The sequence below is a fragment of the Parablautia sp. Marseille-Q6255 genome, from assembly GCF_951230155.1.
In the GTDB taxonomy this organism is placed as follows: domain Bacteria; phylum Bacillota; class Clostridia; order Lachnospirales; family Lachnospiraceae; genus Choladousia.
This window is the reverse complement of sequence record NZ_CATNVD010000013.1, coordinates 57,672-114,926: the sequence shown is the minus strand read 5'-3', so window position 1 is coordinate 114,926 and position 57,255 is coordinate 57,672. Positions and strand designations below refer to the sequence as shown.

Genomic DNA, 57,255 nt, shown 5'->3' with positions numbered 1-57,255 from the left:
AAAAAGACAGCTCGCTGGGACGTAGAGAAAGCCAGATTCTGGGCGGCAACAGCGCAGGGAAGCGTCCGTAAGATGCACAGTGGAATTGTGTCTACGGTTGTGGACCGGTACAGGGATATTGTGCTGGCTGATATGGACGCAGTAACCTTCGGAGAAGGGCAGCTGGAAACGGAGAAAACCTGGAAAGAAATATTTAACGGGGCCGACCTTAATAATGTAATTGGTGAGGGTATTTCTGGAGCGCTTGCTTCCGGAGACGGTGCTTTCAAGATTACGGCAGACGAGTGCAGCCCTTACCCGATCATTGAGTTTTACGATGCGGAAAATATCAATTATGTATACAGTCATTCCCAGCTCAAGGAGATTAAATTCTATACGAGTTACAGATCTGGAAGCAAGGAGTTGCAATTGGAAGAAACTTATGGATACGGGTACATTAAGTACAAGCTGTATGATGATTATGGCCGGGAGGTATCCTTGAAGCAGCTCCCAGAAACGGCGCACTTGATGGATATAGGGATAGAGGGGGATCTGATGCTGGCAGTCCCTCTTAAGATATTTTCATCAATCAAACATAAGCATCGTGGAAAAGCGTTGTTTGACGGGAAGACGGATGTGCTGGATGGTTTGGACGAGGTGATAAGCCAGTGGATGGATGCAATCCGGATGGGACGCATTAAACGTTATATACCAGAGAATCTGATGCCAAGAGATCCTGTTGATGGAAAGATGCTTCCGGCTAATCCGTTTGACAATGATTTTATTGCTATTGGGGACAATATGACAGAGAAATCCAGTCAGCAGGTGGAGATTTCACAGCCCCAGATTTCCTACGAGGCATATGTCAGCAGCTATGCCAGTTTTCTGGATATGGTATTGCAAGGTATCATATCCCCGTCCACTCTGGGAATTGATCTCAAAAAGACAGACAATGCCGAATCACAGAGGGAGAAAGAAAAGGTGACACTCCATGTGAGAAATAAGATTGTAGACGCTTTGAATGAAACTCTTCCAAAGCTGATCCAGGCGGTATTACAATGTTACGATCTGATGTGCGGGAAAACACCAGGGGAGTATGAGCCGACAGTAAAATTTGGTGAATATGCATCTCCTGATTTTGGAACCACAGTAGAGACAGTAGGAAAAGCAAAACAGTATGGCGTAATGTCTCTGGAAACCTCTGTGGATCAGCTGTACGGAGACACATGGACGCAGGAAGAAAAGGATGCAGAGGTGGGGCGTTTGAAAACAGAACAGGGTATCGCAGAGTTGGAAGAGCCGGGGATCAATCAGTCCGCCGGTTCTTTTCAGTTGAATACAGAAGGAGGCAAAATAGATGGTGGTGACAATAGGAAAAAAGGTCTGGGCGGTGAATCAGGAAAGGTACAAGAGCCTTCTGGCGCTGGGAAGTGAGCAGGTTCCTTTTGGGGTGTATGCTATTGAAAAGGACGGACAGGCAGAAATGCGTCTGGATCATTGCAAGAGCATTACCCAGCTGAAAAAGCTGATTCGCCAATTCAAGGCGGCAGGGTATAAGGTATATGCAAATGGGAGGTGATTCCTCTGACAGAATATGATATCACAGCTGCTTTTAAGGCTATTGAGAATGAACTGATTGCCTCTATGATCCGTAACATGGACCGCCACAGGGCCGAGGAAATAGCAGAGGGCTATGAATGGTCTATGTGGCAGGCCGAGCAGCTTAAGGCCTTAGAAAAGTATAAACGAGACAACCAGAAGAAGTACAAGAAGCAGTTCCAGAAGATAAACGGGGAGATTGACCTTCTGATCCGACAGGCCAGAGAAACAGGGAATATGCAGCAGGAAATAAAAATACTGGGGGCAATTAAAAAGGGGTTTCCGACCAAGAAGATCAGTAAGGGCATGGCAGGAGAGTTCTTCCGCCTGAATGACCGTAAACTGGAAGCTCTGATCGAGGCCACTACTCATGATATGGAGAAGGCCGAAACTGCGATCCTGCGCAAGGCAGAGGATGATTACAGGCAGGCGATCTATAACGCTCAGGTATACGCCAATACAGGCGCAGGAACCTATGAGAAGGCTGTGGATATGGCTACGAAGGATATGTTATCCCGTGGCCTTAACTGTGTACAGTATGTCAATGGAGCCCGTCATACATTGGCTGATTATGCTGATATGGCAATCCGAACGGCATCAAAGAGGGCATACCTGCAAGGCGAAGGAGAGAAGCGGCAGGAATGGGGAATAGCCACGGTAATTATCAACAAGCGTGGGAATCCCTGTCCCAAGTGTCTCCCGTTCTGTGGGAAGGTTCTGATCGATGATGTGTGGAGCGGTGGCTCTGAGGATGGAGTAGATCCAGAGACAGGGAAGAAATATCCCTTGATGAGTTACGCAATCAGCTGCGGTCTCTACCATCCACGCTGTAAGGACAGCCATACAACCTATTTTCCTGGAATTTCAACAGCTGATGATACATGGACAAGAGAAGAATTGGAGGCCATCGGACAGGAATACGAAGCAGAACAGAAACAGCAGTATGCTAAGCGACAGGAAGAGAAGTATAGGCGGCTGTCTGAGTATTCGCTGGATGAGGAGAATCAAAAGCACTATGGAATAAAAGCAAGGGAATGGAAGAGGGCACGTTTTAAGACGGGCGGTATGAATAACCCTGAATACGCTCAGTCAAAACGTCCATTGGCAAATTTCAGAGCCTTACCGAAGGAAAAAGTAGTTGATGTTCTGAGAGAAGATTCAAAAGAATGGATAGAAACTCTTTCAGAAGATGAAAAGAACGCAATACAGAAATACACATATAATTCTGGGGACAAAAAGCCGAATCGTTTCTTTGAAAGGTTAAACGCCATGCTACGGGGAGATCTGCCGGAAGATAAAAAGTTGAGAACCTATGCAGATATTATAAGCAGTGCACTGAATAAAAGCAGAATTAAACGTGATGTTATTGCGTACAGAAATTTGGATGTGGATTTATATTCTGGGTTTGAAGTAAATGATTTAATCATAGAAGAACAGTTTATCAGTACTTCTGTGTCAAAAAGAGCAGCTCTTGAAAAGCCATATAAGGTGGTTATTTATATTCCTAAAGGGAGTAGGGGAGCATATATTGAGGCTATTAGTAAGTATCCCAAACAAAGAGAACTGCTACTTGACAAAGGAACTATTTTTAGAGTAATATCAAAGAAAGAAAATGTAATTGAATTGCAGGTGATTATATGAAGATGACAAAGGAAGAAAAAGAGGCTTATAAGGCATTTCGGGATAGAGTAACAATGCCGACCAACCCTCGGAAACTTACACCGGAGGAAATCGAAAAACTGAAAAAAGAAGGACGCATTTAAAACCACCAGTCAGTAATGGCCGGTGGTTTTTTGTATCCATTTTTAGCGTTGCGACGTCGCAACAGGAAGGAGCGCATAATGAGTAGATTGTTAAGATGGCTGAAACGGTTCTTCTGTCGGGCAAAGCCTGGATGCGAACATCAGTATAGGAAACATTGGTGCCGCCGCCATGGCCCTTATGGCGGCTATGTGAGGCGGTGCGTGAAATACGGAAAGGAGATTAGGAGATGAGTGAGTGTAAGAGAGAAATGAGGTTAGATGATACAGCTGAGATGATGAGCAGCCCGGATTATAAGGAACGCTTTAAGGCTGAGTATTGTCAGGTTGCGATTCGATACCACAAGCTGAAAGCCATGCTGGATAAATGGGATCAGGGTATGCTGGACTTTGAGCCGACCTGCCCAAGAAGCACCTACAATATGCAGGTAAAGGCTATGACGGATTATATTGCGGTGCTGGAAGCGCGGGCAGTAATGGAAGGCATAGAGCTGTAGTCATAGCAAGTTATAGAATTAGTCATAGCAAGTCATAGAATTAGTCATAGACACGCAGGCGGTGCCTGGGTGTTATTTTTTCGCCTTTTTTCGGCAGGCGTTAAAGAACCGGAAGAAAGGAAGGTGTCATAATGACGCAGGAACAGTTTGAAGCCCTTGGCATCGAGAAATCTCTTGCCAAGAAGGCCGCAGAGGAATCCAAAAAGGAGCTGGAGGGGTATGTAGCAAAAGACACATACGACCAGACAGAGCGGCAGCGTAAACAGCTGGAAACATCTGTCAATGACTACAAGACCCAGCTGGAGACCTTAAAAACGACCGCCGGGGACAATGCAGCGCTTACCCAGCAGATCACAGACTTTCAAAATCAGATCAAGCAGAAGGATCTGGAACATCAGAAAGAGATTACGGATCTTAAGCTGACCAATGCCATCAAGCTGGCTATTTCTACATCCGCGCAGGATAGCGATCTGGTAGCTGGTCTGGTTGACAGAAACAAGCTTATCCTTGGGGAGGACGGAAAAGTAACTGGTCTGGATGAGCAGGTAAAGGCACTGAAAGAAAGTAAGCCATTCCTGTTTAAGGCGGAGCAGAAGCCTGCTGCAAAGAAAGGTTTCTTCCCCATCGGAGCCAAGGACACGGATGGAGGCAATGGCGGAGAAGGCGGCCGCATGACAATGAAGGAAGCAATCGCAGCCAAATTAGGCATGGGAGCAGATGAGAAAGGAGAGTAAAAACAATGGCGATTACACTTGAAGAAGCAAAAAAGAATGTGCAGGATGACCTGCAGATGGGCGTGATTGATGAGTTCCAGAAATCTAACTGGATTTTGGAGCACATCCCATTCGATGATGCGGTATCACTGACCGGCGGAGGAGCAACGCCAAGTTACAGCTATACCCGTCTTAAGACACAGCCGACGGCACAGTTCCGTGAGATCAACAAGGAATACACCCCGTCTGAGGTAACCAAAGAACGCCACACGGTTGAAATTAAGGTGTTTGGTGGTTCTTATGAGATTGACCGTGTGATTGCAAGTATGGGCGGTATTGTAAGCGAGGTAGAATTGCAGCAAGCCCAGAAGATCAAGGCAGCCCAGGCACTGTTTAATGATACGTTCATCAACGGTGATGTGGGAAAAGATTCTAAGGCTTTTGATGGTCTGGATAAGGCGCTGACCGGAAGCAGCACAGAGTACAACAAAACCGGAAATATTGATCTGTCTACCTCAGAACTGATTACACAGAATTACCAGTATTTTCTGGATATGCTGGACGAGTTCCTCGGTGGTTTGGATGGTACCCCGTCCTGCATTATGGGAAATAATAAACTGATCTCTAAGCTGCGTGCCTGCGCGAGACGCGCCAGCATGTATCAGGTAACAAAGGATAACTGGGGAAATCAGGTAGAGAGTTACGGCGGTATCCCGTTTGTGGACATGAAGACAAAGCCCGGAACCAATGATGAGGTAGTTGGCATTGATAATGATGCAGGAACAACCTCCCTCTATGTAGCCCGTCTGGCTATGGATGGTCTTCATGCTGTTTCCTTCTCAGGCGTGGCCCCTGTCCAGACCTGGCTTCCTGATTTTTCTACCGCCGGAGCCGTAAAGAAAGGTGAAGTGGAAATGAATGCAGCCATTGCGCTGAAAGCATCCAAGGCGGCAGGCGTATTCCGTAACATTAAAGTGAAATAGTAGGAGGTATAAAGTATGAAGGTGTATAGCCCTAACAAAGATTATACCGGAGTATCGGCATCCGTGCCATTTTGCGGCGGAGTAGGGGAAACGGATGATCCGTATCTGTTAGATTGGTTTAGGAAACATGGTTATACTGTAGAAGAGGCGGCGGGCGTGAAGGTGCCTGAAAATGAGGATGAACCTACAAATATGGAAAAGTCCGAAGAATCGGAAGAACCCAAAGCGTCCAAAGAACCCAGTAAAAAGGCACCGCCCAAGAAAGCAGGTGAGTGATATGGCATATGAGCCATACGCTGCACCTGATTTTTATTTGCGTGAGTACGGCGGGAGCCTGATCCCGGAGAATAAGCTTCCCAGTGCTCTCCGGCAGGCATCCCGCCACATTGATTCCCTGACTTTCAACCGGATTGTGGGCCGGGGAATTTCTGATCTTACACCATTTCAGCAGGATCTAATCCGGGAGGTGGTCTGCCAGCAGGCAGATTTTGAATACGAAAATGCAGACGAGATCAGCACGATCCTGCAAGGCTACAGTATCAACGGCGTATCAGCTCAATTTGGCAGCTCTTGGAATGTGTATACGGAACAGGGAGTTGCCATGCGGCGTGATGTGTATGCGCTGCTGTGTCAGACGGGGCTGTGTTGCCGGTTAGCGAGGTGATAACTGTGAAATATCCATGTCTGGTACCGAAAAAACTTTGTAGGACGGAGATTCGTCTTTCGATTTCGCGTGAGGGATTGAATGAGTATGGCGAGCCGTTACCGCCGATAACGTATGCCGGATGCTGCAACTATCAGGATAAGGCGCGGACGGTACTCACGGCACAAAAGAAGCTGATAGAGATTACCGGATCTGCGCTGTTCCCGTGTGATATATGCCCTGATTTACCCATCATATCAGGCGGGGAAGCCGAAATTTTCGGAGTAAAGCGCCGGATTCTGCAAGGACGAAAAGCAAGGAACCCAGATGGGACTGTGAATTACACGGAGGTACTACTGATATGATAAAAGTTACGTCTAAGATCAGGATGAATTTTCCGAAGCTTCAGCAGCTCACACAGGCGCAGGTTACAGCTTTGGAGCAGACAGCGGAAGCGCTGCATACCGAAGTGGTGCAGGCGCAGGTATTTCCGCGGGATACTGGAAATCTTCAAAATGAAAGCACTTTTGTAGATTATTCTGACAGTAGCAAAGGGAAAGTATCTATTGTTTCCAGTACGCCTTATGCGCGCCGCCTGTATTTTCACCCCGAATATCACTTCCAGAAAGATGAAAACCCAAATGCGCGTGGAAGGTGGTATGAGGACTGGCTGCCGGGTGGATCGCAGGCTGATTTTGCAGCGAAAGCATTTAAGAACATCTACAGGAGGCTGACAGGTATATGACACTGGCAGATATAAGAGACTATATTGCTTCTCTGAATATTACAGAGCCAAAAAAGGTTTATATGGGGAAACTGGATGCCAAACCGGATAAAACCATTGGAGTGTATCACAGCAAGCATCAGCGTGCCTATAAGACGGCTATTGGAGGTGCCTCTCTGGAGTCCTACGGCACGAAATACGTCACCCTTCTGGTGCATTGGAACAAGTCTCCAAGAGATACAGAAAAGGCCGCTACAGCTTTATTTAAGGCTCTGACGGCTGCGAGAGAAGCAAAGATTAACAATGAGACAATTAAATTTATCCAGCCGCTTTATGAGATACAGGATGTTGGTACGGATGATTCCGGAATCTACGAAATGGTCATAGAGGCGGCTTTTATTTATGCGAAAGGAGAATAACATATGGCAGGAAAGACAGGAGTATATCCATGCTACGAGAACCAGTTTCAGGTGGACACTGCGTCAGCAGAAGGTCCGGCATCGTATGCAAACATAGCGGACTGCGAGACTTTTAGCGTAGCTTTCGATAACAATATCGAAGAATGGACACCGTTCGATACAGAAGGATGGGTTCGTCGCTTACTGACCGGAAAGGGCGTTACGATTTCCGTCACAGCAAAAAGGAATGTAGGAGACGCAGGAAATGACCTGATCGCCGGATTGGCGTTCGAGAACGGTCGAAAGTCCGAGAAATCATTTCAATGGACATTCCCGGATGGAACAAAGGTAGAGTTCCCGGGAGCAGTGGTGAATGTAACAAATATAGGGGCAGGAGATTCTACGGCAGTAGCGCCATTGGAATTCGAGATCATGAGCAACGGAAAACCAACCGTTACACCGAAGGGATGAAAAGGAGATAGGCTATGGCAAAAGTAGTAGATATCACAGAAAAACTCAGTTTCGATGAAAATCCGGTTATGAAAATCGGAACGCTTGAAGTCGAAGTGAATTCGGATGCAGAAACAATGCTGCGCCTGATGGGTGTATTTAATAGCAAGGAAGATCTGCAGGCAGTCATGGAAGCACTGAACCTGATCTTTAAGCCGAAAGACATTAAGGCAATATGCAATCTGAAAAAAGACGGTAAGAAGCTTGCCGCGTCGTCTCTGATGGCTATTGTGCAGGAAGCAATGGCACTTGTCATGGGGGAAGATACACAGGGAGAGTAGCGACCCGTACTACGACCTGAACGAAGACTTTGATCTGATCGTATCATCGTTTCAATCGCAGTACGGGATTCGTTTATCAAAAGAATTGCCTGTAGGGATGAAGTGGAGCGAATTTCGCGATCTGCTTGTCGGACTCGGACCGGACACGGCTCTTGGCCGGATCGTCGCGATCCGAGCCGAGGACGATAAAGAGGTATTAAAGCATTTTACAAAAGATCAAAGGCGAATTCGTAACGCGTGGAGAAGCAGGCAGGCAAAACAGGTGAAGCAAGAAGATATGGACAGAATATTGGAAGGCTTCAAAACTGCTTTTATAAAAATGGCTGGAGGTGAGAGAGATACGTGAGCGCTACAAGCGTGGGCGAGATCGGTCTGGATCTGGTCGTTAATCAAAATCAATTTAACAAACAAATGTCTGGGATTACCAGATTAGCGAAAAAAGCAGGAATTGCTCTGGCTGCTGCGTTCGGAGTAAAAAAACTTGCAGACTTCGGAAAATCCTGCATTGAGCTTGGTTCAGACTTGCAAGAGGTGCAAAATGTCGTAGATGTGACGTTCCCACGTATGACTGCGCAGGTTGATAAATTTGCGAAGTCAGCAGCAGGAAGCTTCGGTCTGTCAGAGACGATGGCAAAGCGTTATACAGGAACTTTCGGCGCTATGGCAAAGGTGTTCGGATTCTCCGAAAAAGCCGCCTATGACATGGGAAGCACGCTGACAGGACTTGCAGGTGATGTGGCGTCGTTCTACAACATCAGTCAGGACGAGGCATATACAAAGCTGAAATCAGTTTTCACAGGTGAGACAGAGTCGCTTAAGGAACTCGGCGTTGTTATGACGCAGAACGCACTTGATGCATATGCGATGGCGAATGGCTTCGGCAAGACCACGCAGGCGATGTCTGAGGCTGAAAAAGTTGCGCTGCGGTATTCATTCGTACAGCAGCAGCTTTCGGCAGCTTCGGGAGATTTTGCAAGATCATCAGGTTCATGGGCAAACCAGGTAAGGGTTCTGAGACTTCAATTTGAATCGCTGAAAGCAACGATAGGGCAGGGGCTGATAAACCTGTTCACGCCGATCATCAAGGTTGTAAATACCGTGATCGGGAAACTTATCACGCTTGCAAATGCTTTTAAGGCTTTTACGGAGCTAATTACCGGAAAGAAAAGCAGCGGTGCTTCTGCGGCTGCGCCGGTTGCCGATCTGGGAGCTGTTGCTGATACGGCAGCGAGCGGACTGGACGGTGCAAGTGATGCTGCATCTGGACTGTCAAATGCTACAAAGGGAGTAGGGACAGCTGCAAAAAAGGCGGCAAAAGAAATGCGCGCTCTAATGGGCTTTGACAAAGTCAATAAACTGAATGAACCGGTCTCAGAATCTGATAGTGGTTCCTCTGGGGGCGGAACTGGGAGTGCGGGCGGCGGAGCTGTTGGATCGGCAATGGATTTCGGCAGTCTGGCGCAGGGCAAGACTGTCATCGATGAGGTAGACAGTAAAATCACAAAGATGTTCCAGAACATCGTGAACTTGGCAAAACCGGCTACGGATGCTCTTAAAAACCTCTGGAATCAGGGGCTTGCACGGCTCGGATCGTTTGCCTGGGGAAGCCTGAAAGACTTTTACGAAAGATTTCTGGTGCCAGTCGGAAAATGGACGCTCGGAAAAGGAATTCCGGATTTCGTCAATGCATTGAATAATGGGTTGATGAAAGTCAATTTTGACAAGATTAGCTCGTCTCTGCGCAGATTGTGGGACGCACTCGCTCCGTTTGCTGTCAAAGTAGGCGAAGGTCTTTTGTGGTTTTGGCAGAACGTACTCGTTCCACTTGGTACATGGACCGCGAATGAGGTTGTGCCGAGATTTCTTGACACCTTAAGCATTTCAACCGGTGCCTTTAATGAGATTTTGACAGCTTTGCAGCCCTTGTTCCAGTGGTTCTGGGATAATGTGCTACAGCCTCTCGCAGCGTGGACAGGTGGAATTTTTCTGCAAGTATGGGATGGCATCAATACGGCGATGCAAAGCTTTTCTTCGTGGTGTGCAGAGAATCCAGGTGTTATTCAAGTGATGACGACAATCGTCATATCATTTTTGGCGGCATGGAAACTTGCTCCAATTGTGACGCAAATAGCTTCTTTTGTTCAGGCAGGATTCAATGTCATTTCGATGGTGAAAAGTGTGTCTGGTGCTTTGACATTATTGAAGCACGGGCTCTCTGTTCTTGCAGGTGGATTTAACCCAGTAGTACTGGCGATAGGTGCTTTTATTGCGGCAGGCGTTTTGCTGTGGCAAAATTGGGACGAAGTTTCAAAATTCCTAAAGCGGACATGGGAAAATATCAAGAGAAATGCAATTGAGATTTTTAATGGTCTCAAAGCATTTTTGGGAAAACTTTGGGAAGCAATCAAAACAGTAGCATTGACCGTATGGAATACGATTAAATCTGTTCTATCGACAGTCTGGAATGGAATCAGCACAACTGCAAAAGCAATATTCAATGCTGTTAAGGATACGATCGGTACTGTATGGGACGGCGTAAAGACCAAGGCATCAAATATCTGGTCGGGTATTAAAGAAACCGTTACTGGTGTTTGGACCGGGCTAAGAACAACTGCAGAAACTGTATTTGACGGAATAAAGACTACGATTTCGAATGTATGGAATGCCGTCAAAGAAAAGACAAGAACGGTGTGGAACAGCATTAAAAATATCATTAAAGCGCCGATCAACGCTATTCTGGGATTTGTAAATGCTTTTTTGCGGGGCATACAGACTATGGTGAATGGCGTTGCGAATGCACTTAACACGATCAGCATAGATCTCCCTGGATGGTTACAGGATTTAACGGGGTACACGTCGGTAGGATTTAACGTACCAACATGGAAAGCTCCGCAGATTCCTTATCTTGCTCAGGGTGCATACGTCAAGAAAAACGCACCGCAGCTTGCCATGATCGGTGACAACCGGCATCAGGGTGAGTTTGTAGCACCGGAAGGAAAGCTGCAGGCGATGGTGGATGATGCATTGCGTCGTGCAAATCCGAATGGTATTACGCGTGAAGAGTTGGAGTCTATATTGAATAATGCAGTTATGCGGATCATTGCTGCCCTGGAGTCCATCGGATTTAATATTGACGGAGAGCGGCTGGCAACATTGCAGCGTATGGCGCAGACGGTTATTGACCGGCGATTCAATACTGTAGAAATATAGGAGGCAGGATGAAAAAAGGAGAAATTTTAAAATCTGGGAATGTCGTGCTTCCGGCGCCGACGTCGATCAGCGTATCAGATGAGATCATCTGGACATCTGATACCGGTCGAACGTTATCAGGACGCATGGTTGGAGATGTGATCTCGGAAAAAAAGAATGTCGGAATCAAATGGGAATACCTCACAGAAGAAGACGTGAGACTCATTAAAAGCCGATTGATCGCCGGATTTTTCCCGTTTACTTTTCGAGACGACGGGATAGATATCACGATTGAATCCTATCGAGGAACATTATCAAAAGATATTTTAGGAGACATTGGAGATGGGCATTACTGGTACCGTAGCGTGTCAGTTGATGTAATACAGAGGTGAGAACATGATTCATACGAGCAAAGCATATAAAGAAATGATCGCGGGGAATGTGGGGAATCGAGAATTTTGCATTCGAGATACGATCACATTTTCAGACGGCAGAAAACTTCAGTTGTCGCTCGATGACGTGATCGCCTATATGGTCAATGATGCCACTACGGAATCCGGTAAGTTTCAGATCGGAGCTGCAATCATAAAGGAATACTCAATTACACTGAGTAACTTCGATGGAAAGTTTAACGGATATGTATTTGAGGGCGCGAACATTGTCGCCGACATCGGCCTGAAGCTTGCAGACGGTAGCTGGGAGATATTAAGAAAGGGTGTATTCCGCATTGTGAAGGCAGTCGGAGTAGAAACAATTTCTATCACAGCGTACGATAGTATGTTGTTTTTTGACCGACCATACAGTGAAAGCAGCTTGCAGTATCCGGCGACATTGTTAGATATTATCCGCGATGCGTGCACGTGCTGTCAGATGGCATTTGATACGAGCACAGTGCAGAACAGTAAGTACATTGTCTCCTCCAGACCATCGGATGAGGCACTGACATTTCGGGATGTCATATCGCATGCTGCTCAGATCATGGGCTGCTATGCGCGGATTGACCGGTTAGATAAGCTGCAGTTTGGCTGGTATGCATTCGATAACGATGTAAATATTTGGGGCGGAATTTTTGATAAGGATATGCCGTATTCGACTGGCGATGATTTACATGGCGGCGCATTTATGCCATGGGATACCGGAGATGTATATTATGATGGATTCGCAACAATGTCGGACTATCATCATTTTCATGATCTGCAGTCTAAAGATATTAATACGGATGATATAGTTATTACAGGAGTAAAGGTGATTGGGCTGAAGGCAGGATCTGAATCAGCGCCGGAAGCAGTATATGGAAAAGAAGGCTATATGATTGTACTGGAAAACAATCCTTTAATCATAAGTGATACAGATGTGAAAGCTGTGGCACGGCACGTTGGGGCAAAGCTGGTTTATAATGCGTTTCGCCCGATGACGATTTCTGCGCAGTCAGATCCTGCGATTGAGGCAGGCGATTGTGCGCTGGTATCAGTTTCAGAGCAGTCACCGGTAATTTATACATTGGTTACAAATACGACGTTTTCGCTTGGCGGAAAACAAAGCATAGCTTGTTCCGCGGAAACGCCGACAGAGAAAAATTACACGAAATATAACGCCCAGACTCGTATTATCGCGAAGACAAATCAAGAAACAGGGCGAAAGCTGGATGCTTACGACATTGCCGTCCAGAACATGAACCAGCTCGCCGCGAATACGATGGGATTTTATGCGACAACAGTAAAGCAGGCAGACGGAAGTATACTGGCGTACCGGCACGATAAGCCCAAGTTGTCGGAGTCTAAGATCGTGTACAAGTCCGGTATTGATGGATTTTGGGTGACAGAAAATTATCGTGGCACCGATTCATCGACAACGTGGAAGGCAGGATTTGACAGCAATGGGAATGCAGTACTCAATATGCTGTCTGTGATCGGCATCAACTTTGATTGGGCACACGGCGGAACGCTGACGTTGGGCGGCATCAGCAATGGAAATGGAAAACTTAGGATATTAGATGCGACAGGAAGGCAGATTGGGTACATTGATAATACCGGGGTCAATTTTAACAAGGGTACGTTCTCTGGCAATCTGCAAGCAGCAGGAGGCACATTCTCCGGCAATCTGCAGGCGGCTGATTTTTCCGGGAGCAAAATTGAGGGTTCGGAATTCATCACAGAAAAACAAGACAATTCCGGATATATGAATATAAAACAAGGGAATATCACATTTTATCAGGAAGCAGATCTTAACTATGATGATTACGCAGGCAGTATATCTCCGGTCATATCTCACCTTACCGATGCCCTTGTGTATGCAGGTGGAGAATATGTTTTAATATCAGGGGATTCATACTTGGCTGGTATCGGTGTAAACGGATTTTATTCGGTCGACATCGGTATACAGGGGAGGTCCGAAATCAACATCACAAGAGACAGGGTATTGATTCCGCGCACATTAACAGCTGGTGACATGTCAGCAAATAGTGTATCTACGGGAGGCTTATCATCCAGTCAAAAAGCTAATTTGGCGGGCGGATTTAGCTCTGGCAAATCATCTGGCATAACCGGAAATTTGGACGTAACAAAAGAAGTACGGGCAAAAGATTTTGTGAAAAATATCAATATAAATTCCGCGAATTACAATAACCCTGTTTTGCGAGAAATCTATATGGGAAGAAGTGCAATGCCGGTTTGCGAAGATGTCGGAACAGGTGTTACGAACGAAAGAGGAGTTGCCTATGTGGATATTGATCCAGTGTTTTTGACTGCGGTTAATACGGACATCGAATATCAGGTGTTTTTACAAAAAGAGGGACAAGGCGATCTGTGGGTAGATTTGAAAGAGCCTTCTTTTTTTGTCGTGAAAGGAACTGCCGGCCTGAAGTTTTCTTGGTCTATAAAATGTACGGAAATCAATTCGGAAAATAAAAGGATGGAAGAAGTTGACTTGCAAAATGAAGAAAACAGTAAAGTTGAGCAATATGATGCGGAGATGGAAAGCTTGGAAACCGCAATGTTAAAAGAATATGACGATGACATAGAATTCAATCTGAAACAAGAAGTATACATGATAAATAAAGAAGAGGAGGAGCTGTTAAATGAAAGCTATCAAAATTATCAGTATCATGAATCACGGGGGTGAGTACGCAATATCGGTAACATACAATCAGGCAGATGAAAATGGAAAAATCATCAGAAAAAATGCCAAATCACCAACCTTTTATGCTGTTGGGGATCTGCTGGAAAATATTAAGGCTATCGAGTCTATGATTACCGGTAAACTGGAGGACAATTAAATGGCAATACAGCACAGACACGGAGATTTTAAAGATTTTGACCCGAACAAGATGGTTACGGCGGAACTTGCAGTCGTGACGTCTGGAGATCCGGTGAGTCCTACGGGGCGGACACTTTATGTTTGCTTTGCACCGGGAGTCGTGAAGCGAATCGTATCGTATGAAGATTTTGAGAATGAACTGCAAAATGCCACAGAAGAGATCCAGCAGGCATTTACGCAGGAGATTAGGACAGCCATTACAAACTCGATTGCAGCGACAAATGCGGCGAACGAGGCGAAAGAAGCAGCTGATCTGGCAGCAGAAGCAGCCCGCAAGGCGGCTGAGGCCGCAGGTGCGTATGTGTTGGGAGATATCTCAGGGAAAACCGTGAAGTTTTCTGAAGCGGAAACTCGTGAGAACATCAATACGGGTGAGAGTACTGCAACCACGTTTGGAAAAATCAAGAAGTGGTTTGCGGATCTTAAAAATATAGCATTTACTGGAGACTATGGAGATTTATCAAATGTGCCGGAAATCGTAAATAATCGGGCCACAACCAAAGAAGGAACGGTGTTGGACGGACGGCAGGGGAAAGACATCCAGGGCGAACTTGATAAACTAAACAAGAATAAAGCAGATATCGAGGACGTCACGAACAAGTTTAACTGGGGGGCTGCAATTGATTACAAAGCTATTCGTGTTGGTAAAGTAATATTTTTCAGGGCAACGTGTACAGCCAAAAGTCCAGAGCCGATGAATTTTGTAACAACTAAAGATGACGCACTGAATCCTTTTATGTTTATGCCATTGACTACATATACGGTCGCAGGAGCGGACTTTACAAAGCGTGCAGTAGCATATGTGCAAGGCCGTACTGTGACAGTAACGGTGTATGAAAATTATACATCTGCAAAAACCGTGGCCCCGGCAGGTAATATTGCGGTATGTGGATGTTGGATTATTAAGTAGATAATTAAAAGCCAATTACTTTTTCCGATATTTTACCAGGAGGGAGGTTTTTTATGATTAGAGCACCGACTTAAAAAGTTGAAATAATAATAACCGGAAAGGATAAGACATAATGTATATTGATGTAGACACAATTATTAAAGCCGCAGCTCTGATCACTGCCGCAGGCGTGATCATAGGGCTGATTGCTGCGATAATCAGATTTATTATGCAGCCTAAGCTGCAGGGCGAAGAAATCAAGAAGCTACGATCCGCGCATGAAGAGGACATAAAAGCAATTAACGAGGAGCAGTGCCTGATCACTTATGGACTGCTTGCCTGTTTAAAAGGGCTGCGAGAACAGGGCTGCAATGGACCTGTGACGGAAGCGATCAACAAAATAGAAAAGCACCTGAATAAACAGGCGCATGATATGGAGGGGTAGAGATGGAACAGATTTTAAATTACGTAAAACCGGAACTGTTAATACTGGCAGTCGTACTGTACTTTATCGGCGCAGGACTGAAGCACACACAGGCGTTTACCGACAAGTATATACCCGCTGCATTAGGTATGCTTGGTATCGTGCTGTCGGGTATCTGGGTGGTGGCGACGTGCCCGATGTCGTCGCCGCAGGAGATCGCGATGGCGATATTTACGGCGATCGTGCAGGGCATACTGGTAGCTGGATTGAGTACATACGTAAATCAGATTATCAAACAGGCAGGAAAATCGGAATAGCGATGTAGAGTGGCGGCGAATGAGCCGCCATTTTTACGATGCAGAATAGAAGAAAGGAGACACAATGAGCGAAAGAAAAATTATAAATGCAGTAAGCAAGAACAGAGTGCCGCAGTGGGGAAACAAGAAGAAATATATTGCAGTGCACTATCTAGGTGTGGTCGGACAGAATCACGATCTGAGTCCGGATGGATCAGGCGCACACTTTTACATTTACTGGGACGGCACAATCTATCAGCGGTGCAGTCTTGATGCAGTTGTCTGGGCGGTAGGCACGGCAGGAGTGTACAAACAAAAACATCCGGAAGCCCGAAACGCAAATACGATCAGTATTGAGATGTGCTGCAAGTGTGACGGCAATTCTGCCAGCGCAGAGGATAAGAAGTGGTATTTCACGAAAGAGACACAGGAAGCATGCGTATGGCTTGTACAGAAGCTTATGCGAGAAAATGGTATTCCGGCAGATCATGTTCTGCGCCATTACGACATCGTAAATAAGACCTGCCCGGCACCGTATGTACACAACAATAAATATAAGACTGCATGGACGTGGGATGAATTCAAGAGCCGTCTGACCGGGGAGCAGGAAGCAACCACAGGTACGCAGACATCAGAGTTTGCAGGTCTGTCCGAGACGGCAGCCGCGGCAAGACTCCTTGAAATCAGCCGCCCGATCGCCGAGAAGAATGACCTATTTGCCTCTGTCTGTGCGGCGCAGACGATCTTGGAGAGCGGATACTGCACCACGGAGCTCGCGAAGAAAGCAAATAACGTGTGCGGAATGAAGACAACTCTGTCGGGCAATACATGGCCGGGCAGCACATGGGATGGCAAGAGCAAGGTAAATATCCGCACGCCGGAGCAGGATGCCTCCGGTAACACGTACTACATCTACGCCGATTTTAGAAGATATCCGTGCATTGAGGACAGCATTGCCGATCGCTGCGCATATCTGCTTGGCGCTCAGAATGGAAGTAAGCTGCGCTACGATGGTATCCAGGACTGCAAAAACTACCGCGATCAGATTGAGTTGATTAAGCGCGGCGGCTATGCGACAGATGTCAATTACGTTGATAAGATCTGCAATATCATTGAGCGTTTTGATCTGGACAAATACGATCAGGCATCCGGAGAGATCCTGCCAGACACTCCAGATCAGCAGTGGTACCGCGTACGCAAGTCGTGGGCGGATGCAAAGAGCCAGATCGGAGCTTATCACAACCTGACAAAGGCTAAAAAGTGTGCGGACGATCATCCGGGATACAGAGTATACGATGAGTCCGGTACACAGATCTATCCGCCGGCGGCGCAGATCAGCGGTGATATTATCGCAGTGTGCAAGGTGTTCCAGAAGCAGCTTAAAGCAGACATTGCAGCGGGAAAGAGTTGGGAATACCGGAACCCGTCAAAGTATCTCGAGGAGCAGTGGAACAAGGCACTGAAAAAAGGAAAGAGAGCCTGCAACTGCGCTTTACTTGCGCGTTGGGCATTAAAAGAGGCAGGTTTGATTCCACAGGATACCGGCATCTTTTATGGCAAACTCGGTGGTACAATCTCATGGGGAGCAGGTACAAAAGCAGCCGTCACAAAGACTTGTGATCTGATTAAGATCGGCAACAAGACAGTCAAACAGCTGATCACATCGGGCGACCTGCAGCCGGGTGACATCGTGACATATGTAACGATGCAGCACACAAACATCTATGCCGGAAGCGGTAAGTGGTACGACGCGGGCCATGCCTACTGCAAAGGATCCGGCGAAGGTGCAACCTACAAGAGCTGGTACGGTGACGGCCAGTATGACAACCAGCGTGTCGGATACATCATCCGCCGGCGTGCGAGCAGCAACGAGTATATCGTGCAGGCGGGAGTATTTGCGGTAAAGGCAAACGCAGAGAAACTGTTCAGAAAGCTGAAGAAAGCCGGATTCGATGCGCTGATTAAAAAGCGCGATGCTCAATGGGTGGTCCAGTGTGGCGTGTTTAGTGTGCGTAAAAACGCCAAAGCGTTGGTAAAACGCCTGAAAGCAGCTGGATTTTCAGCGATTATAAAATAAACATATTTTAGGGCGTAGCGAAATGCTGCGCTCTTTTTGATTCCGTAGGTAGGACGGGGAAATTTTGAAAAACCTCTTGACAATTACGCGTAACACAAATATATTATATGTAACGCGTAACGAAAAGAGGTGAGAATAATCGCGGAGAAAAGCAGAGCCGATTACATGAAAGCCAGAAGAGAAAGACAAAAAACGTTTAGCGTAGCTGTGGATAAAGAAAAAATGTTGAAGTTTGAACAGAAATTATCCGAACAGAAAAAGACAAAGTCAGAATGGCTCAATGAAAAAATCGACGATGAACTAAAAAAATAAGAAACGCCCGACCAACCTACCAAGTCAACGAGCGTTTCCACCAAAGAAGTTTCCTTCTGTAAATATTATAATGCAGAATGGGGCTTCTTTCAAGATAAATCGAAAGGAGATTTTTATTATGCAAAGCTTAAAAGTTATTGAAAATGAGTTAGTACCAGTTTACGAGACAAGTGCAGGCGAAAAGGTTGTTTATGGCACAGAGTTGCATGCGGTACTGGAAGTAAGGAGTAAGTTTGCAGATTGGATTAAGAATCGTTTGAATGACTGTGAAGCGGCAGAAAATGAGGACTTTGAAGCGATTTCTAAAAATTTAGAAAACGGTGGGAGGATTAAGGAGTATATCATCAAACTCGACACCGCCAAAGAAATGGCAATGTTGGAGCGCAATGAGAAAGGAAAACAGGTGCGCCGGTATTTTATCCAAGTGGAGAAGAAATACAAATCTGCGAAGTCTGATCTGGCAGAGTTTTCTCCACAGCTCCAGTTACTAATCAATATGGAAATGAAGCAGAAGGAACACGATCAGAAGCTGGCGGAACTGGACAGTAAAGTGGATTCCATCAAAGATGTGGTTGCTCTAAGACCAAATGCATGGAGAAAGGAAAGCAGTAATATCATCAATAAGATTGCTTTTGAACTCGGCGGAGTGGAGCACATCAAGGCGGTGCGTGAACAGTCGTATAAAACATTAGAGGAGCGCATGCATGTAGCTTTAAATATTCGGTTGGCGAATAAGAAAAAGACAAATGCCCTGAATGGTATGTGCAAGTCGAAGCTGGACAAATTAAATCAGCTTGATGTAATTGCTGATGATCCAAAGTTGATAGAGGGCTACATAGCAATCATAAAAGAAATGGCTATTAAGTACGGTATCTCCGCAGGGGAGGTGGCGTGATGCAGATTAATTTAATGGAGTTACGAAACTATCATCCATATGGAACACCTGCCTATGCCGATTTTGCGAATGTGACTGGAGAGTTGATGAAGGCGGTTTTTGCAGGAAAAGAAGATTTGACAGATACTGAACTGGCAGGAATCTCGCGATATATGGGTATTCCGCTTGGTGTTTTAAAATGTAAAAATTTAATTATGCTGAGCAAATGTAATTATAAACACTGTCAAATGATAAGTGAATTGTCAGAGAAGCTTAATGATATATGGGAGATGCAGAAGCAAGGCAGTCATGAAGCGGATTTATTTATGCAGCGTAGAGGGAGAATCAATTTAGTAAATTTGGAGCTGATGTTTCAACAGGGCAGAGCTTCATATGTACAATATCTTGGGGTAAAGGCAGAAGTTGAAGATACATTGCTTTTTATTGCTCACGAATGTAAGGAAAGTAGAAGACGATGCTTACGTAGAACGGCATAATACATAATAAAAGCAATCACACAGGGAGCGGGCAACCGCTCTCTTCGTGTAGAGATGTTGATGAAGCACCTGAAAGCAGCTGGGTTCTCAGCGATCATAAAATAAGTATGGACATATCTGATTTCTTTGGTATAATTATTGCATAAAATTACATTTCTGATTCCTATAGGTTACTGCAATACGGGCCACCGTACTGACTCATGATGATCTGTGCGATTTTTGCATTTGGCGTTTTGATATTGACCGGGTACTGCAGTCTTTTTTCATAATTCCACATAATTTAACACATACCTCCTTCCCATGGCCATGGCTGGTTCATCCATTCCCATGACCTGCTGCAGGACTCGTCGGCTACAGAAATGACGAGGGGTCCGTATGCATGCTCATATGCTTTAAGCGCGCGATTGCGGAGCTGATTGTATTTTTTAAAATAATGAAGCGCTTCTTCGCAGTCCGGGTGTGTATCGAGATACAACAGTGCTTCGTAAACGGCAAAGCTGACCTCATTTATAAAAGTGAAGAGTTTCCTGCGGTCGCCGGTGGGGATCTCTATTTGCTCCTCGCGGCAGTCACAGGGGCGGGGGTTACCTGTACATGGAGTATTCCGGTCTCCTGAGTCTGTGCACGTGGGGGAAGTATGGCCTGCCGGGGGACAGGTGCAGACGTCCCGCTGCGGCATTTCATTGCATCGCGTCATGTCGTTGCGCCGTGGCATGTCGCTGCACCGCGGCATGTCATTGCATCGTGGCATGTCGTTGCATCGCGGCATCTCATTGCATCGTGGCATGTCGTTGCATCGTGGTATTTCATTGCATCGCGGCATGTCGTTGCACCGTGGCATTTCATTGCATCGCGGCATGTCGTTGCACCGTGGCATTTCATTGCATCGCGGCATGCTTCTGGTCCGGCAGTTCATATTGTTGTAATTGGTTCGGTTCATCGACATTTTCCTCCTTTCCCGCAAAATGGCTTGTGCAGTTCTGGAAAGATGGTTCCGGTATGCAGGGCATGACAGAGATCATAAGTGACGCCCCAGGACTGGCATGGCACGTATCCCATGGCCAGAGGGGCATCTGACTCAGCCAGACAGCGGTATATTGCGTCTGTTCTGTCAGAAGAATGACAGCTGCATCGGCAACCGGAGTGTTGGAAATCAGACATATTGGCTCCTTTCTAAAAGAAATAGCAGTTACATTATCACAATATGAAAAAGAAAGAAAAGTGCTAATCATCCGGCAGGGCAGAAGAAAAACTTGGGCAGGGGAGGGGAGCAGGGAAAATTATTGGCAGTAATACTGGAAAAAGCAGATCAGATATGATATGATTACCGGGTAATTTATAAAAGCATGTACAGAAAAAGAAATTGAAGGGATAGTATGGCAAACAGATCACAACATTTGCGGCCGGTCCAAAAGAGACGGATGCCTCCGGGAAAAGCTGCGGCAGCCAGGAAGCGGCCGGGATATGTGCAGAAAGTATTCAGCACAGACAGAGACTACTTTGATTATAATCTGCTGGCGATCGTTATTTTGCTGACCTGCTTTGGACTTGTGATGCTCTATAGTACAAGTGCTTATGAAGCGATGCTCGAGCCAAACGGGAGTGATATGACGTATTTCCGTAAACAGGCGATCATCAGTATCGGTGCATTTATACTGGCGCTGATCGGTTCACAGATTGATTATCATTTTATTGCGAGATTTGCGGTGCCGATATACTGGATCGCAGTCTTTTTCCTTGTTATTACGAAGTTTATCGGGCGGGAGGTAAACGGTGCAAAACGATGGATTTATTTTGGACCGATCTCTTTTCAGCCGGCGGAGCTTGCAAAGCTTGCGGTTATCCTGTTTTTGCCTGTTCTGATCGTAAAAATGGGGTATAAGCTGCGGGGATTTAAACCTCCGCTGATCGTATTCGGGTTCGGCATGCTGGCTTCCGGCTGCACTTATATTTTTACAGAAAACCTGAGTACAGCCGTGATCATTGCCGGGATTACAGTGGTTTTGATTTTTATTGCGCATCCAAAGACGGCGCCTTTTGTGATCGCGGGGGGTGTTGGAGCAGTACTGATCGGGATATTGGTGGTGATTCTGGTCAACATGGCGGGAAGCGGCGGAAGCTTTCGTATCCAGCGTGTGAAGGTATGGCTCGATCCGGAATCCTATGCAAGCCTTGGAGGCTATCAGGTCATGCAGGCCTTGTATGCGATCGGATCGGGAGGCTTTTTTGGCAAGGGACTGGGCAACAGTACGCAGAAGCTCGGTGCGCTTCCTGAGGCGCAAAATGATATGATCTTTTCTATCATCTGCGAGGAGCTTGGCGTGTTCGGTGCAGCTCTTGTGATACTGATGTTTGTTTTTATGCTGTACCGCCTGTTTTTTATTGCACAGAATGCTCCGGATCTTTTGGGATCATTGATCGCTTCCGGTATTTTTGTCCACATTGCGCTGCAGGTGGTGCTCAACATCGCGGTTGTGACGAACCTGATCCCCACGACAGGGATCACGCTTCCGTTCGTCAGCTATGGAGGTACATCAATTTTGTTTTTAATGGCAGAGATGGCGCTGGCTTTAAGTGTATCACGGCAGATCCGTTTTCGGTCATAAGAAAATAAAAGAACAATAGATGCAAAACGAGGAGTGTTAGAGATTATGAGTAATGTAAAGACAAGATTTGCACCGAGTCCGACAGGGCGGATGCATGTAGGAAATTTAAGAACAGCACTGTATGCGTATCTGATCGCAAAGCATGAGGGCGGTACATTTATGCTGCGCATCGAGGATACCGATCAGGAACGCTATGTCGAGGGCGCGGTTGAGATCATCAACCGCACGCTGGAAAAAACAGGTCTGATCCATGATGAAGGTCCTGATAAGGACGGCGGCTGCGGTCCCTATGTGCAGAGTGAGCGCCAGAAGGCAGGCATTTACATGGAGTACGCGAAAAAGCTGATAGAAAAAGGAGAAGCGTATTACTGCTTCTGTGACAAAGAACGTCTGGAATCTCTGAAGCAGGAGGTGGCAGGAAAGGAGATCGTTGTCTATGACAAGCACTGCCTGCATCTTCCGAAGGAGGAGATCGAGGCAAAGCTTGCTGCAGGTGTGCCCTTTGTCATCCGCCAGAATGTTCCAAAGGAAGGCACAACGAAATTTGTGGATGAGATCTATGGAACGATCGAGGTGCCAAATGCAGAGCTTGATGATATGATCCTGATCAAGTCAGACGGATATCCGACCTACAATTTTGCAAATGTTGTGGATGATCATTTGATGGGGATCACACATGTGGTGCGCGGTAATGAATACCTTTCTTCTGCACCAAAATATAACCGGCTTTATGAGGCGTTTGGCTGGGAAGTTCCGGTTTATGTGCACTGTCCGCTGATCACCAATGAGGAGCATAAGAAGCTTTCCAAGCGTTCCGGACATTCCTCCTACGAGGATCTTCTGGAGCAGGGCTTTGTCTCTGAGGCGATCGTGAACTACGTGGCGCTCCTTGGCTGGTGCCCGGAGGACAACAGAGAAATATTCTCCCTGCAGGAGCTGGTAGAAGCGTTTGATTACCATCATATGAGCAAATCTCCTGCTGTATTTGATGTTCAGAAGCTGCGCTGGATGAACGGAGAGTATTTAAAGGCGATGGATGATGAGAAGTTTTATGAAGCAGCGCTGCCTTATCTTAAAAAAGCGATCTCACGCGAGTTTGATTTTAGAAAGATCGCGCAGATGGTCAAGACAAGGATTGAGGTCTATCCGGATATTATGGAGATGGTAGATTTCTTTGAGAAGCTTCCAGAGTATGATCCCGCCATGTTTGCACACAAAAAATCCAAGACGACACAGGAATCCTGTCTGGAGGTACTCACAGAGCTGCTCCCAAAACTGGAGGCACAGGAGGATTTCAGCAATAACGCGCTTTTTGATATGCTTAAGGCGTATGTGGAGGAAAAGGGCTGCAAGGTAAATTTCGTCATGTGGCCGCTGCGCGTGGCAGTATCAGGTAAACAGATGACTCCGGCCGGCGCGACGGAGATCATGGAGATCCTTGGAAAAGAGGAATCTCTTGTACGGATCAGAAAAGCAATAGAATTATTAGGAGAAACATGCAGATAAGCGATGCACAGTCAAGGGCGATCGCCCATGGGACGGGACCGGCTATGGTACTTGCCGGTCCCGGTTCCGGAAAAACCCTCGTAATTACACAGAGAACAAAATATCTGGTAGAACAGTACGGCGTTAAGCCGCAGGAAATACTGGTCATTACCTTTACGAAAGCCGCAGCGAATGAGATGAGGCTTCGTTTTGGTACGGTCTGCCGCGCTTCCGGTGTGACTTTTGGGACATTTCATGCTGTATTTTTTGGCATACTGAAACAGGCATATCATTTTACAGCGGCAAATATTCTCACGGAGGAAAAAAAGTTTGGGATTCTCAGACAGCTTATGCGTGAGATGAAATTTGCCGCGGAGGATGAAAAAGAGCTGCTTGCGGAGCTTGCAGCAGAGATCAGCGCTGTGAAAAATGAACAGATAGATCTGCAGCATTATTATTCAAAAGCATGTCCTGAGGAAAAATTCCGCAGCCTGTATCAGAGCTATGAGAAAGCGCATAAAGACAGGGGGCTTCTTGATTTCGACGATATGCTGGTCTACACGTATGAGCTTCTTGCAGCGAGGGCAGATATTTTGGCCGCATGGCAGCGGCGGTTCCGCTATATCCTGGTGGATGAGTTTCAGGATATTAATATGCTGCAGTATCGTATTCTGCGAATGCTTGCAGCACCACAGAACAATCTGTTTATCGTAGGGGATGATGATCAGTCGATCTACCGGTTTCGTGGGGCAAAGCCGGAAATCATGCTGAATTTTACAAAGGACTTTCCGGATGCAAAACAGATCCTGCTGGATCTGAATTTTCGCTCCAGTCCGCCGATCGTTCATGCTGCGCTTCGGGTGATCGCACAGAATACGACCCGATTTGATAAAAAGATCCGGCCTGCACGCTCAGGCAGCAGTCCGGTGGATATAAAGGAATTTGAAAATCAGGAGCATGAGAGCCTGTATCTGGTAAAATGTATTAAGACAGCGGCGGAGCAGGGAAGGGCGCTTTCGGATATTGCGGTTTTATTCCGCACAAATCAGGGGGCCAGTCCTTTTGCACAGCGTCTGATGGAATTTAATCTGCCGTTTGTGATGAGAGATGCCTTGCCGAATATTTACGAGCACTGGATCGCACAGGATATTCGCGCGTATCTCCATCTGGCACGCAGGCGTCTGGACCGGGCGGAATTTTTGCAGGTGATGAACCGGCCGAAACGCTATATCAGCAGAAGCATGCTCGATGCGTCTGTGATCTCTTTTGAAACTCTGCGCACATATTGTGAGGACAAAGAATGGATGCTGGATCGGATCGACCGTATGGAGCTTGATCTTAAGCTGCTTGCAGGGATGACGCCGTATGCAGCAGTCAATTATATCCGGCATGGGATCGGGTATGAGGAGTATCTGAAAGAATATGCAGCCGCGCGGAGAATGAAACCAGAGGAGCTTTTCGAGCTGCTTGATGAGATACAGCAAAGTGCAAGACCGTACCGTACCTTTGAGGAGTGGCAGGAGCAGATAGAGGCGTATGCGGCCAGGCTGGAAGAGCGCAGAAGCAGTCGAAAGAGCGAAGAGGATGCGGTCACACTGGCGACGCTGCACAGCTCAAAGGGGCTGGAATTTAAAGAAGTATTTTTAGTGGATGTAAATGAAGGGACGATCCCGCACAAAAAAGCCTCCGTGGAAGCAGATTTTGAGGAAGAACGAAGGCTGTTTTACGTCGGGATGACGCGGGCGAAGGACAAACTGCATATTTTTCATGTAAAGGAACGCTACGGCAGAGAGCAGGAGCCGTCACAGTTCCTCGAAGAGCTGCTGGAATAACAGCCGGGGAAAGTCATGTGAGCGGTGCCTGGTAGTAGATAATGGCTTCCTGCTCTTTGTAGCGCTCGTTCAATTCTTTTGTTTCATAAAAGGTCATAAAAAGATTCTCAACAGGGCAGAAAAATTTGATCCAGTAACAACTTCTGTATAGACCGGGGTCATCCATGCCGCAAAAATCCTTTGCAGTGTCCGCGGAAAACGTGGCAGACAGCAGCGTTGGGGGAGTTTTTATCCAGTCTGAAGAACTGGCCATCCCCCGATACAGCGGTACTTCCAGAATTCCGGACAGCTTGAATACACTTCTTAAAAATGCAGTCCGTGCAAGAATATAATTCCATCTAAGTTCTTTTGCACCGATCCCCTGAAAGATGTCTGGGGTCCGGGGAACGGAACCGCTATAGGAGATCAGACCAGCTTCCGCCATAACGATTTTCATTCCTTTTATCCATTCTCCTGAGTAAGGATTTAACAGATACTGGCTGGCGGTTTTTTGCTCTAAGTCATACAGTTTCTGCGCGCGCATGTATTCCTCGAGGTCGCAATACAGGTCAGGATCACCGGTTGCTGCGTGAAAATCAAAGCGTTTTCCTTTTTGGATAAAGCGGGAATGCTCTTTCAGCCATGCAGCTGTTTGCAGTTCCTGTTTTGCAATGGAGACTCTGGCGGCAGCCTGAGACTGGCTGGTTACTGGTATCGTAAGCTGTTTCTGGTACGCTTTGCATTGCGCAGAGAGCTTTTCGACTGCAGCACGCGACAGAGTGGAGCAGCTCTTCCGAAACTGATATTGTTCAATTTGTTCTGCGGGAATTTCCCAGCACTTTCCCGCATCTTCAAATGCCGTGATTCTCCAGATAAACATACAGCTTTCGGGATCAAAAGATTCAATATAGCCTGGGGTACGGCGTCCGTCCAGTACCCGTCCTTCGTTGCCGGGGACTAAATGTTTCAAGGAGCCGGTTTCAAATAATTCATCTGGTTCTGCTGTGGCGTGACACTCGTGCATTTGAGCATACCTCCCTGTGTATATTTAGAAAAAGAGAACCTCTTGAGCGGATAGGATCTGTCACAAGAAGTTCTCTTTTTATTATTTATTCTTCGTCTTCGTCAGCAGGAACGAGCTCATCGTACTCCATGGAGTCGATCCACTCATCAAAGCCGTCCGAAGCTGCTTCATACTCCTCATCGCTCTCGATGTTCTCAAGAACCGGAAGGCCATTTTCTTCATGGAAGCGGTAAATAAATACCTCTCCGTCTTCATTTACACCTTCTTCATTGAGCGGAAGCAGGGCAATGTAGTTGTTTCCGGCAGCTTCGAATACAGTGAGGATCGAGCACTCGATCGTTTCATCGTTGTCCAGTGTGAGCGTAATAGTTGCTCCTCCGTTTTCACAGTCCTCTGAGCAGCTGGAACAGTTTCCGCCGCATGTTTCAAAATCACTCATGTCAGTACCTCTCTTATCTGTGTAATCAATCTTTGTGATAGATACACTTTAACAGATGAGACAGAAAATGGCAAGAATAATATTGCAGCAGAAAAATTTAAATAGGACTGTCAAAAGGTTCCGGGAAATGATATACTGAACATGAATTTTTGTCCATAGCGCCAACTCGCTGCGGCAGACCGTCAGAACAGGTCTTGCGGACAGAGGCTGTTATCGGAGCATAGAACAGGAGAGCAAATTATGAAATTAATATCTTGGAACGTAAACGGTCTTCGGGCATGTGTTCAGAAGGGGTTTATGGATTTTTTTCGCGAGGCGGATGCGGATATTTTCTGTATTCAGGAGAGCAAATTGCAGGAAGGGCAGATCGAGCTTGATACGCCGGGCTACCATCAGTACTGGAATTATGCAAAAAAGAAAGGATATTCAGGAACTGCTGTTTTCACAAAGCAGGAGCCGCTTGCAGTCAGGTATGGGATGGGCATAGAAGAACATGACCAGGAGGGGCGTGTCATCACGCTGGAGTTTGACCGGTTTTACTTTGTGACGGTGTACACACCCAACTCTCAGAATGAGCTTGCCCGTCTTGATTACCGGATGCAGTGGGAGGAGGATTTTCTGGCGTATCTGAAAGCATTGGAGAAGGAGAAGCCAGTCATTTTTGCAGGCGATCTCAATGTCGCACACCGGGAGATCGATCTGAAAAATCCGAAGACAAACCGCAGAAATGCCGGATTTACAGATGAGGAGAGGGCAAAGTTTACAGAGCTTATTGATCAGGGCTTTATCGATACCTTTCGCTATTTTTATCCGGATCAGGAGGGGATATACAGCTGGTGGTCGTATCGGTTTAAAGCGCGTGAGAAAAATGCAGGATGGCGTATCGACTATTTTTGTGTGTCAGAAGCGCTGCGGGAGCAGCTGGAGGATGCGAGGATCCACACGGAGATTTTCGGATCAGACCACTGTCCGGTGGAGCTTGATATTTCTGTCTGACGTCCATCACAGAAACGATTTCAACAGAAAGGCGGAAGAATACAGTGCAGAAAGACACGTTTAAAGTGACAGCAGACCATGGCAGGACGCCGGGAGTAGCAGTAGAGAAAAACGGGATCCATTTTGGTTTCTTTGCTTCGGGGAAGGGAGTGCCCGAGCTGCTCCTTTACCGCAGGGGAAGCGAGGAGATCGCAGCCAGACTGCCTTTCCCGGACTCAGAGACAGGAGACTGCTATTATTCTATGAAGGTGGCAGTTGACAGTATGCAGTATGAATACAATTTTCTGGATGCAGGCGAGGTAGTGACAGATCCGTATGCGGCCAGAATCTGCGGAAGAGAGACGTTTGGCGTGCGCACAGACGCGTCGGCTCATGCGGTCCGTGCCGGTTTTGTGAAACATTCCTATAACTGGGAGAAAGATCAGCTGCCTTCCATCCCGTATGAAGATGCGGTCATGTATCATCTGCATGTGCGTGGATATACGATGCATCCGAATTCAGGCGTCAGGAAAAAAGGGACCTTTGCAGGACTGCGGGAGAAGATTCCGTATCTGAAGACGCTTGGGATCAATCAGGTCAAGCTGATGCCGGTCTATGAGTTTGAAGAGCTTGTGCCGAGGATCGCAGGCGGCACAAAAAAGCTGCAGCATCCGGAGTACGCCTGCGAAAAAGCGCCTGTGCATACAAATGCCAGGGAGGGAACGGACGCTCCCTGCGGACAGGCAGAGTATAAAATGAATTTCTGGGGATATGGACCGGGATTTTATTTTGCGCCGAAAAGTGCTTATGCGTACGGACAGGATGCGCAGAAAGAATTAAAGGATATGGTAAAAGCTTTTCACAGAAACGGGATCGAGGTGATCCTTGAGTTTTACTTTGTCCCGGAAGCAGATATTTCAATGATCTCGGACTGCCTTTGCTACTGGGCGCGGACGTATCACATTGACGGCTTTTCTGTGATCGCACGAGAAAGCGTTGTACAGGAGCTTTCCCGTCTGCCGCTGTTTCGAACGAGGAAGCTGATCTGCAACTGGTACGCAGAGGATCTGAAGAACTGGAACAGTGAAAAAGGACGGGCGCTTCTTGCCGAGTCAAATGATGGGTTTATGAATGACTGCCGCAGGCTGCTAAAGGGGGATGAAGATGCGCTGCGCGCATTTTCCAGACGGCTGCAAAGCAACCCCAAAGGAATCCGGCCGGTGAATTATATGACGAACCATGATGGTTTTACCCTGTCTGATCTGGTGTCCTATGACGCCAAGCATAATCTTGACAATGGAGAGCAGAACCTTGACGGTACAGACTATAATTTCAGTTGGAACTGTGGAACAGAAGGGGCGTCAAACCGGCGCGAAATTAAAAATCTGCGTATGCGCCAGCGAAAAAATGCAATTGCGATGCTGCTGTTTGCACAGGGGACTCCGATGCTGCTTGCCGGAGACGAGTTTGGAAATTCCCAGAATGGGAATAATAATCCCTACTGTCAGGACAACGAATTGTCGTGGGTAGACTGGAGCGGCAGACGGCGTGACCGGGAGCTTCTGGAGTTTGTGCAAAAAGCAGTTGCTTATCGGAACATGCACCGGATGCTTCATCAGACGAGACAGATGACATGCTCGGATCTGCTCTCTACGGGCTACCCGGATCTTTCCTTTCACGGAGAGCGGGCATGGTATGGAGATTTCGGACACATCAGGCGTCATCTCGGATGTATGTATTCCGGAGCGTATGCCGGAGAAAAGGGCTTTCTCTATATCGCCTATAACTTCCACTGGGAAGCGCAGGAATTTGCTCTTCCGCTGCTTCCTCAGAAGATGGTATGGTACAAGGTGATGGATACCTCACTTCGCGAGAGTTTTATCCCGCAGGAAGCACAGGAAAAGCTGCCGGAGGCGAAATCGTTTACTGTTCTGGCAAGAACAATTGTGATTTTGGAAGGAAAATAATATGGAACTGCAAAAAGAGAACCAGAGGATTACCTGGAGAAAGATCCGGGGACACTGGAAAACGATAAATGAACATAAAATGCTGGTGCTGCAGCACTGCTTCCGCATTGGGCTGTATTGGCAGGGGCTTACGCATGATCTGTCCAAGTATCTTCCCTCAGAGCTTTTGATGGGATTTCGGTATTATGAGGATGGAAAGAGCAGTCCGAACAATGGAGAACGAAGGGAGAAGGGCTATTCTTATGCGTGGATGCATCACAAGGGACGCAACCGTCACCATTTTGAATACTGGACGGATTACGCGCTTCATCCGGTCAGCGACCGGTGTCCGCTGCAGCCGGTACAGATGCCGCGCCGGTATGTGGCTGAGATGCTGATGGACCGGATCAGCGCATCCAAAAATTATAATAAAGAGACGTATACGCAGCATCATCCCCTTTTATATTTTGAAAAAGGAAAAAGCCATTATCTGCTGCATCCGCAGACCGAAAAGGAGCTGCGCGGGATGCTTCGCATCTTGGATGAGCGCGGCGAGGAGGAGCTGATCCGCTTTGTGCGGGACTATTATTTAAAAGGTTATGAGATATGACGAAGATATTACTGGTAGAGGATGACGAGAGCGTCAACCGCGCAGTTGCATTTTCTTTGCAGAAGGAAGGGTATGAGGTAAGCAGAGCTGCCACACTATGCGAAGCAAAAGGCAGGCTGCGTCAGAGCTATCCGGATATTTTGCTGTGTGATATAAATCTGCCGGATGGCAGCGGTCTGGCCCTTGTCAAGGAAGCGCGCGAGAGTGGCAGCGCCTATATTATCTGTCTGACAGCGCTTGACCAGGAGACGGATCAGGTGATGGGGTACGGTGCTGGAGCAGATGATTATATTACAAAGCCGTTTAGTCTTTCTGTGCTTACGCTGAAGCTGCGGGCGTATCTGGAGCGGTGCGGCGGAAACTCGAAAAACTGCTTTAGAAGCGGGGATCTGACCGTACAGCTTGATGCGATGAAGCTGTTTCGGGATAAAGAGGAGATTCCACTTTCCCGGAATGAATGGAAGCTATTGTGTCTGCTGGCAGAAAATGCCGGGAAGATCCTTTCAAAAGGACAGATTTTAGAATGTCTTTTTGATGTTGAGGGAAGCTTTGTCAATGATAATACTGTGGCGGTCAATATCAACCGCCTGCGGGAAAAAATCGAGCCAGACAGGACAGATCCGATGTATATTAAAAATGTGCGCGGGCTTGGCTATGTCTGGAGCAAGGAGTGCCGATGGGGGCTATAAAAGCAAAGCGGATCTTCCTGTCGACATTTCTTTTCTGGGTGATCGTGAATCTGGCGCTTGCGTATCCTGCCTGTCGCAGCTATCAGGAAAAGCAGCAGCTTTGCGCGCTTGGGCTTGGAGAAGATCCGGGAGAGAGCATCGCCCGGTATTTAAAGGAAGGCCCCTTTTTTGACGGTGAAGATGAGAAAGAGCCCCTGAGGGAGCTTGGTTATACAGATACTTATGTTGGAACTTTACAAAAGCAGCTGTTTTTTCAGATTTTCTGGAATGCACTTACGACAGGGCTTGCCGGCGCAGGGCTGCTCTTCCTCTATATGTATGACAGGAACAAAAGAAGAAATGAGACGGAGGCGTCGGTGCAGTGGATCTGTGACCGGCTTGCCGGGCTGAAAAACAGTATGCACACGGGAGGGAGCTGCGGGGACAGTGATACGCTGCCGGAAGATATGCCGCAGCTTGTCAGGATTGAGGAGGAGCTTGCGCAGCTTTCCGACCGCATCGGGCAGGTCTATACATCGGCGCGTGCGGATCGGGAGGAGACAAAAGCGCTGGTTACAGATATCTCGCATCAGCTCCGCACGCCTCTTACCGCACTTTGGACAAGCTTTGAGCTGCTGTGCAGCGGCTCCCTCTCTCCGGATGAATATGCAGAATTTCAAAATCGCTGTGCCGTGCAGATGGTACGCCTTCAGGAGCTTACCGATGCACTTTTACAGATTTCCCGTCTTGAGACAGGTCTGATTGAGCTAAAGCTCCAGCGTACGCCGCTGTTTGATACGATATTGACGGCAGTTAACCGTATTTATCCGCGGGCACGGGAAAAGGAGATAGCGGTTGTGTTAGAGGAGACAGATGCGCAAAGCGCACCTCTTATGGTATTGCACGATCCCAGGTGGCTTTCTGAAGCCTTGATCAATATTCTGGAAAATGCCGTAAAATACAGTCCAGACAGTACGCAGGTGACAATCACAGTGCTCCAGATGGCAGTCTCAGTACGGATTGAGATCATTGATCAGGGGATCGGCATTTTGCCGGAGGATGTCAATCGGATTTTCCGGCGTTTCTGGCGCGGAGACAATGCCCGCATCCGGGAGGAAAACGGACAGGGGATTGGCCTGTATCTGGCGCGTCAGATTATTGAGAAACATCATGGTACAATCCGCGTGGCGGCGCAGAAGCCCCAGGGCAGTCGTTTTGTGATACAGCTTCCGCTTGGGTGAAGTAGTTTTGATAAAAAGTCTTACAAAAATGTAAGGCTTTTTCTGCGTTTATGAAAGAAAACAGAAAGAAATATCTGCTAGATTAGTAGTGGAAAGGATATACAGCATACTGAAGCCAGAAAGGAAGAAATCGTATGGGAGTTATTTTACAGGCAGAAGCACTTTGTAAATTTTATGGAACAGGAACGCAGCAGGTGAAGGCAGTCAACTGCGTGGATCTGGAGATCATGCAGGGAGAATTTGTCGCGATCGTCGGAAAAAGCGGATCTGGAAAATCTACGCTTTTGCATATGCTGGGCGGACTGGACCGCCCCACATCCGGGCACGTGCGGATCCGCGGCGTGGATATTTATCGGCCCGGCGAGGATGCACGGACTGTATTTCGCAGAAGAAAGATCGGGTTCGTATTTCAGGCGTACAATCTCGTCAGCTCGATCAATGTGTGGGAGAACATTGTGCTGCCGCTCGGGCTTGACGGGAAGAAGATTGATGAGCCGTATGTTGAGGAGCTTATTGATACGCTCGGACTGCGTGAGCGGCTGTATCATCTTCCCTGTGCGCTGTCCGGCGGTCAGCAGCAAAGAGTGGCGATCGCGCGGGCGCTTGTGACGCGTCCGGACATTGTTTTTGCAGACGAACCGACCGGAAACCTTGATTCACGGACGAGTGATGAGGTTGTGACGCTGTTAAAGGCATCGGCACAGAAATTTGGACAGACACTTGTCATCATCACACATGACGAGGATATCGCGCAGATGGCAGACCGCACGATCCTGCTGGAAGACGGGGAGGTGGTCAGACTATGAAAAAGGAGCGGGAACAAAAGAGAACAGGGGAGGGAAAGCTGCGCAGGAACAGGCACGGCATGACGATCGGCAGACTCGCATTATGCAATGATAAAAATGACCGGACGCGCAGCATTCTTGTAATGGTGACAGTCTGTCTGACTACGCTGCTGCTCGTGCTCATTGCTTCTTACGGGTATGGGATGCTGCGTTCTCAGAAAGTCAACGCCGGGCTGGCGAGCGGTTCGCATTATGGATATTTCAAAAAAGCAGGTGAGAAACAGATCGAACAGATGCGGCTGCGCAGTGAGTTTGACCAGATCGGCCGGATGGCGCTTATGGCACTTACGCAGCAGGATGGTGCGATGTATTATGCGGATGAAACTGCACTTTTGCTTAACAATATGGAAAACCGCCTGATCGAGGGACACTATCCGGAAGAGGGAAATGAGATCGCAGCAGGAGCATCCTTTTTAAAGCTATGCGGGATGAAGGAGCCAAAGGTCGGAGACACAGTGACCTTACAGCGGCGCTTTGACATGGAAACACCGTACGAGGAAGAAACGTATACGGTCAGCGGGATCATCCGGGAAAATGAGGTAGGCTCCGGCATCTACCGGGCTGTCTTTGTGTCAGAGGAATACTATGAGTCGGTGGTTTTGCCGCAGGAGAGGGAGTACAATGTCTGCTTTACCCTGCAGCCTTCTGTACAGATCAATACAGACAATGCAGAGGAGGTGATCAGGGAGCTGGCATCGCTTGTCGGTGTGGAAGAGAAAGATGTGAAGGTAAACAATGATTATCTGAGATGGAGCCTGTACCCGGGAACAGAGCTGATCGTCGGATGTGTGCTGATCAGCGGATGTATCGTGCTGTTTTCGGTGCTGGTCATCTATAATATTTTTCAGGTGGGGATCGTGCGCCGGATTCAGGAATATGGAAAAATACGTGCGCTTGGCGCCTCAAAAAAACAGATGCGCCAACTGATCCAGACAGAGGGCATGGTACTTGCGGCAGTGGGTATCCCTGTCGGGACAGTACTTGGCACAGTGTCTGCCAAGCTGTCATTTGAGTATCTGATGAGGCTGGAGGGCATCTACCGACCGCAGGGTTTTTGTATTGTTTCGCCGATCTGTCCGCCGCTGATTTTTCTGGTAGTCCTGTTTTGCCTGTTTACGGTGTGGATCGCGCTTCGTCGCCCGATGCGGCTTGTGGCGGCGGTCTCTCCGATTGAGGCGGTGCGGTATCAGGAAGGAAGCGCCGGAAAGAAGGAGCAGGGGGTACGCAGAGGAAAACGAAAAATGGGCGTAGCCGGGCTGACATTTGCCAGTTTGTCTGCAAATAAAAAAAGAACGGCGATGACGATTGTGACGATGGGGCTTTCCTGTACACTTTTTGTTGTGCTTGCGAATCTGGCAGGCAATATTGATATGGAATATGATGCCCGGAAAACCGTAGAGTATGGAGACTTTCAGATTGAAATAGAGTATTCCATCGGCGATAAGGCATATCCAGAGGAAAATCTCGACGCAATCTTGAGAGAGGATCCGATTGATGCTGCTTTGCTGGAAGACCTGCGTGCGATCGACGGGGTAAAAGAGGTCAGTACGCAGAATATCCTGTATGCACAGCTTCTTGATGCAGAAGGGAATGTGACAGAAAAAGACTACTCCGTGCTTGTTTTAGATCAGGATCTTTTTGAGCGGGAATTGGAGGCTGGCGGTTACGCCGGCGAGTTTTCATATGAAAGCGTATCGAAAGAGCCGCAGATTCTGTGGGGCGCAGTCTATTTTATGGACGATGAAGGCGTGGCAGTCGGAGACGAGAAAAGGCTGCTGCTTACAGACGGGATTCGCCAGGCACAGCTTCAGGCGCGTGTGGCGGGTGCGTTTGGAATGCTTGGCGCGGACTGGGCGATCACGGAAGAGGTATATCGGAGACTCGGCTTTGAGGATAGCCCGGTATCTAAGGTGTGGGTGACGTGTGAGGAAGGAAAAGAAAAGTCGGTGGAAGCTGGGATCAGGGAGCTCCTTTTGGAAAAGGAACATCTGGAGCTTGAGACGTATGAAGACGCGCTCGAAGTCTCCAGAATGAGTATGGAGCTTTTAAAGCTGATCGTGTATCTTTTAAGTGGCATGGTCGCTGTGATCAGCTTTTTGAATATGGCAAATACGCTCGTCGTAAGTGCTGTGACGCGCAGACAGGAGTTTGGCGTGCTTCAGGCGATCGGGATGACGAGCCGCCAGCTCAATGCAAGCTTGCAGGGCGAAGGGCTTATTTTTACCCTTGGAACACTGGCGGTAGCGATGCTTGTCGGCATCCCATGCGGGTATGGTCTGTTTCGTTACGGGAAGGCAGAGCATATGTTTGGCTTGAACCAGTATCATTTTCCGGTCACAGAGCTTGCCGCGCTGGTTCTCTTCCTGGTGCTGTTCCAGATCCTGCTGTCGTTTCTACTCACGCGCAGCGTCAGACGGGAGTCTGTGATCGAGCGGATCCGCTACAGGGAATAGGCGAATCAAAGCCGAAACTACTGCGGATATACCAGACGCTCCTCCGTGATATCGGCCAGAACATCCCGCAGATATTTTTCCGCCAGATAATTTGCCATCGGAAGATTCATATCGAGGTAGTTGCCGCAGTCCTTTGCGCTTGCTCCCGGCACCTCGTCGTGAAAGTCGCGGATAAAGGTAAACATCTCACGCATCAGTGGGACAATGTCTTTTGACTCATAGTCTCCGGCGAGCAGCAGATAGAAGCCGGTACGGCAGCCCATTGGACCGAAGTAAACCGTTTTTTCACCGTACTGTGCGTGATTGCGCAGAAATGTAGCGGCGAGGTGCTCGATCGTGTGTATTTCTGCGGTGTTCATGACCGGCTCGCCGTTTGGCTTTGTCATGCGGATATCGAAGGTCGTAACGACTTCGCTTCCGATATGGTCTTTGCGGGAAACGTAAAGCCCTGGAAGAAGGCGGATGTGGTCGATGGTAAAGCTTGCAATTTTTTTCATGACAGATGACGTCCTTTCCATAGTGATTTTTCTGTTTTTCTTCCGTTTTTTCGTATGGGATAAACCGGATACGGGTACTATTTTAGCAGATTGCAGCATGGGATACAACCTTGACTTTAGTATACGAAAATGATAGAATTACCGGAAAAGCGGATGGGATACACGCAGAGCGCCGTCCGCAGACGTTACGTTTCAGGAGGAAAAGGGTATGATAGGAGAGAAAAAGGTCCTGTTCAGCGGTATGCAGGCGACAGGGAATCTTACACTGGGCAATTATCTGGGCGCACTCAAAAACTGGGTGACGCTCAGTGATGAATATGAGTGCTTTTATTCTGTGGTAGATATGCATTCGATCACTGTGCGCCAGGATCCGGCAACACTGCGCAAGCGCGCACGCGCACTTCTGACGCTGTATATTGCAGCCGGGCTTGACCCGCAGAAAAACTGTATCTATTATCAGTCGCACGTATCAGGACATGCGGAGCTTGCGTGGATCCTGAACTGTTTTACCTATATGGGGGAGCTGAACCGCATGACGCAGTTTAAGGATAAGGCTTCCAAGCATGCGGATAATATCAATGCGGGGCTGTTTACGTACCCGGTGCTGATGGCAGCAGATATTCTTTTGTATCAGGCAGACGTTGTGCCGGTAGGGATCGATCAGATGCAGCACCTGGAGCTGACAAGGGATATCGCGCAGCGCTTTAATGCTGTTTACGGGGACGTATTTACTGTTCCGCAGGCCTACATCGGGAAATCGGGCGCAAAGATCATGAGTCTGCAGGAGCCGTCAAAAAAGATGAGCAAATCCGATGAAAATCCAAACGGCAGCATTTACCTGATGGATGACCCGGATACGATCCGCAGAAAGTGTAAGCGCGCCGTGACAGATTCGCTGGGAGAGATCCGCTACAGTGAGGAACAGCCGGGACTGCACAATCTGATCGATATTTACTGTGCCTGCCAGAACAAGACTCCGGATGAGGTTGTGAAAGAATTTGCAGGCTGCGGCTACGGACAGTTTAAGGAGGCGGTCGGCGAGGCGGTTGTTGCCATCCTTGAGCCGCTGCAAAAGCGCGTTGCCGAGCTGGAAAAGGACAAGTCCTATATTGACGGTATTATCAAAGAAAATGCGGAAAAGGCGAATTACTTTGCACAGAAAACACTGCGCAAAGTGCAAAAAAAGGTTGGTTTTCCAGAGAAGATCCGATAAGTGTAAAAGGCAATACTGCAGCATCTCCTGCTGTGGTATTGCCTTTTTAAAGTTCTTTTTTAGGCTCCTTACAAAAAGATATGATCCGGCAGCAGCTGCATCATATCTTTTGGGGGAGGACACGTAAAATCCAGCTCTTTTTTGGTGAGCGGATGGCAAAAGGAGAGCCGGTACGAATGCAGTGCCTGCCGCTGCATCAGCTCTGTGGCAGATGGATTGTACAGAAAATCTCCGATCAGAGGATGTCCGATATGCTTCATATGGACGCGGATCTGATGGGTCCGTCCGGTCTCCAGGCGCACACTGGCGAGTGTCAGAGGGATTTTGGAGGCGGTATCTGTGAGGTGTACAAGGCTTTTATAATGTGTAACGGCACGCTCGCCGTGCTCCCGGTCAACACAGCGCGCAATCGCAGAATCCTTTGCGCGCGCGATGGGCGCATCGATCGTCCCGCAGGAGGGCAGTATGCCTTCTGTGATCGCAAGATATTCCCGGTGGATCTCGCGGCTGGCAGACATACGTGAGAGGATCGTACTGCTCAGCATGTTTTTGGCGATGATCAGCAGACCGCTTGTGTCGCGGTCGAGCCGGTTGATACAGCGATAGACGAATGGGATCCCCTGTGCGGCGAAATAGTACAGGACGCCGTTTGCCAGTGTATTTTCATGGTTATTGATGGATGGGTGGATCGGGGTGTCGGCGGGCTTATTCAGTATGAGCAGATCCTCATCCTCATAAAGGATGGAGAGCGCCATTTTGACTGGAACAATATTTTCCGAGGAGGCTTCTTCGATCAGGCGGATCGTAAGAAGATCGCCGCAGCACAGACGCTCATTTGTATACGCCCATACATCGTTTCGCAGAATGCCGCAGGGCGTCCGTTTTAAGTGCGTGAGGATGTGGTGGGAACAGCCGCGGCTGCGGAGAAACTGTTCGACTGTCGTGTCTGCGTCTGCGGGGGTGATATGCCAGGAGAGTATTCTTTCCATGATCGTTTTTGCGGTCCTTCCTTTGCCGGTGAATGGTTGCTTTGTGGATTTTGTGAGATTGATTATACCCAAAACAGGGGATGTGTCAATAGATTTCCGGGAGGTTTGGGCATATTTTACTTAACAAAGAAGCGGACATGTGATAAGATGACTAAAGATAACGCGATTTTTGGAAACAGGAGGTTGGACGATGGACGGTCAGAAGAAGTATGTAGCGTATGTTGGGACGTATACACACGGCAGCAGCATCGGGATTCACATATATGATATTGATGTGGAGGCAGGGCATATGACGGAGCGGGATGTAGTGCCAGTCAACAATGCCTCCCATATGACAAAGTCATACAATGGCAAATATCTGTATTCAATAGCGGATGAGGGCGTAGAGGTACTGCGGATCCTGCCCGACGGAGGGTTGGAGCCGATCAATAAAGTCGGGATAGATGGTATGAGAGGGTGTTATCTTTCTACCGATAAAAATGGAAAGTTCCTGTATGTAGGAGGTTACCATGACGGAAAGGTGACAGTCGTCCACACGCACAGGGATGGCCGCCTTGGATCGATCATGGACGGCGTTTTCCACAAAGGGCTTGGGAGCGTGGCGGAGCGCAATTTCCGCCCGCATGTAAGCTGTGTTCTGCCAACGCCAGATGACAAATATCTCTGTGCAGTGGACAATGGAGTGGACCAGGTCAAGATCTATAAGATTAATGAACAGACCGGAAGGATCAATCTGTATGATATTTTGCGCTGCAAGCTGGATTCAGGTCCCAGACTTCTGACGTTTAGTCAGGATGGCAGATATGCCTATATCAACTGTGAGCTGACGAATGAGATCGTAGTCTATACGTATGATGGTACGGGAAAGTCGCCGGAGTTTGAAAGGATACAGTCTGTCTCCGTACTGCGCGATCCGCAGACAAAGGGGAGCGCCTGCTGCGGCATGAAGCTTGCGCCGAGCGGCAAATACCTTTATGCTTCTACTGCCGGGGAGAATACGGTGGCAGTATTTGCGGTAGATCAGAAGACGGGCCTGCTTACGCGGCTTTGCTGTCTGCCGATCAGCGGAGATTATCCAAAGGATATTGATGTGCTGCCGGGAGAAAAGACACTGGTGGTACTCAATCATGAGACAAATGAGATCCGCTTCTTTACGATTGACTATGAGAAGGGGCTGCTTGTTATGAAGGGACGTCCCGTCAAGATCGAGACGCCAAACTGTATTCTGATTTCGGAGTATACAGACGAAGCGTAAAAGCATGGCCAAAGAGCCGTATGAAAAAAGAAAATGAAAAAACAGTCAGGGGCTGCTGCAAAACACGTATTTTCGTGGATTGCAGCAGCCCCTGCTTCCCTTATCTGAGCTGGAAAGTCCTGCTTTTATTTCTGATATATTTTTTTCAAAAAATCAATCCGTGAGGACATATGGAGCAGCAGATGGTCTGCGATGGTCAGTGCAGCCATCGCTTCGACAACGACACACGCGCGGGCGACGATGATCGGATCATGGCGTCCGTGGATGACTGCTTCATGGCATGCGCCGTCTCTGCCGAGCATGCTTTGCGGCCGGGCGATCGATGGGGTAGGCTTAAAGGAAGCGCGCAGCAGGACGTTAGTTCCGTCACTGATCCCGCCAAGAATCCCTCCGCTGTGGTTCGTAGCCTTTGTGGGAGTGCCGTCAGCACCGCAGGTGTAAGCATCATTATTCTGTGATCCTCTGGCCATGGCTGCCTGTACTCCGTCTCCGATCTCTACGGCCTTGACTGCGCCGATCGACATAACCGCTTTTGCCAAAGAGGCGTCGAGCTTGTCAAAAACAGGCTCGCCCAGTCCGGCGGGAAGGCCGCAGATGCTGCATTCGATGGTGCCGCCGCTCGAGTCAAGCGAATGGATGCAGGCGTCCAGATAGGAAAGCGCCGCCCGGGTGGCCTGCGGATCCGGCATACGCACAGGACTGTCCTCGATCCGATCGAGATCCATCCGGCTTCGGTCGATGGATACCGGACCGATCTGGGAGACGTACGCGCGCACCCGGATACCGAGCTCATCGAGCATCCGGCAGGCGATCGCACCTGCCGCTACGCGCCCGATCGTTTCCCGGCCGGAGGAGCGCCCCCCGCCGCGGTAGTCCCGGAATCCATATTTTTGGTCAAAGGTATAATCCGCATGACCGGGACGGTATAGTTCAGAGATCGTCCCATAATCTTTGGAACGCTGATCCTGATTGAGGACCATCAAAGAGATGGGCGTGCCGGTCGTCTTTCCTTCAAATACGCCGGAAAGGATCTGCACGGCGTCGGCTTCTGCCCGGGAGGTGGTGTATTTGTTCTGCCCCGGTCTGCGCCGGTCGAGGTATGTCTGTATGTCGGCTTCACACAAAGAGATGCCTGCCGGACATCCATCTACGACAGCTCCGATTGCCTTTCCGTGTGATTCGCCCCAGGTGGTGACTCTGAAAATAGTTCCAAAGGATGAACCTGCCATATTGTTTCCGCCTTTCGTGTTTATGCTTGATGCACCTGAGTATACCGCATCTGCCTGCGATTGGCAAGAGAAGAACCGTGTGCTGTCCGGAAAATGGCGGAACTGTCGCGAAAATGGCATCCGCTGTTTGGCAGATGCGCGGTTTTTGCATATAGTAAGATAAAAGGCGCCGGCGGACAGCCGGGTCAGGGAAAGGAGAAGAGGAGGATGAGTTGTGCCGGCAGATGTATTGGCTTTGTCCACACAGTCAGGAAAGGAGATACGCTGTATCTGTTAGGAAAGAAATATCATGTGAGAGTATCGGCGCTGATTTTTGCGAATCCCTACGTAGATGTGTATAACCTGCAGGTGGGAGATCAGATATGTATCCCGAAGCTGCGTCCGCTTTCTTAAAAAAGTATAAATAAACAGAAAACAGGCGGCGTCCAGATTGACAAACAGTGCGGTAAAATTTATAATGAGCAGAAGCAAAAAATATTCAGGAAAGAGGATAGACTATGAATTTTCTCGATAAAATGGAACGAAAATACGGAAAGTATGCGATCCGGAATCTTCCAATGATCATGATCGCAGTTTATGCGGCAGGCTATCTGCTCACGGCGCTCATGCCGGAGATCATCAGTTTTTTGTATCTGAATCCGGCGCTCGTGCTGCGCGGTCAGATCTGGAGAGTCATTACCTGGGTGCTGGTGCCGCCTGAGAGCTTATCGATATTTACACTTATCATGCTGTATTTTTATTTTTCTCTCGGACGGACACTGGAGTATACGTGGGGATCGTTCCGGTTTAATGTATACATCCTTTCCGGTGTTGTCTTTACCGTGATCGGAGCATTTCTGCTTTACTTTTTTACGGGTCAGGTGGGCTGGTACAGTACGTACTATATTAATATGTCGATCTTCCTGGCTTTCGCTCTGACGTACCCGGATATGGAAGTGATGCTGTATTTCCTGATTCCGATCAAGATGAAGTGGATGGGCTATATCTATGGATTCTTTATTCTCCTGTCTGTCGTACAGGGAAGCTGGGCAGACCGGATATCGATCGTGATGTCCCTGCTGAACTTCGTCATTTTCTTCCTGATGAGCAGGAATCTCAGACGGTATTCTCCGAAAGAGGTACACCGCAGAAATGAGTTTAAACGCAATGTGAAGAAGGTGCAGCCAAAGAGCGCGACTATTCATAAATGTGCAGTATGCGGCAGGACAGAAAAGGACGGGGATCATCTGGAGTTCCGCTATTGCTCCAAATGTGAGGGCAACTATGAGTACTGTCAGGACCATCTGTTCACACATCAGCATGTGAAAAAATAAAAGGACGATTGAGAATGTTGAAATTCAAAATGAAAAAAGCTGCGGCTGCGCTTGGCGCTGCCGCAGCTATGCTTATTATCACAGGATTTGCAGTAGCGGGAGAGGGAATGGACACTGCCCGTTTTACTGTGGCGCTGTTGCTGGCCCTTGGCGCAGGGCTGTTTGTTTTTTTTGACGTTACATATGGAAAGCTGATATCTGCACTGATGTATCTGGCGCTTCCGGCGCTTGCGTTTGGCGCGCTGGAAAACTATACGCATGTTCTGTCTGATCTGGATCTGCCGATCATTGTGCTGAATCTGGCATTTTTTTATCTTTTGTATGCAGTCGCGACATTCCTTTTCGGGAGTGTGCGCCGGGGATTTTTTGCAGCTACGCTTGTGCCGATGCTGTTTGGACTGGCCAATTATTTTGTAGTCAGTTTCCGCTCGTCGCCGATCGTGCCGTGGGATTTTCTTTCTCTTGGTACAGCGGCGTCTGTAGCAGATAATTATACGTTTACCATAACCTGGAAGGTTGCTTTTGTACTGATGATCTTTATCTGGATCATCCTTCTTGCTTCAAAATCACGTGTCAGCTTCCGGCGGCTGCGCATACGGCTGGCAGGCGCCGTCCTGAGTGTGCTGCTGCTGGCAGGTTATCTGAGCGGGATCCAGAAGAGCAGTGTCCAGAGCTTTTTTGGTATGGATACTACACTGTTTACGCTGAATGTGCTGTACCGCAACAACGGGATCGCTGCGGCGTTTCTTGGAAACCTGCGTTTTCTCAGTATAGAAGAGCCGGCAGGGTATTCTGCGGATGAGGCAGAGGCGCTTGCTGCGCAGGCAGAAAAGGAGGAGGCGGCCGATGCGGGAGCAGACAAGCCTTCGGATGCGCAGAAAATGGCAGAGGACGGAATGCAAAAAGAGACAGAGCTTCCAAATATTGTAGTGATCATGGATGAGGCGTTTTCTGATCTGTTTGTATGGGGAGACTTCCAGACGAGTGAGGAAGTGATGCCGTTTTTTAAGTCGATGCAGCAGGAAGCTATCGGCGGGGAAGCGTACGTCTCTGTGAAGGGAGGAAACACGGCAAATACAGAGTTTGAATTCCTTACAGGAAATACCATGGCGTTTCTGCCGGTGGGAAGCGTACCGTATCAGCAGTATATCAATGAAGATATGCCCTCCCTGGCTTCTTATCTGAAGACGCTTGGATATACGGCGACGGCGATCCATCCGTACAATGCCTCGGGCTGGGATCGTGACGAGGTTTATGAGCGGTTTGGTTTTGATGAGTTTTTAAGCCTGAAGGATTTTGTAAATCCGCACTGTATGCGTGGGTATGTCAGCGACCGGGCGGCTTTTGACAAGATCATAGAAGAGTTTGAAAAGACAAAGGCGCAGGGAGGAAGATCCTTTATTTTTGAAGTGACAATGCAAAATCACGGCGGCTACAGCAAGCCGTCACCGGATTTTGAGTCTTATCTGAAGCTTGAGGGCGTTTCTCCAAAGACAACGAGCGTGTTTGCGACAGAAAAGTATCTGACGCTGATGAATGAGACGGACCGGGCGCTGCAGGATCTGCTTCTGTATTTTGAGGAACAGGAAGAGCCGGTCGTTGTGCTGATGTTTGGAGATCATCAGCCGTCTGACTATATTACAGATGTGATCGAGCGTATCTGCAAGACGCAGCCGGAGGAGTCTTTGGAGTATGTGCAGCGCGGCTATCGTGTGCCGTTTTTGCTCTGGAGTAATTACGGACTGGAACATACCTATTATGAAGGAGTCAGTGTAAATTATCTCGGAGGACTTTTGCTGGAAGCGGCGGGGCTGCCGCTCACCGGCTATCAGAAGTTTTTGAGCAGCCTTATGGAACAGCTTCCGGTCATAACGGGCAATGTCTGCCGTGATGCAAACGGAACCTTCTATCAGCGGGAGGATGAGACGTATGCAGAGCTACTGAATGATTATAAAATTCTCCAGTACAATTATCTTGTCGATGAGAAGAACCGGATGAGCCAATTTTTTGGAGGTTAAGGCTTGACAATTTCGATCTGGCGTTTATAGTTATACATATATATTGCATATATGAGGAGTAAACGTATGAAAAAGACATTTGTAACAAAAGAAAAGCTGGAGGAGATCGCGCAGCAGTTTCCGACTCCGTTTCATCTGTATGATGAGAGAGGGATCCGGCAAAATGTAAAGGAGCTGTATGAGGCATTTTCCTGGAATAAGGGCTATAAAGAATATTTTGCAGTAAAGGCAACGCCGAATCCGTTCCTGATCCGTATTCTGAACGAGTATGGCTGTGGGACAGACTGTTCCTCTATGACAGAGCTGATGCTTTCTGAGGCGATCGGTATTGCCGGACAGGATATTATGTTTTCTTCAAATGATACGCCGGAAGCTGAGTTTGCAAAGGCAGCACAGCTTGGCGCGATCATCAATCTGGATGATATCACGCATATTGAGAAGGTAGAACGCGCAGTAGGGCATCTGCCAAAGACGATGTCCTGCCGTTACAATCCCGGCGGTCTGTTCCGGATCAGCAATGATATTATGGACAACCCCGGAGATTCTAAGTACGGTATGACGGATGAGCAGATCGAAGAAGCGTTTTGCATTATGAAGGAAAAGGGCGTAGAGGAGTTTGGCATCCATGCGTTCCTTGCGAGCAATACCGTGACCAATGAGTATTATCCAATGCTTGCAAAGGTTCTTTTTGAACTGGCAGTCAGACTCCACAAGACCACAGGGGCAAACATCCGCTTTATCAACCTTTCTGGCGGGATCGGGATCCCCTACCGTCCGGATCAGGAAAAGAATGATATTTATGCGATCGGGCGCGGCGTACGGAAGGTGTATGAGGAGGTCCTTGTACCGGCAGGTATGGGAGATGTGGCTCTTTATACGGAGCTTGGCAGATATATGCTCGGACCGTACGGCTGTCTGGTGACGCGGGCGATCAATGAAAAGCACACACACAAGGAGTACATCGGTGTAGATGCCTGTGCTGTGGATCTGATGCGTCCGGCGATGTACGGCGCCTACCACCATATCACAGTAATGGGAAAAGAAAAGGAGCCATGCGATCATACGTACGATGTGACAGGTTCCCTGTGTGAGAATAATGACAAGTTTGCAATTGACCGCAAGCTTCCGAAGATTGATATGGGAGATCTGCTCGTGATCCATGATACCGGTGCACACGGCTATTCTATGGGGTATAATTACAATGGAAAGCTGCGTTCTGCAGAGATCCTGCTTTGCGAGGATGGGAGCGCCCGGATGATCCGGCGTGCGGAGACTGCGCGCGATTATTTTGCAACGTTTGATTTCTGCGATATACTGGATAAGATGAGATTTGAGTGAGACTTTGGGAAGGATTTTGGTTTTTTCCATAAAAATAACTTGCATCTCAAAGAAAATCATGATAATATACAAAAGGTGCGAATGCAGTCGCGAAATGCCGCTGTGGCGGAATTGGCAGACGCACTTGACTCAAAATCAAGCGGGTAACACCGTGCCGGTTCGAGTCCGGCCAGCGGCATTACTGAGAGTATCCCAAAGTCATGCGATGGCTTGCGGGGTACTTTTTTTGATTATCTCTATTATTATAATCAGAAAATTTTTACAGTTATTTACGGAAGAAAGGGTAATAGAACGTGGAACATACAAGAGGTGCGATTCTTGTGGTCAGTTTTGGCACAAGCTACGAGGAGACAAGAAAAAAAACGATTGACCGGATCGAGGCGGAGATTCAGGCGCAGTATCCGCAGTATGCGCTGTATCGCGCGTGGACCAGCGGAATGATCCGGAGAAAAATAGAACAGCGCGACGGGATCCATATCCCGGATGTGACGGAGGCGCTGGAGCAGATGCGAAAGGACAAAGTCCGTACAGTGATCGTTCAGCCGACGCATGTCATCAATGGCATCGAAAATGAGCAGATGGAGAAAGAGGTGCGGGCATTTGCGGACTGCTTTGATCAGATTGTGACGGGAAAACCGCTGCTCACCTCGCAGGAGGACAATGATACAGTGGTGGAATGTGTGGCGCGGGAACTGCATCCTTCTCCGGATGAGGCGCTTTTGCTGATGGGACACGGGACGGAGCATTATTCAAACAGCGTTTATGCTGCGCTTGACTATCAGTTCAAGGACCGGGGATATGAAAATATATTTATGGGAACTGTAGAGGCGTATCCGGCGTTTGATTCTCTGATCAGAAGAGTGCGGGCGTACGGGCCGAAAAGGGTGATCCTTGCCCCGTTTATGATCGTGGCGGGCGACCATGCGTCAAATGATCTGTCAGGAGACGGGGAGGATTCCTGGAAGAGCCGGCTGGAGAGCGAGGGATTTCCGGTGACGTGCGTCCTGAAAGGACTTGGAGAATATGAGGGCATCCGGCAGCTGTTTCTGTCGCATGTGGCGTCATCGGTCGCACAGCTTAATAAAGAGCAGGAAAGCGGCAAGCCGCATAATGTCAGGCAGTGACAGCTCGGGCGAACGCACCGGGTAAGAATAGACAGAAGGAAGAATCGGACATGAGTATACAGATGATCGGGATTGATCACAGCATGGCTGAGATTGATATCCGCATGATATTTTCATTTACTAAAAAATCAATGGAAGAAGCGTTTGCGTATTTCAAAAAGGTGGATGGCATCTGTGGCTGCGTGATGCTGTCTACGTGCAATCGGATGGAGCTGTGGCTGAGTACGGAGGAGGATTTTTCCTGTGATCTGGTGCAGCTGCTTTGCGATCTGCGCGGGGTGCCGGCGGAGCAGTACCGGCCTTATTTCCGGTATCGGACGGAGCGCGAGGCGGTCAGCCATCTGTTCTGTCTGGCGGGAGGACTGGAATCAAGGATCCTGGGAGAGGATCAGATCATCACACAGGTAGGGGAAGCGCTCACTTTTGCGCGGGAGCATTATGCAGCCGATCACATACTGGAAACGCTGTTCCGGCAGGCAGTGACGGCTGCGAAAAAGGTAAAAACATCAGGGATCGCGCTCTCCCCGGCAGATAAATCAGTTGTTCATACAGCGATTGAGACACTCGAAGCAGATGGTTTTACGTTTGAAGGAAAGAAATGCATGGTGATCGGCAATGGCGTTATGGGAAAGCTTGCTGCAACGCTTTTAAAAGCGCAGGGAGCGGATGTGACGGTGACGGTCCGTCAGTACCGAAGCGGTGTGGTACAGATCCCTTTGCATTGTCAGCGGATCGACTATGGACGCCGGATGGAGCTTTTTGGACAGTGCGATCTCGTAGTCAGCGCGACAGTCAGTCCGAATTATACGCTTGTAGAGGAACAGGTCCGGCAGGCGCTGTGCCGTCCGGTCGTACTGGTTGATCTGGCTGTTCCAAGAGATATTGATCCGCAGGTAAAGAAGCTGCCCGGCGTCAGGCTGTATGATATAGACTGTTTTCGGGAGGAGGCGCACAGCGAGGCGCAAAAAGAGGCGATCCGGCAGGCGCAGGCCTGCTTTGCGCAGCAGATGGAGGAGTTTTACAGCTGGTATGAATGTGCGGACCTGATCCCGAATATACAGAAGATCAAACAAAAAGCGGCAAAGGATCTGACTTTGCGCCTTACCAAAAAGCTTTTAAGACTGTCAGTGACAGAAAAAGAGCGGGAGGAGCTGCGCAAAGATATTGAGTCGGCCGCGCAGAAGACGGTCAATAAAATGCTGTTTGGTCTGCGGGATGGAGCAGAGCATGGCGTCTTTCGGGAATGTCTCGATGTACTGGAGCATATGTATGAGGACGAGTAGCCGGAAAAGACAGGAACCGCATGTGGAAGACAGAAGGGAGACAGGACATGAGAGCAAAAGTGGTGATCGGAAGCAGAGAAAGCAGGCTTGCTGTGATCCAGGCAGAGCAGGTGGCGTCATATATTCGTGAGAATGCTTTGCATACAGAGACGGAAATTCTCACAATGAAAACAACAGGGGATAAAATACTGGATCGGTCTTTGGATAAAATAGGAGGAAAAGGGCTGTTTGTCAAAGAGCTCGACGTGGCTTTGCTGGAGAAGCGCTCCGATCTGTCTGTGCACAGCTTAAAGGATGTGCCGATGGAGCTTTTGCCGCAGCTTCCTCTGATCGCGTATTCAAAGCGGGAGGATCCAAGAGACGTGCTCGTGCTGCCGAAGGGGGCGTCCGGGATAGATTTTTCAAAGCCGGTGGGATGTTCCAGCCGGCGGCGTATGATCCAGTTTGCGAAGCTGTATCCGCAGGCGAAATTCGAGATGATCCGCGGCAATGTACAGACACGCCTGCGCAAGCTGGATGAAGGACAGTACAGTGCGACGATCCTGGCAGCCGCGGGACTGAAGCGGCTGGGGCTTGCAGAACGGATCAGCCGCTATTTTTCCACGGAAGAGATGATCCCGGCGGCAGGTCAGGCGATTTTGGCTGTACAGGGCAGAGCAGGAGAGGATTACAGCTGTCTGGACGGGTATTCAGATATGGAGTCAGAGCTGTGTGCGAGAGCAGAGCGGGCCTTTGTGCGTGCGCTCGGCGGAAACTGCAGTACGCCGGTCGCGGCATTTGCACAGCTTGACGGGAAACAGCTGTCCCTGCATGCGATGTATCTGGATGATCATACGGGAAAGCTGCACACGGGAAGGCAGGAAGGACGTGCGGACGCGCCGGAAGAGGCGGGAAAGCAGCTTGCTGCACAGTTCCTGGGAGAATGAGCATACGGGAGGCAGAAGAATGGATAATAAAAAGACAGGAAAGGTCTGGCTGGTCGGAGCAGGACCGTCAGATCCGGGACTATTTACCATAAAAGGAAAGCAGGTGCTGGAGGAGGCACAGGTCGTAGTCTATGACGCGCTGGTTGGAGATGGGATCCTTCAGATGATACCGGAAAAGGCACAGAAGATCAATGTTGGCAAGCGCTCCAGCAACCATACGATGCCGCAGGAAAAGATCAGCGGGCTGCTGGTGGAAAAGGCGAGAGAAGGAAAACGCGTTGTGCGGCTAAAGGGAGGAGATCCGTTTCTGTTTGGACGCGGCGGAGAGGAGATCGAGCTTCTGGTAAAGGAGGGGATCCCGTATGAAGTGGTGCCCGGGATCACCTCTGCGATCGCAGTGCCGGCTTATCAGGGGATCCCGGTGACCCACCGGGATTTCTGTTCTTCTGTACACATTATTACAGGACATAAGCGGGCAGGCGCTTCTTATGATATAGATTTTGAGGCTCTGGTACGCACGGGCGGGACGCTTGTCTTTTTGATGGGAGTGTCCTCTTTGCCGGATATCTGTAACGGACTGCTGGATGCCGGGATGCGTCCGGATATGCCGGCGGCGCTTCTGATGCGTGGCACCACGGCGAAGCAGGAGCGGATACTGGCAACGGTCGGAACGCTTGCGCAGGAGGTCAGAAAGCATGGCGCCAGGACGCCTGCGATCATTGTGGTCGGCGCCGTCTGCACACTGGCAGATACCTTTTCCTGGTATGAGAAACAGCCGCTTGGCGGAGCAAAGGTGATGGTGACAAGACCAAAGGAGCGAATCGGAAAGACTGCGGCGAAGCTGCGCGCTCTCGGAGCGCAGGTTGTGGAACTTCCGGCGATCGACACTGTAAAAAGACAGGACAATACAAGACTGCAGGAAGCGCTCGGGCGGCTGCACTCGTATCAGTGGATCGTATTTACAAGTCCGGCCGGCGTGCGTTTCTTTTTTGAGGAGCTTCGAGACTCTGGCCGGGATGTGCGCTGCCTGGCCGGGGCAAGGTTTGCTGTGATCGGAAGCGGCACAGCAAAAGAGCTTTTTTCTTATGGGATACAGGCGGATCTGATGCCGGAGGTATACGATGCAGAGCACCTTGGAGCGGCGCTCGCAGCGCAGTGTACGGGGGGTGAGCGCATCCTGATCCCGCGCGCGGCGCAGGGCAGTTTGCAGCTGATCCAGAGGCTGGCAGAAAAAGAGACGCTGGAGATAGATGATATAGCAACGTATGATACGCAGTATGTATCAGATGAATGGATTGATGCAAAAGAGGAGCTGGAGACAGGACAGACGGATTACGTACTCTTTACGAGCGCATCTACGGTGCATGGATTTGCAGCAGTCACACAGGGACTGGATTATACGAAAGTAAAGGCTGTGTGCATTGGCAGACAGACTGAGGAGGCGGCAGCGTCCCTTGGCATGCGCACGTGGAGGGCGAAGCAGGCATCTACGGACAGTCTTGTGGAACGGCTTGTCGAGGTATATACAGAAAACAGACAGAAATGAGGCAGAGAAAGGAGACGGCAACATGGAAATGACGATCAGACCAAGAAGGCTTCGTTATGGGGAAACACTCAGAAAAATGGTAAGGGAGACGAGGATGGATCCGTCTACACTGATCTATCCGATTTTTATAAAAGAAGGGACAGGGATCACAGAGGAGATCCCGACTATGCCGGGGCAGTATCGCTACAGTACGGATACCATGGGGGCAAAGCTGGAGGAGCTGCTTGATGCAGGAGTATCAAACGTGATGTTCTTTGGCATTCCGGATCATAAGGATGCGCTTGGAAGCGGAGCATATGCGCAGGATGGGATTATCCAGAGAGCGCTTCGCAGGGCGAAGGAGGAATATCCTCAGATCTACCGGATCACGGATGTCTGTATGTGCGAATATACGTCGCACGGACACTGCGGCGTGCTGTGCAACGATGAGGTGGACAATGACCGGACGCTCGAGCTTCTGGCAAAGACTGCGCTTTCTCATGCTCAGGCAGGGGCAGATATGGTAGCGCCGTCTGATATGATGGACGGAAGAGTGGCGGCGATCCGCAAAGAGCTGGATGCAAATGGATACCAGAATACGCCGATCATGTCCTATGCGGTGAAGTATGCGTCGGCCTTTTACGGTCCGTTCCGTGATGCCGCAGGCTCTGCTCCGGCGTTTGGAGACCGCAAAAGCTATCAGATGGATTATCACAACAGCCGTGAGGGGATCAGGGAAGCGCTGCTTGATGTGCAGGAGGGCGCCGATATCATTATGGTAAAACCGGCTCTGTCCTATCTGGATATGGTATCCAGGATCAGGGAAGCCGTCCATGTGCCGGTAGCCGCATACAGTGTCAGCGGAGAGTATGCAATGATCAAGGCAGGGGCGAGTCTTGGTTATATTGATGAGGAAAAGATTATCTGTGAGACGGCAGCGTCTGCGTACCGTGCCGGCTGTGATATTTACCTGACGTATTATGCAGCAGAGATCGCACGGTTTATGAAGGAAGGGAGGATTGGCTGATGACACGGTCACAGGAGTTGTTTGAACGGGCAAAAAGGGTGATCCCGGGCGGAGTCAACAGCCCGGTGCGCGCATTTGGTTCGATCGGGGGGAGTCCCCGCATGATCCGAAACGCAGATGGCGCATACATGACGGATGAGGATGGGAATACCTACCTGGATTTTGTAAATTCCTGGGGGCCGATGATCCTCGGGCATAATCATCCTGCGATCCGGGAGGCTGTCATAAAGGCATGTGAAAATGGATTAAGCTTTGGCGCGGCGACGGCGCTCGAGGTAGAGATGGCAGAGCTGATCTGCCGGGAGATCCCGAATATAGATATGATCCGCATGGTCAATTCCGGTACAGAGGCGGTGATGAGCGCTATCCGCGCAGCCCGCGGCTATACGAGGCGTGACAAGATCGTGAAATTTACAGGCTGCTATCACGGACATTCAGATGCGCTGCTGGTGCAGGCGGGGTCCGGTGTGATGACAGCAGGGATCCCGGACAGTGCGGGAGTACCGGCAGGCTGTACAAAGGATACGCTTTCTGCTGTATATAATGATACTGCTTCTGTGGAGCGCCTGTTTGAAGCCTTCCCACAGGAGATCGCAGCAGTGATCGTAGAGCCGGTCGGCGCGAATATGGGAGTCGTTTCCCCGAAACCAGGATTTTTGGAGCGCCTGCGGGCGCTGTGTACGAGATACGGAGCAGTGCTGATCTTTGATGAGGTCATCACAGGATTTCGTCTCGGCTTTGCAGGGGCACAGGGATATTTTGGCGTAGACGCGGACCTTGTGACGTACGGAAAGATCATCGGGGCAGGTATGCCGGTAGGCGCATACGGCGGAAAACGGCAGATCATGGAGTGTGTGGCTCCGAGCGGTCCGGTGTATCAGGCAGGTACCTTAAGCGGCAATCCGGTCGCTATGACAGCAGGACTTAGCCAGCTTTCTCTTCTGAAAGATCAGCCGGATATTTATACAAAGCTGAATGAGACGGGCACATGGTTCTTTACACAGGTAGAGAGCATTGTGCGGGAATCCGACATACCGGCGCAGGTATCCTTCTGCGGATCGCTGGGCTGCATCTTTTTTACAGACACGCCGGTCACCAATTATGAGACGGCAAAGACATCGGATACGGCAATGTACGCGAAGTACTTTACGTACATGCTGGATCATCACATCTATCTTGCCCCGGCGCAGTTTGAGGCAATGTTCCTGTCTGCTGCGCATACGCAGGAGGAGCTTGCAGGGGTGCTGGATGTGATGAGAGGATTTTTTCTGAAATAGGAGCAGCCCGGGAGGCGGATGGAAGGGCAGAACGGAGGCAGAAGATGTATTTTCCGATCTTTATTGATCTGACCGGAAAAAGAGTTCTGGTAGTCGGAGCGGGAATGGTTGCAGCGCGCCGGATCCGTGTGTTGCGTGAATTTGCCGGGCAGATTACTGTGCTTGCGCCGCAGATCTGTCCGCAGATATGGGAGCAGAGACAGGAGGCGCGCAGTGACTGCAGAAAGGATCTCCCCAGGGGAGGAGACTCTGCGCCGTGCGTGATTGAGATCCGGCAGAAAAAGTTTTGCGGGTCAGATCTTACAGATTTCGATCTGGTACTGGCTGCTACGGATGATGCGGCGCTGAACCGTGAGATCGCGGCACTTTGCAAAAGCCGCGGTATCCCGGTGAATGTGGCGAGCGAACAGGCGCTGTGCGATTTTCAGTTTCCTTCGATCATAAAGGAGGAAAATCTTGTGATCGCAGTCAATGCCTCGGGGCGGGATCACAGGCTTGTAAAGGAGACGCGAAAACGGATCGAGCAGTGCCTTTACAAAGGAAGATGCCCGTCTTTGTACAAAGAAGAGGGTGAGCCAAAAGAAGAGCCGCAGTAGAGTGCGAAAGCGCTTGTCATCGGGGCGGTAAAGCATTAGAATAAGAGAAAGATCACAGACTGGAGGGAGGTGCGGCAGTGACATGTATGGAAGCAAGACGGATGATCACTCCGTTTATAAAAAAAGAGCTGGAAGATAAGCAGCAGGAAGCATTTTTAAAGCATGTGGAGCGCTGCGCAGACTGTCGGGATGAGCTGGATATTTATTTTACTGTTTACCGTGTGCTGGACACACTTGATTCTGGTTCGCACAGCTATGATTTTCAAAATATGCTGGAAGAAGAAATACGGACGGCAAAACGCGGTATAATAAGAAAAAAAACCGCGCGTATCGCGCGCTATCTGCTGATCGCGGCTGTTGAGGCACTCTTGCTCTTTTGTGTATGTACGGGGTATGAGCTGCGCCGCGGAGTGCGGGAGGGCAGCGCGCTGCACCGGACGGTGGATGGATAAAGGATGGAGGTAGCTATGCCGGATAAGGAAAAGATCGTTCTGATAGACGGGCACAGTATTTTAAACAGAGCATTTTACGGGCTTCCGATGCTGACAAACAGCGAGGGGCTCCACACGAATGCAGTGTACGGCTTTCTGAATATTTTGTTTAAGGTTTTGGAGTCGGAAAAGGCAGATTATGCTGCTGTGGCGTTTGACCGGAAGGAGCCGACCTTTCGACATAAAATGTTTGACGCATATAAAGGCACGAGAAAGCCGATGCCGCAGGAGCTTCATGAGCAGGTGCCTTTGATGAAGGAGATGCTGGAGGCGATGCGGATTCCTGTCATGGAGCTGCCGGGCTACGAGGCAGATGACATTCTTGGCACGGTTTCTTCACAGATGGCGCAGAAAGGACTGGAAGTCTGTATCGTGTCGGGAGATCGTGACCTGCTCCAGCTGGCGCGGGAGGATGTGCGGATACTGATCCCAAAAACAAAGGCGACAGGCACCCAGATCGAGGAGTATTATGACCGGGATGTGCTGGAGCGGTATCAGGTGACTCCGGTTCAGTTTATTGATGTAAAGGCTCTGATGGGAGATACTTCAGACAATATCCCAGGAGTGCCGGGGATTGGGGAAAAGACGGCGACAAAGCTGATCGTGCAGTATGGCTCGATCGAGGAAGCGTATGCGCATGTAGATGAGATCACTCCGGCAAGAGCGAGAGAAGCGCTGCGGGAACACTATGATCTGGCGAGGATGAGCAAGGTTCTTGCGACGATCGATCTTCAGGTTCCGTTTGAGCTTTCACAGGATGCGGCAAGGATCGGTCAGCTGTATACGAAGGAGGCTCTGGAGCTGTGTCGGAGACTGGAGTTTAAAAATCTGCTTGGACGGTTCCAGATAGAAGAAACAGAAAAAAAAGCAGATGTTTCCTGCTGCCTGATCCGTGATTTTACACAGGCAGAGCAGGTGTTTGAGCAGGCACAGGGGAAGGATACGGCATTTTTCCTGGTGGAGGACAGAGGAAGCGTACTGGGCGCTGCACTGTGCTTTGCGCCAGGAGAGGCGTACTTCATAGAGCCGGAGGGATTTTTGACACAGCAGTATCTTTGCGGGAGGATCGCAGATCTGACAAAAGGAGAAGGTCGTCTGGTGACCTTGCATTTAAAGGAACAGCTGGCATTTGTGCCGTTTGAACCGGCGCACAGAAGGAAGGTATTTGATACGGCGATCGCGGCGTATCTGCTCAATCCGCTCAAAGATGGATACGACGAGGCGGATATTGCGCGGGAATATCTGGATCAGATCGTTGCGTCGCGGTCGGAGTTGTTTGGAAAGGATGCGCTGTCCAGGGCAAGAGCAGAAAAAGAGGAGGCGTTTCTTGCGTATATCGGATGTGCGGCGGATATTTTGCGGCGGGCATTTCCGGTAATGGAGGACCGCCTGATGCAGACCGGGATGAAAGAGCTGTTTGATGAGATAGAAATGCCGCTTGTATATACGCTTTATGATATGGAGCGCGAGGGTATCCGGGTGCAGGCAGAGGAGCTGAAGCGCTACGGAGAAGAGCTTGGGAAGAAGATCCTTGAGCTGGAGCAGAAGATCTATGAGCAGGCGGGAGAGGTCTTTAACATCAATTCTCCCAAACAGCTTGGCGTGATCCTGTTTGAGAAGCTGGAGCTTCCGCACGGCAAGAAAACAAAGACGGGCTATTCTACCGCGGCGGATGTGCTGGATAAACTTGCACCGGAATATCCGGTCGTATCCGATATTCTGGAATACCGGCAGATGACAAAGCTCAAATCCACGTATGCGGACGGGCTGGCCAACTTTATCCAGGCAGACGGGAGGATCCATGGAAAGTTCCATCAGACGATCACGGCAACGGGGCGGATCAGCAGTACAGAGCCAAACCTTCAGAATATCCCGATCCGCATGGAGCTTGGCAGACTGATCCGAAAAGTATTTGTGCCGGATGACGGATTTGTATTTCTGGATGCAGATTATTCGCAGATCGAGCTGCGGGTGCTGGCGCATCTTTCGGATGATGATAAGCTGATACAGGCGTACCAGGATGCGCAGGATATCCATACGATCACTGCATCGCAGGTGTTCCACGTGGCGCCGGAGGATGTGACGCCGCTGCTGCGGCGAAATGCCAAGGCGGTCAATTTCGGGATCGTCTACGGGATCAGTTCCTTTGGACTTAGCCAGGATCTTAGCATTACGAGAAAAGAGGCCCAGGAATATATTGCGCAGTACTTTAAGACATATCCGGGGATCAAGCGTTTCCTCGATACTGCGGTAGAGGATGCAAAAAAGAATGGCTACGTGACGACTATGTTCGGGCGCAGACGTCCGGTGCCGGAGCTGCAGTCCTCGAATTTTATGCAGCGTTCGTTTGGAGAACGGGTGGCAATGAACGCGCCGATACAGGGAACGGCGGCAGATATCATCAAGATCGCGATGAACCGCGTAAATGAATGCCTGCGCTCCCGCCATATGCGTTCCCGCCTGATCCTTCAGGTGCACGATGAGCTGCTTGTCGAGACGGCAAAAGAAGAGCTTGAGGAAGTGCGGCAGATCATGGTGCGGGAGATGCAGCAGGCAGCTTCGATGAAGGTACGGCTGGAAGTCGATATACACGACGGCAGAAACTGGTACGAGGCAAAATAACAGAGGGATAAAGATGAAGATACTTGGGATCACAGGAGGCGTAGGCGCTGGAAAGAGTACGATTTTGTCGTATCTGCATGAGCGATATCAGGCGCGGGTCATACAGGCGGATGAGGTGGGCAGACTGCTCCAGGAGCCGGGACAGACGTGCTGGAAGGAGATGATCCTGGCGTTTGGGGAGCGCATCCGGCGCCCGGATGGAACGCTTGACCGGGAGGCGCTTGCCGCGGTGGTTTTTTCGGACAGGGAAAAGCTGGAAAGGCTGAACCAGATCATCCATCCGGCGGTAAAAAGCTATATTTTAAAAGAGCTGGAAACAGAGAGAAGGCGCTCTAGGACAGCGCTGTGTGTGATCGAGGCGGCGCTTTTGCTGGAGGATGGCTATGACCGGGTCTGCGATGAGATATGGTATGTTTATGCAGACCCGCAGGTGAGGATCGAGCGTCTTGCCAAAAGCCGCGGATATACG

At 49.1% G+C, this 57,255-nt stretch carries 59 protein-coding genes, 1 tRNA gene and 1 pseudogene (2 of these 61 running past the window's edge); 52 read left to right on the top strand and 9 right to left on the bottom strand.

The features are described 5' to 3' along the window. The 25 genes from QOX44_RS11460 to QOX44_RS11340 form a co-directional block, all read left to right on the top strand. A protein-coding gene (locus QOX44_RS11460) for a capsid protein (protein ID WP_283683284.1) crosses the window boundary here: on the top strand, positions 1–1,413 show its 3' portion. Its footprint begins 156 nt before the window's first position; 1,413 of the gene's 1,569 nt are visible here — the last part of the coding sequence; its start codon lies off the left edge, out of view; its stop codon occupies positions 1,411–1,413. Then, positions 1,370–1,558 carry a hypothetical protein gene (locus QOX44_RS11455; protein WP_283683283.1) on the top strand — a complete coding sequence of 63 codons (189 nt, stop codon included), beginning with the start codon at positions 1,370–1,372 and terminating at the stop codon, positions 1,556–1,558. Before QOX44_RS11460 ends, QOX44_RS11455 begins: the two co-directional genes overlap by 44 nt. Next, positions 1,558–3,219, top strand: a complete 1,662-nt coding sequence (locus QOX44_RS11450) for a phage minor capsid protein (protein WP_283683326.1) — start codon at positions 1,558–1,560, stop codon at positions 3,217–3,219. The genes QOX44_RS11455 and QOX44_RS11450 overlap by 1 nt, the downstream gene beginning before the upstream one ends. After that, entirely contained in the window at positions 3,216–3,341 is a 126-nt protein-coding gene (locus QOX44_RS11445; protein ID WP_283683282.1) for a hypothetical protein, read from the top strand. Before QOX44_RS11450 ends, QOX44_RS11445 begins: the two co-directional genes overlap by 4 nt. Before the next feature lie 227 nt (positions 3,342–3,568). Beyond that, entirely contained in the window at positions 3,569–3,835 is a 267-nt protein-coding gene (locus tag QOX44_RS11440) for a crAss001_48 related protein (protein WP_283683281.1), read from the top strand. A 131-nt stretch (positions 3,836–3,966) separates the two neighbouring features. Continuing rightward, complete coding sequence (locus tag QOX44_RS11435) at positions 3,967–4,569, top strand: phage scaffolding protein (protein WP_283683280.1); 603 nt, start codon at positions 3,967–3,969, stop codon at positions 4,567–4,569. 5 nt (positions 4,570–4,574) lie between these two features. After that, positions 4,575–5,531, top strand: coding sequence for a major capsid protein (locus QOX44_RS11430; protein ID WP_283683279.1), 957 nt, complete (start codon positions 4,575–4,577; stop codon positions 5,529–5,531). Between the two features lie 15 nt (positions 5,532–5,546). Continuing rightward, entirely contained in the window at positions 5,547–5,807 is a 261-nt protein-coding gene (locus QOX44_RS11425) for a hypothetical protein (RefSeq protein ID WP_283683278.1), read from the top strand. Between the two features lies 1 nt (position 5,808). Continuing rightward, positions 5,809–6,195, top strand: coding sequence for a hypothetical protein (locus QOX44_RS11420; RefSeq protein ID WP_283683277.1), 387 nt, complete (start codon positions 5,809–5,811; stop codon positions 6,193–6,195). Between the two features lie 340 nt (positions 6,196–6,535). After that, positions 6,536–6,919: a hypothetical protein gene (locus QOX44_RS11415; RefSeq protein ID WP_283683276.1), complete on the top strand. Its 384-nt coding sequence runs from the start codon at positions 6,536–6,538 to the stop codon at positions 6,917–6,919. After that, the gene (locus tag QOX44_RS11410) at positions 6,916–7,317 is read left to right on the top strand and encodes a phage tail terminator protein (RefSeq protein ID WP_283683275.1); all 402 of its coding nucleotides are present in this window, start codon (positions 6,916–6,918) and stop codon (positions 7,315–7,317) included. The genes QOX44_RS11415 and QOX44_RS11410 overlap by 4 nt, the downstream gene beginning before the upstream one ends. 3 nt (positions 7,318–7,320) lie before the next feature. Beyond that, the gene (locus QOX44_RS11405; protein ID WP_283683274.1) at positions 7,321–7,767 is read left to right on the top strand and encodes a phage tail tube protein; all 447 of its coding nucleotides are present in this window, start codon (positions 7,321–7,323) and stop codon (positions 7,765–7,767) included. Between the two features lie 14 nt (positions 7,768–7,781). Next, a complete protein-coding gene (locus QOX44_RS11400; protein WP_283683273.1) occupies positions 7,782–8,087 on the top strand; it encodes a hypothetical protein in 306 nt (101 codons plus the stop codon). Next, a complete protein-coding gene (locus QOX44_RS11395; protein WP_283683272.1) occupies positions 8,056–8,433 on the top strand; it encodes a Gp15 family bacteriophage protein in 378 nt (125 codons plus the stop codon). Before QOX44_RS11400 ends, QOX44_RS11395 begins: the two co-directional genes overlap by 32 nt. Continuing rightward, positions 8,430–11,297, top strand: a complete 2,868-nt coding sequence (locus tag QOX44_RS11390) for a hypothetical protein (protein ID WP_283683271.1) — start codon at positions 8,430–8,432, stop codon at positions 11,295–11,297. Before QOX44_RS11395 ends, QOX44_RS11390 begins: the two co-directional genes overlap by 4 nt. An 8-nt stretch (positions 11,298–11,305) precedes the next feature. Next, positions 11,306–11,668, top strand: coding sequence for a hypothetical protein (locus QOX44_RS11385; RefSeq protein ID WP_283683270.1), 363 nt, complete (start codon positions 11,306–11,308; stop codon positions 11,666–11,668). A 4-nt stretch (positions 11,669–11,672) separates the two neighbouring features. Beyond that, the gene (locus QOX44_RS11380; protein WP_283683269.1) at positions 11,673–14,396 is read left to right on the top strand and encodes a hypothetical protein; all 2,724 of its coding nucleotides are present in this window, start codon (positions 11,673–11,675) and stop codon (positions 14,394–14,396) included. Beyond that, entirely contained in the window at positions 14,353–14,550 is a 198-nt protein-coding gene (locus QOX44_RS11375) for a hypothetical protein (RefSeq protein ID WP_283683268.1), read from the top strand. The genes QOX44_RS11380 and QOX44_RS11375 overlap by 44 nt, the downstream gene beginning before the upstream one ends. Beyond that, positions 14,551–15,501, top strand: coding sequence for a hypothetical protein (locus tag QOX44_RS11370; protein ID WP_283683267.1), 951 nt, complete (start codon positions 14,551–14,553; stop codon positions 15,499–15,501). A 112-nt stretch (positions 15,502–15,613) separates the two neighbouring features. After that, a complete protein-coding gene (locus tag QOX44_RS11365; protein WP_283683266.1) occupies positions 15,614–15,925 on the top strand; it encodes a branched-chain amino acid ABC transporter permease in 312 nt (103 codons plus the stop codon). Between the two features lie 2 nt (positions 15,926–15,927). Further along, positions 15,928–16,221 carry a phage holin family protein gene (locus QOX44_RS11360; protein WP_283683265.1) on the top strand — a complete coding sequence of 98 codons (294 nt, stop codon included), beginning with the start codon at positions 15,928–15,930 and terminating at the stop codon, positions 16,219–16,221. Positions 16,222–16,285: 64 nt separating this feature from the next. Continuing rightward, complete coding sequence (locus tag QOX44_RS11355; RefSeq protein ID WP_283683264.1) at positions 16,286–18,277, top strand: glucosaminidase domain-containing protein; 1,992 nt, start codon at positions 16,286–16,288, stop codon at positions 18,275–18,277. Between the two features lie 165 nt (positions 18,278–18,442). Then, positions 18,443–18,589 carry a hypothetical protein gene (locus QOX44_RS11350; RefSeq protein ID WP_283683263.1) on the top strand — a complete coding sequence of 49 codons (147 nt, stop codon included), beginning with the start codon at positions 18,443–18,445 and terminating at the stop codon, positions 18,587–18,589. A gap of 118 nt (positions 18,590–18,707) precedes the next feature. Next, positions 18,708–19,484, top strand: a complete 777-nt coding sequence (locus QOX44_RS11345; RefSeq protein ID WP_283683262.1) for an antA/AntB antirepressor family protein — start codon at positions 18,708–18,710, stop codon at positions 19,482–19,484. Further along, the gene (locus tag QOX44_RS11340; protein ID WP_283683261.1) at positions 19,484–19,960 is read left to right on the top strand and encodes a hypothetical protein; all 477 of its coding nucleotides are present in this window, start codon (positions 19,484–19,486) and stop codon (positions 19,958–19,960) included. Before QOX44_RS11345 ends, QOX44_RS11340 begins: the two co-directional genes overlap by 1 nt. A 181-nt stretch (positions 19,961–20,141) precedes the next feature. Here the strand turns inward: QOX44_RS11340 and QOX44_RS11335 are convergent. From QOX44_RS11335 to QOX44_RS11320, 4 genes and pseudogenes are all read right to left on the bottom strand, one after another. Then, a pseudogene (locus QOX44_RS11335) lies at positions 20,142–20,237 on the bottom strand (manganese catalase family protein); the annotation flags it as partial. A gap of 3 nt (positions 20,238–20,240) precedes the next feature. Next, a complete protein-coding gene (locus QOX44_RS18235; RefSeq protein ID WP_334305524.1) occupies positions 20,241–20,639 on the bottom strand; it encodes a spore coat protein CotJB in 399 nt (132 codons plus the stop codon). Between the two features lie 14 nt (positions 20,640–20,653). Continuing rightward, the gene (locus QOX44_RS11325) at positions 20,654–20,842 is read right to left on the bottom strand and encodes a hypothetical protein (protein WP_283683260.1); all 189 of its coding nucleotides are present in this window, start codon (positions 20,840–20,842) and stop codon (positions 20,654–20,656) included. A 54-nt stretch (positions 20,843–20,896) separates the two neighbouring features. Next, positions 20,897–21,019 (bottom strand): spore coat associated protein CotJA, encoded by a 123-nt coding sequence (locus tag QOX44_RS11320; RefSeq protein ID WP_283683324.1) that lies wholly within the window; start codon positions 21,017–21,019, stop codon positions 20,897–20,899. Between the two features lie 317 nt (positions 21,020–21,336). On the opposite strand from QOX44_RS11320, the gene QOX44_RS11315 reads away from it, so the two are divergent. Genes QOX44_RS11315 through QOX44_RS11305 form a run of 3 tightly spaced genes read left to right on the top strand, consistent with a single transcriptional unit; the run spans position 21,337 to position 25,883 of the window. Then, a complete protein-coding gene (locus tag QOX44_RS11315; RefSeq protein ID WP_283683259.1) occupies positions 21,337–22,566 on the top strand; it encodes an FtsW/RodA/SpoVE family cell cycle protein in 1,230 nt (409 codons plus the stop codon). A gap of 45 nt (positions 22,567–22,611) precedes the next feature. After that, positions 22,612–24,072 (top strand): glutamate--tRNA ligase, encoded by a 1,461-nt coding sequence (gene gltX / locus QOX44_RS11310; RefSeq protein ID WP_283683258.1) that lies wholly within the window; start codon positions 22,612–22,614, stop codon positions 24,070–24,072. Next, entirely contained in the window at positions 24,063–25,883 is a 1,821-nt protein-coding gene (locus tag QOX44_RS11305; RefSeq protein WP_283683257.1) for an ATP-dependent helicase, read from the top strand. Before gltX ends, QOX44_RS11305 begins: the two co-directional genes overlap by 10 nt. Positions 25,884–25,896: 13 nt before the next feature. Here QOX44_RS11305 and QOX44_RS11300 read toward each other — a convergent pair whose 3' ends face one another. Together QOX44_RS11300 and QOX44_RS11295 are read right to left on the bottom strand one after the other, a co-directional pair. Continuing rightward, positions 25,897–26,886, bottom strand: a complete 990-nt coding sequence (locus QOX44_RS11300; RefSeq protein WP_283683256.1) for a hypothetical protein — start codon at positions 26,884–26,886, stop codon at positions 25,897–25,899. Positions 26,887–26,971: 85 nt separating this feature from the next. Continuing rightward, a complete protein-coding gene (locus QOX44_RS11295; protein ID WP_283683255.1) occupies positions 26,972–27,325 on the bottom strand; it encodes a DUF1292 domain-containing protein in 354 nt (117 codons plus the stop codon). Positions 27,326–27,565: 240 nt separating this feature from the next. On the opposite strand from QOX44_RS11295, the gene QOX44_RS11290 reads away from it, so the two are divergent. The 7 genes from QOX44_RS11290 to QOX44_RS11260 all read left to right on the top strand — a co-directional run bounded on the left by QOX44_RS11290 (position 27,566) and on the right by QOX44_RS11260 (position 36,063). Continuing rightward, positions 27,566–28,321 (top strand): exodeoxyribonuclease III, encoded by a 756-nt coding sequence (locus tag QOX44_RS11290; protein WP_283683254.1) that lies wholly within the window; start codon positions 27,566–27,568, stop codon positions 28,319–28,321. 44 nt (positions 28,322–28,365) lie between these two features. Beyond that, positions 28,366–30,267: a hypothetical protein gene (locus tag QOX44_RS11285; protein ID WP_283683253.1), complete on the top strand. Its 1,902-nt coding sequence runs from the start codon at positions 28,366–28,368 to the stop codon at positions 30,265–30,267. A 1-nt stretch (position 30,268) separates the two neighbouring features. Further along, on the top strand, positions 30,269–30,856 hold the full coding sequence (locus QOX44_RS11280) for a DUF5662 family protein (protein WP_283683252.1): 588 nt from the start codon (positions 30,269–30,271) through the stop codon (positions 30,854–30,856). Next, positions 30,853–31,545 (top strand): response regulator transcription factor, encoded by a 693-nt coding sequence (locus tag QOX44_RS11275; protein ID WP_283683251.1) that lies wholly within the window; start codon positions 30,853–30,855, stop codon positions 31,543–31,545. Before QOX44_RS11280 ends, QOX44_RS11275 begins: the two co-directional genes overlap by 4 nt. Further along, a complete protein-coding gene (locus QOX44_RS11270; RefSeq protein WP_283683250.1) occupies positions 31,533–32,765 on the top strand; it encodes a sensor histidine kinase in 1,233 nt (410 codons plus the stop codon). The genes QOX44_RS11275 and QOX44_RS11270 overlap by 13 nt, the downstream gene beginning before the upstream one ends. A 134-nt stretch (positions 32,766–32,899) precedes the next feature. Continuing rightward, a complete protein-coding gene (locus QOX44_RS11265) occupies positions 32,900–33,571 on the top strand; it encodes an ABC transporter ATP-binding protein (protein ID WP_283683249.1) in 672 nt (223 codons plus the stop codon). After that, a complete protein-coding gene (locus QOX44_RS11260; protein ID WP_283683248.1) occupies positions 33,568–36,063 on the top strand; it encodes an ABC transporter permease in 2,496 nt (831 codons plus the stop codon). Before QOX44_RS11265 ends, QOX44_RS11260 begins: the two co-directional genes overlap by 4 nt. Before the next feature lie 17 nt (positions 36,064–36,080). On the opposite strand, the gene QOX44_RS11255 is transcribed toward QOX44_RS11260, so the two are convergent. Beyond that, positions 36,081–36,560: an S-ribosylhomocysteine lyase gene (locus QOX44_RS11255; RefSeq protein WP_283683247.1), complete on the bottom strand. Its 480-nt coding sequence runs from the start codon at positions 36,558–36,560 to the stop codon at positions 36,081–36,083. A gap of 208 nt (positions 36,561–36,768) precedes the next feature. Between QOX44_RS11255 and trpS the strand changes: the two genes are divergently transcribed. Next, complete coding sequence (gene trpS / locus QOX44_RS11250) at positions 36,769–37,773, top strand: tryptophan--tRNA ligase (RefSeq protein WP_283683246.1); 1,005 nt, start codon at positions 36,769–36,771, stop codon at positions 37,771–37,773. A gap of 68 nt (positions 37,774–37,841) precedes the next feature. Here trpS and QOX44_RS11245 read toward each other — a convergent pair whose 3' ends face one another. Then, positions 37,842–38,762, bottom strand: coding sequence for an RluA family pseudouridine synthase (locus QOX44_RS11245; protein ID WP_283683245.1), 921 nt, complete (start codon positions 38,760–38,762; stop codon positions 37,842–37,844). Positions 38,763–38,952: 190 nt separating this feature from the next. On the opposite strand from QOX44_RS11245, the gene QOX44_RS11240 reads away from it, so the two are divergent. Further along, a complete protein-coding gene (locus QOX44_RS11240) occupies positions 38,953–40,017 on the top strand; it encodes a lactonase family protein (protein WP_283683244.1) in 1,065 nt (354 codons plus the stop codon). A 125-nt stretch (positions 40,018–40,142) separates the two neighbouring features. Here QOX44_RS11240 and aroC read toward each other — a convergent pair whose 3' ends face one another. Then, entirely contained in the window at positions 40,143–41,246 is a 1,104-nt protein-coding gene (gene aroC, locus QOX44_RS11235) for a chorismate synthase (protein ID WP_283683243.1), read from the bottom strand. 93 nt (positions 41,247–41,339) lie between these two features. Between aroC and QOX44_RS11230 the strand changes: the two genes are divergently transcribed. The 15 genes from QOX44_RS11230 to coaE form a co-directional block, all read left to right on the top strand. After that, complete coding sequence (locus QOX44_RS11230) at positions 41,340–41,639, top strand: LysM peptidoglycan-binding domain-containing protein (protein ID WP_283683242.1); 300 nt, start codon at positions 41,340–41,342, stop codon at positions 41,637–41,639. A 104-nt stretch (positions 41,640–41,743) separates the two neighbouring features. After that, positions 41,744–42,559 carry a hypothetical protein gene (locus QOX44_RS11225; RefSeq protein ID WP_283683241.1) on the top strand — a complete coding sequence of 272 codons (816 nt, stop codon included), beginning with the start codon at positions 41,744–41,746 and terminating at the stop codon, positions 42,557–42,559. 14 nt (positions 42,560–42,573) lie between these two features. Beyond that, positions 42,574–44,577, top strand: coding sequence for an LTA synthase family protein (locus QOX44_RS11220; RefSeq protein WP_283683240.1), 2,004 nt, complete (start codon positions 42,574–42,576; stop codon positions 44,575–44,577). A 66-nt stretch (positions 44,578–44,643) separates the two neighbouring features. Beyond that, entirely contained in the window at positions 44,644–45,915 is a 1,272-nt protein-coding gene (locus tag QOX44_RS11215) for a diaminopimelate decarboxylase family protein (RefSeq protein WP_283683239.1), read from the top strand. A 96-nt stretch (positions 45,916–46,011) separates the two neighbouring features. After that, positions 46,012–46,093 (top strand) — tRNA-Leu (locus tag QOX44_RS11210). Positions 46,094–46,208: 115 nt separating this feature from the next. Next, positions 46,209–47,039: a sirohydrochlorin cobaltochelatase gene (locus tag QOX44_RS11205; RefSeq protein WP_283683238.1), complete on the top strand. Its 831-nt coding sequence runs from the start codon at positions 46,209–46,211 to the stop codon at positions 47,037–47,039. A gap of 50 nt (positions 47,040–47,089) precedes the next feature. Then, entirely contained in the window at positions 47,090–48,322 is a 1,233-nt protein-coding gene (gene hemA, locus QOX44_RS11200; RefSeq protein ID WP_283683237.1) for a glutamyl-tRNA reductase, read from the top strand. Between the two features lie 47 nt (positions 48,323–48,369). Beyond that, positions 48,370–49,248, top strand: coding sequence for a hydroxymethylbilane synthase (gene hemC / locus QOX44_RS11195; protein ID WP_283683236.1), 879 nt, complete (start codon positions 48,370–48,372; stop codon positions 49,246–49,248). Between the two features lie 19 nt (positions 49,249–49,267). Continuing rightward, the gene (gene cobA / locus QOX44_RS11190; protein WP_283683235.1) at positions 49,268–50,794 is read left to right on the top strand and encodes a uroporphyrinogen-III C-methyltransferase; all 1,527 of its coding nucleotides are present in this window, start codon (positions 49,268–49,270) and stop codon (positions 50,792–50,794) included. A gap of 22 nt (positions 50,795–50,816) precedes the next feature. Then, complete coding sequence (hemB, locus tag QOX44_RS11185) at positions 50,817–51,800, top strand: porphobilinogen synthase (protein WP_283683234.1); 984 nt, start codon at positions 50,817–50,819, stop codon at positions 51,798–51,800. Next, positions 51,800–53,077 (top strand): glutamate-1-semialdehyde 2,1-aminomutase, encoded by a 1,278-nt coding sequence (gene hemL, locus QOX44_RS11180; RefSeq protein WP_283683232.1) that lies wholly within the window; start codon positions 51,800–51,802, stop codon positions 53,075–53,077. Before hemB ends, hemL begins: the two co-directional genes overlap by 1 nt. Before the next feature lie 44 nt (positions 53,078–53,121). Continuing rightward, positions 53,122–53,673, top strand: coding sequence for a precorrin-2 dehydrogenase/sirohydrochlorin ferrochelatase family protein (locus tag QOX44_RS11175; protein WP_283683231.1), 552 nt, complete (start codon positions 53,122–53,124; stop codon positions 53,671–53,673). Between the two features lie 86 nt (positions 53,674–53,759). After that, positions 53,760–54,125: a zf-HC2 domain-containing protein gene (locus QOX44_RS11170; RefSeq protein ID WP_283683323.1), complete on the top strand. Its 366-nt coding sequence runs from the start codon at positions 53,760–53,762 to the stop codon at positions 54,123–54,125. A 15-nt stretch (positions 54,126–54,140) separates the two neighbouring features. After that, positions 54,141–56,786, top strand: coding sequence for a DNA polymerase I (gene polA, locus QOX44_RS11165; protein ID WP_283683229.1), 2,646 nt, complete (start codon positions 54,141–54,143; stop codon positions 56,784–56,786). Positions 56,787–56,799: 13 nt separating this feature from the next. Next, positions 56,800–57,255, top strand: the 5' portion of a protein-coding gene (gene coaE, locus QOX44_RS11160; protein WP_283683227.1) for a dephospho-CoA kinase. It continues 150 nt past the right edge of the window; the window shows 456 of its 606 coding nt (coding positions 1–456); the start codon lies at positions 56,800–56,802; its stop codon lies beyond the right edge, outside the window.

Bases quoted from the DNA above. Each gene is read 5' to 3' on its own strand.
- QOX44_RS11445 (WP_283683282.1), top strand. From the start codon at position 3,216: ATGAAGATGACAAAGGAAGAAAAAGAGGCTTATAAGGCATTTCGGGAT.
- QOX44_RS11440 (WP_283683281.1), top strand. From the start codon at position 3,569: ATGAGTGAGTGTAAGAGAGAAATGAGGTTAGATGATACAGCTGAGATG.
- QOX44_RS11435 (WP_283683280.1), top strand. From the start codon at position 3,967: ATGACGCAGGAACAGTTTGAAGCCCTTGGCATCGAGAAATCTCTTGCC.
- QOX44_RS11430 (WP_283683279.1), top strand. From the start codon at position 4,575: ATGGCGATTACACTTGAAGAAGCAAAAAAGAATGTGCAGGATGACCTG.
- QOX44_RS11425 (WP_283683278.1), top strand. From the start codon at position 5,547: ATGAAGGTGTATAGCCCTAACAAAGATTATACCGGAGTATCGGCATCC.
- QOX44_RS11420 (WP_283683277.1), top strand. From the start codon at position 5,809: ATGGCATATGAGCCATACGCTGCACCTGATTTTTATTTGCGTGAGTAC.
- QOX44_RS11415 (WP_283683276.1), top strand. From the start codon at position 6,536: ATGATAAAAGTTACGTCTAAGATCAGGATGAATTTTCCGAAGCTTCAG.
- QOX44_RS11410 (WP_283683275.1), top strand. From the start codon at position 6,916: ATGACACTGGCAGATATAAGAGACTATATTGCTTCTCTGAATATTACA.
- QOX44_RS11405 (WP_283683274.1), top strand. From the start codon at position 7,321: ATGGCAGGAAAGACAGGAGTATATCCATGCTACGAGAACCAGTTTCAG.
- QOX44_RS11400 (WP_283683273.1), top strand. From the start codon at position 7,782: ATGGCAAAAGTAGTAGATATCACAGAAAAACTCAGTTTCGATGAAAAT.
- QOX44_RS11385 (WP_283683270.1), top strand. From the start codon at position 11,306: ATGAAAAAAGGAGAAATTTTAAAATCTGGGAATGTCGTGCTTCCGGCG.
- QOX44_RS11380 (WP_283683269.1), top strand. From the start codon at position 11,673: ATGATTCATACGAGCAAAGCATATAAAGAAATGATCGCGGGGAATGTG.
- QOX44_RS11375 (WP_283683268.1), top strand. From the start codon at position 14,353: ATGAAAGCTATCAAAATTATCAGTATCATGAATCACGGGGGTGAGTAC.
- QOX44_RS11370 (WP_283683267.1), top strand. From the start codon at position 14,551: ATGGCAATACAGCACAGACACGGAGATTTTAAAGATTTTGACCCGAAC.
- QOX44_RS11365 (WP_283683266.1), top strand. From the start codon at position 15,614: ATGTATATTGATGTAGACACAATTATTAAAGCCGCAGCTCTGATCACT.
- QOX44_RS11360 (WP_283683265.1), top strand. From the start codon at position 15,928: ATGGAACAGATTTTAAATTACGTAAAACCGGAACTGTTAATACTGGCA.
- QOX44_RS11355 (WP_283683264.1), top strand. From the start codon at position 16,286: ATGAGCGAAAGAAAAATTATAAATGCAGTAAGCAAGAACAGAGTGCCG.
- QOX44_RS11350 (WP_283683263.1), top strand. From the start codon at position 18,443: ATGAAAGCCAGAAGAGAAAGACAAAAAACGTTTAGCGTAGCTGTGGAT.
- QOX44_RS11345 (WP_283683262.1), top strand. From the start codon at position 18,708: ATGCAAAGCTTAAAAGTTATTGAAAATGAGTTAGTACCAGTTTACGAG.
- QOX44_RS11340 (WP_283683261.1), top strand. From the start codon at position 19,484: ATGCAGATTAATTTAATGGAGTTACGAAACTATCATCCATATGGAACA.
- QOX44_RS18235 (WP_334305524.1), bottom strand. From the start codon at position 20,639: ATGCCGCAGCGGGACGTCTGCACCTGTCCCCCGGCAGGCCATACTTCC.
- QOX44_RS11325 (WP_283683260.1), bottom strand. From the start codon at position 20,842: ATGAAATGCCACGGTGCAACGACATGCCGCGATGCAATGAAATGCCAC.
- QOX44_RS11320 (WP_283683324.1), bottom strand. From the start codon at position 21,019: ATGGGATACGTGCCATGCCAGTCCTGGGGCGTCACTTATGATCTCTGT.
- QOX44_RS11315 (WP_283683259.1), top strand. From the start codon at position 21,337: ATGGCAAACAGATCACAACATTTGCGGCCGGTCCAAAAGAGACGGATG.
- gltX (WP_283683258.1), top strand. From the start codon at position 22,612: ATGAGTAATGTAAAGACAAGATTTGCACCGAGTCCGACAGGGCGGATG.
- QOX44_RS11305 (WP_283683257.1), top strand. From the start codon at position 24,063: ATGCAGATAAGCGATGCACAGTCAAGGGCGATCGCCCATGGGACGGGA.
- QOX44_RS11300 (WP_283683256.1), bottom strand. From the start codon at position 26,886: ATGCACGAGTGTCACGCCACAGCAGAACCAGATGAATTATTTGAAACC.
- QOX44_RS11295 (WP_283683255.1), bottom strand. From the start codon at position 27,325: ATGAGTGATTTTGAAACATGCGGCGGAAACTGTTCCAGCTGCTCAGAG.
- QOX44_RS11290 (WP_283683254.1), top strand. From the start codon at position 27,566: ATGAAATTAATATCTTGGAACGTAAACGGTCTTCGGGCATGTGTTCAG.
- QOX44_RS11280 (WP_283683252.1), top strand. From the start codon at position 30,269: ATGGAACTGCAAAAAGAGAACCAGAGGATTACCTGGAGAAAGATCCGG.
- QOX44_RS11275 (WP_283683251.1), top strand. From the start codon at position 30,853: ATGACGAAGATATTACTGGTAGAGGATGACGAGAGCGTCAACCGCGCA.
- QOX44_RS11270 (WP_283683250.1), top strand. From the start codon at position 31,533: ATGGGGGCTATAAAAGCAAAGCGGATCTTCCTGTCGACATTTCTTTTC.
- QOX44_RS11265 (WP_283683249.1), top strand. From the start codon at position 32,900: ATGGGAGTTATTTTACAGGCAGAAGCACTTTGTAAATTTTATGGAACA.
- QOX44_RS11260 (WP_283683248.1), top strand. From the start codon at position 33,568: ATGAAAAAGGAGCGGGAACAAAAGAGAACAGGGGAGGGAAAGCTGCGC.
- QOX44_RS11255 (WP_283683247.1), bottom strand. From the start codon at position 36,560: ATGAAAAAAATTGCAAGCTTTACCATCGACCACATCCGCCTTCTTCCA.
- trpS (WP_283683246.1), top strand. From the start codon at position 36,769: ATGATAGGAGAGAAAAAGGTCCTGTTCAGCGGTATGCAGGCGACAGGG.
- QOX44_RS11245 (WP_283683245.1), bottom strand. From the start codon at position 38,762: ATGGAAAGAATACTCTCCTGGCATATCACCCCCGCAGACGCAGACACG.
- QOX44_RS11240 (WP_283683244.1), top strand. From the start codon at position 38,953: ATGGACGGTCAGAAGAAGTATGTAGCGTATGTTGGGACGTATACACAC.
- aroC (WP_283683243.1), bottom strand. From the start codon at position 41,246: ATGGCAGGTTCATCCTTTGGAACTATTTTCAGAGTCACCACCTGGGGC.
- QOX44_RS11230 (WP_283683242.1), top strand. From the start codon at position 41,340: ATGGCGGAACTGTCGCGAAAATGGCATCCGCTGTTTGGCAGATGCGCG.
- QOX44_RS11225 (WP_283683241.1), top strand. From the start codon at position 41,744: ATGAATTTTCTCGATAAAATGGAACGAAAATACGGAAAGTATGCGATC.
- QOX44_RS11220 (WP_283683240.1), top strand. From the start codon at position 42,574: ATGTTGAAATTCAAAATGAAAAAAGCTGCGGCTGCGCTTGGCGCTGCC.
- QOX44_RS11215 (WP_283683239.1), top strand. From the start codon at position 44,644: ATGAAAAAGACATTTGTAACAAAAGAAAAGCTGGAGGAGATCGCGCAG.
- hemA (WP_283683237.1), top strand. From the start codon at position 47,090: ATGAGTATACAGATGATCGGGATTGATCACAGCATGGCTGAGATTGAT.
- hemC (WP_283683236.1), top strand. From the start codon at position 48,370: ATGAGAGCAAAAGTGGTGATCGGAAGCAGAGAAAGCAGGCTTGCTGTG.
- cobA (WP_283683235.1), top strand. From the start codon at position 49,268: ATGGATAATAAAAAGACAGGAAAGGTCTGGCTGGTCGGAGCAGGACCG.
- hemB (WP_283683234.1), top strand. From the start codon at position 50,817: ATGGAAATGACGATCAGACCAAGAAGGCTTCGTTATGGGGAAACACTC.
- hemL (WP_283683232.1), top strand. From the start codon at position 51,800: ATGACACGGTCACAGGAGTTGTTTGAACGGGCAAAAAGGGTGATCCCG.
- QOX44_RS11175 (WP_283683231.1), top strand. From the start codon at position 53,122: ATGTATTTTCCGATCTTTATTGATCTGACCGGAAAAAGAGTTCTGGTA.
- QOX44_RS11170 (WP_283683323.1), top strand. From the start codon at position 53,760: ATGGAAGCAAGACGGATGATCACTCCGTTTATAAAAAAAGAGCTGGAA.
- polA (WP_283683229.1), top strand. From the start codon at position 54,141: ATGCCGGATAAGGAAAAGATCGTTCTGATAGACGGGCACAGTATTTTA.